We start from the raw sequence: 57,107 nt of genomic DNA, 5'->3' as shown, positions 1-57,107 counted from the left end.
TGCCCTCGGTCCTGGCCAGCTCGTAGTAGGAGACGAACTCCGAGAAGGTCATGGCCCGTTCGTACATGTCGCGGACCACGGACTTCGGGGACAGCGGATGGTCGCCGACCCACGGGTGGCTCTTGCGGTACACGCCGTAGGCGTGCAGCAGCAGCTCCTCGAGCGGCTTGGCGTAGGAGACGTCCTGGAGCCGCTCCATCCGCTCCTCGTACTCCACGCCGTCCGCCTTCATCGCCGCCACCGCGTCGCCGCGGGCCTTGTTCTGCTGGGCGGCAAGGATCTGGCGGGGGTCGTCCAGGGTGGACTCCACCACCGACACCATGTCCAGCGCGTAGGACGGAGACTCCGGGTCGAGCAGGTCGAAGGCGGCCAGGGCGAAGGTCGACAGCGGCTGGTTCAGCGCGAAGTTCTGTTGCAGGTCGACGGTCAGCCGGACGATGCGGCCCTCCGCGTCCGGCTCGGCCAGCCGCTCGACGACGCCGCCGTCCAGCAGCGAGCGGTAGATCGCGATGGCCCGCCGGATGTGCCGCAGCTGCGAGCGGCGGTCCTCGTGGTTGTCCTCCAGCAGCCGGCGCATCGCGTCGAAGGCGTTGCCGGGGCGGGCGATCACCGACAGCAGCATGGCGTGGGTGACGCGGAAGCGGGAGGTCAGCGGCTCGGGGTCGGAGGCGATCAGCTTCTCGAAGGTGTTCTCGGACCAGCTGACGAACCCTTCGGGTGCCTTCTTCCGCACCACCTTGCGGCGCTTCTTCGGATCGTCGCCGGCCTTGGCGAGCGCCTTCTCGTTCTCGATCACGTGCTCGGGGGCCTGCGCCTCCACGAAGCCCGCCGTGTCGAAGCCGGCCCGGCCGGCGCGGCCGGCGATCTGGTGGAACTCCCGCGCCCGCAGCACCCGGACCCGCTGCCCGTCGTACTTGGCCAGCGCGGTGAACAGCACCGTGCGGATGGGCACGTTGACGCCCACCCCGAGGGTGTCGGTGCCGCAGATGACCTTCAGCAGGCCCGCCTGGGCCAGCTTCTCCACCAGCCGGCGGTACTTGGGCAGCATCCCGGCGTGGTGCACGCCGATGCCGTGCCGCACGAATCGGGACAGATTCCGGCCGAAGGCGGTGGTGAAGCGGAAGTGGCCGATCAGGTCGGCGATGGCGTCCTTCTCGGCGCGCGTGCACATGTTGATGCTCATCAGCGCCTGCGCCCGCTCCACCGCCGCCGCCTGCGTGAAGTGCACGATGTACACCGGGGACTGGCGGGTTTCGAGCAGTTCGGTGAGGGTCTCGGTGAGCGGCGTGGAGCGGTACTCGTAGCTCAGCGGCACCGGCCGGCTGACCGACCGGACCACCGAGGTGGGCCGGCCGGTGCGCCGGGTCAGGTCCTCCTCGAACCGGGAGACGTCACCGAGCGTGGCCGACATCAGCAGGAACTGCGCCTGCGGAAGCTCCAGCAGCGGGATCTGCCAGGCCCAGCCGCGATCCGGCTCGGCATAGAAGTGGAACTCGTCCATCACCACCTGGCCGACGTCGGCGTTCCTGCCGTCGCGCAGCGCGATCGAGGCGAGCACCTCCGCGGTGCAGCAGATGACCGGGGCGTCCGGGTTCACCGACGCGTCGCCGGTGAGCATCCCGACGTTCTCGGTGCCGAAGAGCTTGCACAGGTCGAAGAACTTCTCCGACACCAGCGCCTTGATCGGCGCGGTGTAGAAGGTCACCTCGTCGCGGGCCAGCGCGGCGAAGTGCGCACCCGCCGCGACCAGGCTCTTTCCGGAACCGGTCGGGGTGGAGAGGATCACGTTCGCCCCGGAGACCACCTCGATCAGCGCCTCTTCCTGGGCGGGGTAGAGCGTGATGCCCTGCCCCTCGGCCCACGTCGAGAACGCGTCGAAGAGGGCATCGGGGTCGGCATCGGACGGCAGCTGATCGATAAGGGTCACCCCTCCATCTTGCCCGTCCGCGCCCGCCGAGGCGGAACCGGAGGCGGGGACCGTGATCACCAAAGGTAGGGTGTGCCGTCAACACCGCGTCAACTCCGCCTATGGGCGGCGGTATAGGGGGCTGAGCACCACCATGATGGGACCTGCGCACTCGCTGTCGGGAGCAGCGGCGTGGTTTGCGGTCGGGGCGGTCGCCGCCGGCCTCGACCACCCGATGCCGTGGCCGACACTCGTCGTCGGTGCGCTCATCAGTGCGGGAGCCGCCCTGGCTCCGGACCTCGACCACCACGCCGCCACGATCTCCAGGTCCTTCGGCCCGCTGTCCCGTCTCGCGTGCAAGGTCATCGACGCGATCGCGCACGCCACCTACAACGCGACCCGCGGCAAGCGCGACCCCCGGCGCTCCGGCGGGCACCGCACCCTGACCCACACCGCCATATGGGCCGCCCTCGTGGGCGCGGGCTGCTCGGCGGCGGCCGTCTACGGCGGACGGTGGGCGGTGCTGGCGATCCTCTTCGTCCACATGGTGCTGGCCGTCGAGGGCCTGCTGTGGCGGCAGGCCCGGGTCTCCAGCGACGTGCTGGTCTGGCTGCTGGGCGCGACGAGCGCCTGGGTGCTCGCGGACGTGCTGGACGACCCGGGCAACGGCAAGGAGTGGCTGTTCACCGAGCACGGCCAGCACTACATGTGGATCGGCCTACCGATCGTCCTCGGGGCCATCGTGCACTGCATCGGTGACTCCATCACCGTGTCGGGCTGCCCGATCCTGTGGCCGATACCGATCAGGCGCAAGCGCTGGTACCCGGTGGGGCCGCCGAAGTTCATGCGGTTCCGGGCCGGCAGCTGGGTCGAGTACAAGGTCCTGACCCCGGCGTTCTTCCTGGTCGGCGGCGCGAGCGCGCTCGGGGCGCTGGGCGTCTTCAGCTGAACCCCCGGCCGGCCCGGACGAGTCCCGTCCCGGCCGGCCCGACGGGACCCTAGCCGTGCCAGGACCGCCACAGCGCGGCGTACGCGCCGTCGGCGGCGACGAGCTGGTGGTGGCTGCCCAGCTCGCTGATCCGTCCGTCCTCGACCACCGCGATGACGTCGGCGTCGTGCGCGGTGTGCAGGCGGTGCGCGATGGCCACCACCGTGCGGCCGTCCAGCACCCGGGAGAGCGAGCGCTCCAGGTGCCGGGCCGCCCGCGGGTCGAGCAGCGACGTCGCCTCGTCCAGCACCAGCGTGTGCGGGTCGGCCAGCACCAGCCGGGCCAGCGCGAGCTGCTGCGCCTGGGCGGGGGAGAGCACCGCGCCGCCCGAGCCGACCTCGGTGTCCAGGCCCTCGGCGAGCGCGCGCGCCCAGTCCTCGGCGTCCACCGCGCGCAGCGCCGTCCACAGGTCGTCGTCGGCGGCCTGCGCGCGGGCCAGCCGCAGGTTGTCGCGCAGCGAGCCGACGAAGACGTGGTGCTCCTGGTTGACCAGGGCGACGTGGGCGCGGACCCGCTCGGCGGGCATCCGGGCCAGCTCCGCGCCGCCGAGGGTCACCTCGCCGGTGCGCGGGGCGTAGATCCCGGCGAGCAGCCGCCCGAGGGTGGACTTGCCGGCGCCCGACGGGCCGACGAGCGCCAGCCGGGTGCCCGGCGCGACGTTCAGCGTCACGTCGTGGAGCACGTCGGCGTCCGCGCGGTAGCCGAAGCGGACCCGGTCGGCGGCGACCTCGCGGCCGTCCGGCACGACCGAGCCGTCGCGGTCCTCCTCGGCGACCTCCCGCACGCCCACCAGCCGGGCCAGTGACACCTGGGCCACCTGCAGCTCGTCGTACCAGCGCAGGATCAGGTTGACCGGGTTGACGAGCATCTGCGCGTACAGCGCGCCGGTGGTCAGCTCTCCCGCGCTCACCCAGCCGTGCAGGGCGAAGGCGCCGCCGATCATCAGCACCGAGGTCAGGATCAGCACATGGGTGGCGTTGATGACCGGGAAGAGCACGCTGCGCAGCCACATCGTGTAGCGCTCCCACGCCACCCACTGCCCGATCCGCAGCCGGGAGAGCTCCTCGCGGCGGTCGCCGAGGCCGTGCGCCTCGATGGTGCGGCCGGCGTCCACCGACTCGGCGAGCACCGACGCCACCGCGGCGTAGCCCGCCGCCTCCGAGCGGTAGGCGCTCGGCGCACGCCGGAAGTACCAGCGGCAGCCGGTCAGCAGCAGCGGCAGCGCGACCAGGACCGACAACGCCAGCAGCGGCGAGGTCAGGGTCAGCGCGCCGATCAGCAGCGTCGCCCAGACCACGGCGATCACCAGCTGCGGCACCGCCTCGCGCATCGCGTTCGACAGCCGGTCGATGTCCGTGGTGATCCGGGACAGCAGGTCCCCGGTGCCGGCCCGCTCCAGCACGCCCGGCGGCAGCGCCACCGAGCGGACCAGGAAGTCCTCGCGCAGGTCGGCCAGCATCCGCTCGCCGAGCATCGCGCCGCGCATCTGCTCCAGCCGCACGAAGCACGCCTGGACCAGCAGCGCGACCAGGAAGAGGGCGATGGTGCGCCCGAGAGGGAGGTCGCGGTGCCCGGCGGACAGGTCCTCGACCATGCCGCCCAGCAGGTAGGGGCCGACCATCGAGGCGATCACCGCGACCGTGTTGGCGGTCATCAGCAGGGCGAAGTCGCGCCGGTGCCGGCGGACCAGCTCCCGCACGTAGGAGCGCACCGTGGCGGGCGAGCCGACCGGCAGGGTGGCTTTCTCCTGGGGCGCGGCCGGATCGTGTTCCGGCGGTCGCACGCCGATCATGCGGACTCCTCCATCGTCGGTGCGGTCGTCGCCGCGGTGCGGGCGCCGGTCACGTCGCCCGTGCCGCCGCGGTCGTGCGGGACGTCGACAGGCGCGCCCTGCCCCGCCGTTCCCGCCGGGCCGTCCGACGGCTCCGGCGCGCTCTCCCGGGTGACCACCGCGCGGTAGCGGGCGTCGGTGCGCAGCAGGTCGTGATGGCTCCCGGCGGCCGTCGCGATGCCCTCGTCCACGAAGACCACCCGGTCGGCGCGGTCGAGCACCAGCGGGCTTGAGGTGAGGACCACGGTGGTGCGCCCGGCCCTGATCTCCTTGAGCCCCCGCGCGATCCGCGCCTCGGTGTGCGCGTCGACCGCCGAGGTCGGCTCGTCGAGCACCAGCACCTCGGGGTCGGTGACCAGCGAGCGCGCGAGCGCGAGCCGCTGGCGCTGGCCTCCGGACAGCGAGCGGCCCCGTTCGGTGATCCGGGCCCGCATGGCGTCACCCGACACCGCGTCCTGGCCTGCCAGCGACTGCACCAAGGCGTCCAGCACGTCGCCGCACTGCGCCGCGCCGAGCGCCCGTACGGCGTCGATCCGGCCGGAGGAGGGGACGTCGAGCAGCTCGGCTAGCGTGCCCGACAGCAGCACCGGGTCCTTGTCCTGGACGAGCACCGCAGCCCGCGCCGCCGGGAGCGCGAGCGCGTCCAGCGCCCTGCCGCCGAGGCGCGCCGACTCCTCGCCGACACCGTCCGGGCTGTGCCCGCCGAGCCGGTCGGCCAGCCGGCCCGCCGCGTCCGGGTCGCCGCACACCACGGCGGTCAACAGCCCGGCGGGCGCCCGCAGTCCGGTCGCCGGGTCGTACAGCTCCCCCTCCGGCTCCCGCTGCCCCGCCTCCCGCGACCGCGTCTCCCGCGACGGCTCCTGCGGCGTCGTCGCGTCGGACGTGGGCGACGCCGTCCCGCCGTCGCCCACCGCCTGCGCCCGGCTCAGTGCCAGCACCCGCGCCGCACGCTTGGCCGACGGCCGGGAGAAGGACCAGGCCATGGCGATCTCCTGGAAGTTGTTCAGCGGCAGCGACAGGAAGCCCACCGCTCCGTAGACGGTGACCAGCTCACCGATCGTGATCCGTCCGTCGAGCGCCAGCCTGACGCCGTACCAGGCGATGCCGACCAGCAGCAGTCCGGGTAGTGCGACCTGCACCGCGGAGATCAGCGCCCACATCCGCTCGGTGTGCACCGCGGCCTTCCTGACCTCCTGGGAGGCGCGGCGGTAGCGGTCGAGGAACAGCTCCTCGCCGCCGATGCCGCGCAGCACCCGCAGGCCGGCCACCGTGTCGGCGGCCAGCGCGGTCGCCTTTCCGGCCTTCTCGCGCTGCATGTCGGCCCGGCGCGTCGCGGTGGGCAGCATCGGCAGCACCCCGAGGGCGAGCACCGGCACCGCGGCGGCGACCACGACGCCCAGCCGCGGCTGGTACACCAGCAGCGCCACGGCCACGCCGACGGTGGCGATCAGCGCGGAGGTGAAGCGTGCCAGCGCCTCGACGAACCAGCCGATCTTCTCCACGTCGCCGGTGCTGACCGCCACCACCTCGCCGGCCGCCACCCGGCGGGTCAGCACCGAGCCCAGCTCGACGGACTTGCGGGCCAGCAGCTGCTGGACGCGGGCGGCGACGCAGATCCAGTTGGTCACCGCCGTGCGGTGCAGCATGGTGTCGCCGAGCGCGGTCAGCGCGCCGAGCAGCAGCATCAGGCCGCCGGCCAGCACCAGCCGGGACCCCGAGCGGTCGACGACGGCCTGCACCGCCAGGCCCACCGCCGCGGGGAAGCCCGCGACCGCGGCCATGTGGAGGGTGCCCCAGGCGGTTGAGGCGAGCTGCCCGCGCCACTGCCGGACCTCCAGCCAGAGCAGGAAGCGGAACCCGGACCGCACGTCGGGCACGCCCGGGTCGGGAAACGGAAGACTGCGCAGCGAGGGCATGATGTCCTGGGGTCGGAGCGGGCGGGGAGTCGAAGGCAGAGCGGCCAGGGCACAGCGGCCAGGGCAGAGCGGTCGGAGGCGGCGGGAAGGCGCCGGATCGGACCGAGCGGCATACCGGGGTAAAACATGCCGAGAGCGGTCGAGAGCCGTACAACGGGCCGTGCAAGGTTCGCCGCAGGGCCGCTGCCGGGTCAACCGGTTTTCCGCGCGTCCCGAACGGAACCGGCCGACCGGGACGGTACGTTTCAGCAGAGGGAAGAGAGCCCACGACGATGCGGGGAACGGTGCACACGACGGAGCGGCGGACGGTGGCGATGCGGACGGTGACCAGGCGTGCGGCGGTCGCCGCGGCGGCCGCGGCGACCGCCGCCCTCCTGCTGGCCGGCTGCGGGGGCGGTTCGGCCGGCGGCGACGGCGCACCGGCATCCGGCGGCCGTGCCGCCGACCGCAGCGGCGGGCAGCACGCCGCCGCGGCCCCCGCCGTCACCCGCACGCTGCCCGGTGTCGGCCCCTCGCTGACCGCGAAGGTCCCCGCGAGCGCCCGTCAGGCGATCGTGGTCTACGGCGCGAGCCCCACGACGTCCAAGTCCACGGTCGCGCTCTTCACCCGCGCCGCGGACGGCTGGCACCGCGGTCCTTCCTGGCCCTCGCACAACGCGATCCACGGCTGGACCGTGCAGCACCACGAGGACGACCTGAAGTCCCCGGTCGGCGTCTTCACCCTGCACGACGCGGGCGGCCTGCTGGCCGATCCCGGCTCGAAGCTGCCGTACACGCGCTCGACCGACTTCACCCCGTCGCCTTCCTGGCCGGCGAGCTACCAGCACGACTTCGACTACGTGATCGCCATCGACTACAACCGGCAGATCGGCACCTCGCCCAGCGACCCCACCCGGCCCGAGGGCGAGTCCAAGGGCGGCGGCATCTGGATCCACCTGGATCACGGGGTGGGCACCTCCGCCTGCGTCACCGTCGACAAGGACGCGATGCGGTATCTGCTGCGAACGCTCGTCCCGTCAGCGCACCCGGTGATCGTGATGGGCGACACCGCGCACCTGAAGGGCTGACCCGCCCTCAGTCCGGCCGCGCCCTCACCCCCCCTCTGCCGTCAGCCCTCGCGTCGCCCCGCCCGGCAACCGCTTGCAGCAAGGCAGCGAAACTTCTTCCGCGTTCTCGCGCACGCGTATTGACGCGTCCACGCCGACGGCGGGAAGCTCCTCGGCGGAGCCCCGAGGGACGACGGGGCCCCGACCCTCTCTCGGCGGCCTGGCGCGTGGCTGCCTTCGCAGGGCACCCCCATGCCCTTTTTCCGAAGGAGCCGCCCATGAGATCCCGCGTCCTGAACGGCATGCTCGCCGCGGTCGTCGCCGCGGCCGGACTGATCGCCGTCTCCTCCCCACAGGCCGCCCAGGCGAGCCCGCCGGGCAGCAAGGACGTCACCGCCACGCTCTTCGAGTGGTCGTACGACTCGGTGGCCAAGGCGTGCACGACCCAACTCGGCCCGGCCGGCTACGGGTTCGTCGAGATATCCCCGGCCACCGAGAACATCCAGGGCGGCCAGTGGTGGACGTCCTACCAGCCGGCGAGCTACAAGCTGGCGAACCGGCTCGGCGACGAGACCTCCCTGAAGCACATGGTCGACACCTGCCACGCCGCCGGTGTGAAGGTCGTCGCGGACGCCGTGATCAACCACATGACCTCGGGGTCGGGCACCGGCACCGCGGGCACCGCGTACACGAAGTACACCTACCCGGGCTACTACCAGAACCAGGACTTCCACAGCTGCAGGACCGACATCACCAACTACCAGGACCGCTCCAACGTCCAGAACTGCGAACTGGTGGGCCTGGCCGACCTGGACACCGGCAGCGACTACGTCCGCAGCACCATCGCCGGGTACCTGAACCACCTGACCTCGCTCGGCGTGGACGGCTTCCGGATCGACGCCGCCAAGCACATGGCGGCCACCGACCTGGCCGCCATCAAGGCCAAGCTGACCGATCCCGGCGTGTACTGGGCGCAGGAGGTCATCTACGGCGCCGGTGAGGCGGTCCAGCCGGGCGAGTACGTCGGCACGGGTGACGTGGACGCCTTCCAGGGCGCCTACGACCTCAAGCGCGTGTTCACCGGCGAGAAGCTGTCCTACCTGAGCAACTGGGGTTCCTCGTGGGGCGCCGGCTACCTGGCCGGCAACCGGTCCCGCACCTTCGTCGACAACTGGGACACCGAGCGCAACGGCTCCACCCTCAGTTACAAGGACAACGCCACCTACACCCTGGCCAACGTCTACCTGCTGGCCTGGCCCTACGGCTCGCCGAACGTCCTGTCGGACTACGAGTTCTCCGACAACGACGCCGGCCCGCCGAACGGCGGCGCCGTCAACGCCTGCTACAGCGACGGCTGGAAGTGCGAGCACGCCTGGCCGCAGATCGCCGGCATGGTCGGCTTCCGCAACGCCGTCGCCGGCACGGCCGTCACCAACTGGTGGGACGACGCCAACAACGCCATCGCCTTCGGCCGGGGCAGCAGGGGATTCGTCGCGATCAACCACGAGGGCGGCGCGCTGACCCGGACGTTCGCCACCTCGCTGCCCGCCGGCACCTACTGCGACGTCCAGCACGCCGGCGCCACCTACGCGGTCGGCTCGAACGGGACGTTCACCGCCACCGTCGGCGCGGGTGACGCGGTGGCCCTCTACGTCGGCGGACCCTGCACCTCGGGCGGCACCTCGACCGGTGCGACGACGACGTCCGGCGGTACCACGCCCGCCGCGGGCGCCTCCTTCGCGGTGAACGCGACGACGGCTCCCGGCCAGAACATCTACCTGGCCGGCGACAACGCGGCCCTCGGCGGTTGGGACCCCGCCAAGGCCCTGCTGCTGTCCTCGGCGAGCTACCCGGTGTGGAGGCTCGACGTCGGCATGGCCGCCGGCACCGCCTTCCAGTACAAGTACATCCGGAAGGACGGGAACAACAGCGTCACCTGGGAGTCCGGCGCCAACCGGACCGCGACCGTGCCGTCCTCGGGGAAGGTCGCGCTGAACGACACCTGGCGCAACTGAGCCCGGAACGGGCGCCGGAGTGCGGCGAAACGTGACGCATCGCACTCCCGATTGGCCCCTCTGTGGCGGAGTTGGCAGACTGTGCCACTCGCAGATCGTGACCACAGAGGGGACCCCACCCATGAAGGGCTTCAGGACATTCCTGCTGCGCGGCAACGTCGTCGATCTGGCGGTCGGCATCGTCGTCGGCGCGGCGTTCACCGCGCTGGTGACCGCGTTCGTGAAGGCGTTCCTGACGCCGATCGTGGGTCTGGCCAGCGGCGCCACCGGCGACTACAGCAGCAAGACCTTCAAGGCCGAGGGCGTGACCTTCCCCTACGGCCTGTTCATCGACGCGGTGATCAGCTTCGTGATCGTCGCCGCGGTGATCTACTTCCTGGTCGTGCTGCCGATGAACCACATGCAGGAGAAGTTCTTCCCCAGGGCGTCCGGCGCCCCGATGCGCGAGTGCCCGGAGTGCCTGACCGCCATCCCCGCCGCCGCCAGGCGGTGCAGCGCCTGCACCGCGCAGATCGCTCCGGTGATCGGCGTCCAGGGCGGCCCGGTCGACGACCCCGCCGACCTGGCCAAGTAGCCCTGCTCGGCAGTCCCGGTCAGGAGGAGGAGGGCGGCCCGCTCTCCTCCTCCAGCGGGGCGAGCAGTGCGGTGAGTGCGGCGCGCTGCTCCTCGTCGAGCGGCTCCAGCAGTTCCGCCGCGGCGGTGCGCCGGGCGCGGCGCAGCTCCCTCACGGTCGCCGCGCCCGCCTCCAGCAGTTCGATGCGGATCACCCGGCGGTTGCGCGGGTCCGGCGTCCTGCGCAGCAGCTCCCGCTCCTCCAGGGCGTCGACCAGCGTGGTGACCGCGCGGGGCACCACGTCGAGCCGCTGCGCCAGGTCCGCCATCCGCGGCGGCTCCTGGCAGTGCGCGAGGGTGCGCAGCAGGCGCGCCTGGGCGGGTGTGACGCCCAGCGGCTCCATCAGCAGGCGCTGGGCCCGGTGCAGCCGCCGGCTGAGCCCCAGCAGCTGGTCGGCGAGGCGTCCGGTCAGCTCGTCGGGGCCGGCGACGGCGAGGGCTGTGGTGCGCGGTTCCATGGCTCCGAGGGTATCAGGATGTCATTCATTGTGAGTATAGGTAACAGTGACCTATACTCCCTTTGTCAGCGCTGCCCGGCATGCCGCCGGGCCGCGGTCCCGCACCCCCCGCAAGGAGCCCTTTGCGCCCCGAGAACGACCTGGTGAACCGGTGGACACCACCGAAGAAGAAGTCGCAGAACCCCCCCGCCGACTGGAGCCGCATCGTCCGGCTCTTCCGTCCCTACCGCGGCAGGCTCGCCGTGGTCGGCGCCCTGGTGGCGCTGTCCTCGCTGGTCTCCGTCGCCTCGCCGTTCCTGCTGCGGGCGATCCTCGACACCGCGATCCCGCAGGGCAGGACCGGCCTGCTGGGCCTGCTGGTGCTCGGCATGATCGCCACCGCCGTCGCCAACGGCATCTTCGGCGTCCTGCAGACGCTGATCTCCACCACCGTGGGCCAGCGCGTCATGCACGACCTGCGCACCGCCGTCTACGAGCGGCTGCAGCGGATGTCGCTGGCGTTCTTCACCCGCACCCGCACCGGCGAGGTGCAGTCCAGGATCGCCAACGACATCGGCGGCATGCAGGCCACCGTCACCTCCACGGCGACGTCCCTGGTCTCCAACGCCACCGCCGTGATCGCCTCCGTCGTCGCCATGGTCGCCCTGGACTGGCGGCTCACCGTGATCTCGCTGCTGCTGCTCCCGGTGTTCGTCTGGGTGGCCCGCAAGGTCGGCCGCGAACGCAAGAAGATCGCCACCGAGCGCCAGAAGCAGATGGCCGCGATGTCCGCGATCGTCACCGAGTCGCTCTCCGTCAGCGGCATCCTGCTCGGCCGCACCATGGGCCGCGGCGCCTCCCTGACCCGCGACTTCAGCGCCGAGTCCGAGCGCCTGGTGGACCTGGAGGTCCGCTCCAACATGCAGGGCCGCTGGCGGATGGCGGTGATAGGGATCGTCATGTCGGCGATGCCCGCGCTGCTGTACTGGGCGGCCGGCATCACCGCGGGCCACGGCGGCCCCGCGGTGTCCATCGGCACCCTCGTCGCCTTCGTCTCGCTGCAGCAGGGCATGTTCCGCCCCACCGTCTCGCTGCTGGCCACCGGTGTGCAGGTGCAGACCTCGCTCGCGCTGTTCCAGCGCATCTTCGAGTACCTCGACCTGCCCGTGGACATCACCGAACGCCCCGACCCGGTACACCTGGACCGCGCCCGCGGCGACATCCGCTTCGAGAACGTCGACTTCTCCTACGACCCGGACCAGGCCCGCCCCACCCTGCACGGCATCGACATCGACCTGCCGGCGGGCAGCACCCTCGCCGTCGTGGGCGCCACCGGCTCCGGCAAGAGCACCCTCAGCTACCTGGTGCCCCGGCTCTACGACGTGACCGGCGGCCGGGTGACCCTCGACGGCACCGACGTACGGGACCTGTCCTTCGACACCCTCGCCGCCGCGGTCGGCGTCGTCTCCCAGGAGACCTACCTGCTGCACGCCTCCGTCGCCGAGAACCTGCGCTTCGCCAAGCCCGAGGCCACCGACGAGGAGATCCGCGCCGCCGCCCGCACCGCACAGATCCACGACCACATCGCCGGACTGCCGGACGGCTACGACACCCTCGTCGGCGAGCGCGGCTACCGCTTCTCCGGCGGTGAGAAGCAGCGCCTCGCCATCGCCAGGACCATCCTGCGCGATCCGCCGGTGCTCATCCTGGACGAGGCGACCAGCGCGCTGGACACCAGGACCGAGGCGGCGGTGCAGGACGCCATCGACGCGCTCTCCGAAGGCCGCACCACCATCACCATCGCCCACCGGCTGTCCACCGTCCGCGACGCCGACCAGATCGCCGTGCTCGACGCCGGCGAGATCGTCGAGCGCGGCACCCACGACGAGCTGCTGGCCAAGGGCGGCCGCTACGCCGCGCTGGTCCGCCGCGACACCCAGCTGGCCACCACGCCCGTGTCATGACCTCCGCGTCTTCGCGGCAGGCGCGCGGCGCCGCCCTTACGGCGCCGCCCTTACGGCGCCGCTCTCACGGCGCGGCAGGCGGCCCGTCGACGAGCACCACGTCCAGCGTGCGCGGACCGTGCACGCCCTCGACCCGGTCCAGCTCGATGTCGCTGGTCGCCGAGGGACCGGAGATCCAGGTCAGCGGCCGGACCGGGTCCAGCCGCGGCAGCGCCTGCGGGACCGAGTCCACCACCTGCGCCGGCGCCCGCACCACGCACACGTGGTGGTCGGGGACCAGCGTGACGCGCCGCTGCCCCTGGTCGGGGCCGCCGTCCAGGATGATCGTCCCGGTCTCCGCGACGGCCAGCGCGCAACCCGTCACCACGCTGTCCACCGCGTCCAGCTCCGCGGCCGTCAGCTCAGCGGCGGCGCGGATCACCTCCACACCTGCCAGCTGTGACAGCCACCCCGCCGGCAGACCCGGCGGTGCAATGACGCTGCGGCTGCCGTGCTCGGCCAGCAGCCGGGCGACGGTCGCGGGCAGTCCCGCCTCGTCGGTGCGGTGCACCCGCGCGCGGTAGTCCGCGAGGTGCTCGGCCAGCAGGTCGGCGGTCTCCCCCGGGGTGCGCTCCGCGTGCACGGTGAGGTAGTCCCGCGGCACCGGCGCGGTCTCGGGGGAGTCGGCGAGTGCGACGCGGATCCGCCGCAGCACCTCGTCCCTGCTGCTGCTCCCGGTCACCGCGCCCCGCCCCTCGTCTCCTCGCCTGCTGTTCCGTCGGATGCCGTCCTGCCCGGCGGCGGAGCCTGCCGCGGTTCGTGGGGCGTGCCGCCGCCCTTCTCCCGCTGCTGCCACCAGTCGCGGAAGGACTGCGGCGGCACGGCCGGCAGGTCGCGGCTGCCGGTCCACGCCTTGCCGGGGCCCGGCAGCGTCCGCGGGTGCAGCCGACGGGTGCGCGCGGCCAGCCGCTGGCCCTGCCGGAGCGCCCCGGGGTGGCGGAACGCCCAGCTCGCGGCGCGCATCGCGGCCCGCTCCGCGGCGTGCCCGCGAGCCGGCCTGATCGTGGTGCGGGTGCCCGCGACGACCGTGCTGCCGCCCTCCACCACGCGTTCGCGCAGGTGCACCAGCACCTCGGGGATGTCGATGGCGACCGGGCAGACCTCGTAGCAGGCCCCGCACAGGCTGGAGGCATAGGGCAGCGAGGCTTCCAGCGGGGACGCGGTGCCGCGCAGCTGCGGGGTGAGGATGGCGCCGATCGGGCCGGGGTAGACCGAGCCGTAGGCGTGGCCGCCGGCGCGCTCGTAGACCGGGCAGACGTTCAGGCAGGCCGAGCAGCGGATGCAGCGCAGCGCCTGGCGGCCGACGGTGTCGGCGAGGGTGTCGGTGCGGCCGTTGTCCAGCAGCACCAGGTGGAAGGTGCTCGGGCCGTCGCCGTCGGTGGTGCCGGTCCACATCGAGGTGTAGGGGTTCATGCGTTCCGCGGTGGACGAGCGCGGCAGCGTCTGCAGCAGGATCTCCAGGTCGCGCACGGTCGGCACGACCTTCTCGATGCCCACCACGGAGATCAGCGTCTCGGGCAGTGTCAGGCACATCCGGCCGTTGCCCTCGGACTCCACTACCACCAGGGTGCCGGTCTCGGCGACCATGAAGTTCGCGCCCGAGACGCCGACCTTGGCGCGCAGGAACTTCTCCCGCAGGTGCAGCCGCGCCGCCTCGGCCAGCTCGGCCGGCCGGTCGCCGAGGTCGTCCGGGGCCGGACGCCCCCAACCGGCCATCTCGCGGCGGAAGATGTCCCGGATCTCGCTGCGGTTCCTGTGGATCGCCGGGACCAGGATGTGCGAGGGCCGGTCGTGGCCGAGCTGGACGATGAGTTCGGCCAGGTCGGTCTCGTAGGCGCGGATGCCGGCCTCGGCCAGGGCCTCGTTGAGGCCGATCTCCTGGGTGGCCATCGACTTGACCTTCACCACCTCGCTCTCCCCGGTCGCCCGGACGAGGTCGGTGACGATGCGGTTGGCGTCGGCGGCGTCGACCGCCCAGTGCACGACGCCGCCCGCCGCGGTGACCCGCTCCTCCAACTGCAGCAGGTACCGGTCGAGATGGTGCAGCACCTCGTCCTTCACCGCGGCGCCCGCGGCCCGCAGCTGCGGCCAGTCGGCCAGTTCGCCGATCGCCGTCGCGCGCTTGTCGCGGATGGTGTGCGTGGCGTGGCGCAGGTTCGCCCGCAGCTGGGTGTCGCGGGTGGAGGCGCGTGCGGCCTCGGGAAACGGGGGCAACCCCAGGAACGTACCGCTCATCGGATCTTTCCTGCCCTCTCGACGGGCTGATAGGGCCGCTCCCGGGTGGCGGCCAGGATCTCCGCCAGGTGGACCGTGCGCAGCGGCTCGTGCTGTCGCCGCAGGATGCCGTCGAGGTGCATCAGACAGGAGTTGTCGGCCCCGCACAGCACCTGCGCGCCGGTGCCCACCGCGCTGCGCGCCTTGTCCACGCCCATCGCGGTGGAGACGTCGGGGTTCTTGACCGCGAAGGTGCCGCCGAAGCCGCAGCACTCCTCGGCGCCGGGCAGCTCCGCCAACTCCAGCCCCGCCACCGCTCCGAGCAGCCTGCGCGGCCGCTCGCCGAGCCCCAGCACCCGCAGTCCGTGGCAGGACGGGTGGTACGTCACGCGGTGCGGGAAGTACGCGCCCACGTCGGTGACACCCAGCACGTCGACCAGGAACTCGGTCAGCTCGCGCGTCTTCGCCACGGCGGCGCCGGCCGCCTCGGCGAGCCCCTCGTCCCGGCCCTCCGCGGCCGCCCTGGCGGCGATCCGCGGGTAGTTGTCGCGCACCATCGCCGCGCACGAGCCCGACGGGGTGACCACGTGGTCGTAGCCGGCGAACGCCGCCGCGTAGTCCCGCACCAGCGGCTCGGTGGCGTGCCGGTACCCGGTGTTGAACTGCGGCTGGCCGCAGCAGGACTGGGCCGCGGGGAAACCGACCTCCACGCCGAGCCGCTCCAGCAGGGTCACCACGGCGCGTCCGGTGTCCGGATAGAGCAGGTCGTTCACGCAGGTCACGAAGAGGGCTACGCGCATGAGGGCACCGTACCGGGGCGGGCCGGGCCGTACAGCTGTCGGTCACGCATGCGCTCATACTGCCGTAACCGGTCACCGCAGGGAAGCAGACATCCGATGTCTGTTGGAGACAGGGCCGCACGGCCGCTCCTACGCCACGGCTTCCCCGCCACCGCTCCTACGAGGTCGCGGCGGCCGCGGTCCGTACGCCGGCGCGACCCGGCGCCAGCAGCGCGAGGACCTCGCGCACCGCCGTGCGGCCCGCGCGGTTGGCGCCGATCGTGCTCGCCGAGGGTCCGTAGCCGAGCAGATGGACGCGCGGGTCCCTGACCACGCGGGTGCCCTCGACGCGGACGCCGCCGCCCGGCTCGCGCAGCCGCAGCGCCGCCAGGTGGTCCAGCGCCGCCCGGAAGCCGGTGGCCCACAGGATCACGTCGGCGTCGAGGGTGCGGCCGTCGGCCCAGGCCACGCCGTGGGGGGTGATCCGCTCGAACATCGGCTCCCGGCGCAGGACGCCGGCCGCCCGCGCCCGCCGCACCTCCTCGGTCGCGGCCAGTCCGGTCACGCTCACCACGCTCTGCGGCGGCAGCCCGCGCCGCACCCGCTGCTCGACCCGGGCGACCACGGACCGCCCCCAGTCCTCGGTGAACGGCGTGTCGAGGAAGACCGGCGGCCGGCGCGTCACCCACGTCGTCGACGCGGTCCCGGCCAGCTCCATCAGCAGCTGCACCGCCGAGGTGCCGCCGCCCACGACCACCACGCGCCGCCCGGCGAACTCCGCCGCGCCCCGGTATCCCGCGGTGTGCAGCTGCCGGCCGAGGAAGGTCTCCTGCCCCGGGTAGTACGGCAGGAAGGGGCGGTCCCAGGTGCCGGTCGCGTTCAGCAGCGCCCGCGCCGCCCAGACGCCCGCGTCCGTCTCCACGAGCAGCCGTCCGTCCGCGCCGTCGCGGACCGAGGCGACGTCCACCGGCCGGCGCACCCGCAGGTCGAAGGTCCGCTCGTAGCGGTCGAAGTAGCCGCCCACCACCTCCGCCGAGGGCCGGCCGGGGTCGCCGTCCGCCAGTGGCAGACCCGGCAGGTCGTGCACGCCGTGCGCCTTGCCGTAGGTCAGCGAGGGCCAGCGGAACTGCCAGGCGCCGCCGGGGCCGGGGGAGTGGTCGAGCACGACGAAGTCGCGGTCCGCCCGCAGCCCGGCCCGGTGCAGGAAGTACCCGGCCGACAGCCCGGCCTGCCCCGCGCCGACCACCGCGACCTCGACGTCGCGCACCGCTGCGGGGACCGGTCCGCCCGTCCCGTCTGCTCCACCTGCGTCGTTCATGCCCGTGCCAACCGCCCCGGCCGGGCAAAGCTTCCCGCGCCGCGGCGCCCGCGGCGTCCCGCCCGTGCGCCCCGCGCACGCACCCGCCCGAGCGGCCCCGCCCCCGGTGCACGGCCTGCGCCCCGCCCGCCCCGCCGGTGCCGGGCAGCGCCCTTCATGCGCCCGGCCCCGCGTCTGCGAAGCTTCAAGGGGCGCGCCGACCCCGCGCCCCCGCACCCCCCGCACCCGACGCGGCGCAGAAGACCGCGCGGCCAAGGGCGGGGGCGACGTCGTCGGAGGCTTCCCACCATGTCCCCAACCGGCCCGCGGACCGGTCGCAGGAACCGGCTGCTGTCCGAACTGTCGGTCGCCGCACGCCACTACACGGCGGCCTACGCGCTCTTCAACCAGGCGCTCGCCGACCACTTCGGCATGCACCCCACCGACGTGCAGTGCCTCAACCTGCTGAGCCTGGAGTCCGGCCGGGTCACCATCGGCCGGGTCGGCGAGCTGACCGGCCTGAGCACGGGCGCCGCCACCCGCCTCGTCGACCGGCTGGAGCGCGCCGGATACGTCACCCGCGAGCGCGACCCGCAGGACCGGCGGCGGGTCCTGGTGACCACCGTGCCGGAGCGAATGGCCGCCTTCGGGCAGGTCTGGCACGAGCTGAGCCGCGCGTGGTGGCAGATGTTCGAGGAGTACGACGAGGAGCACCTCGACGCGCTCCTCACCCACATGCGGCGGACCGTCGAGCTGTCCGCGGTGCAGATCGCACGGCTGCGGGCGGGCGACGTCAGCGGCCCCGGGCCCGCCGATCCCGGCTGATCCCCGCACCGGCCGCGGACCCGGACCCGGTCGCGGCCGGCTCCGCGGGGGCGAACCGCTCGGCGTGCTCGCCGGCCCAGGCGGCGAAGGTCCGCGGCGGCCGGCCGGTCATGCGTTCCAGCGTCCCGGTGAGCGGGACGGGCGCGCCGTCGTGCCGACGCCAGAAGGCGAGCAGCGCGTCGGCGACCTCGCCGGGCATGTGGACGGCCGCCTCGGCCCGCCACGCCGCCGGGGTGACCGGAACGGCCCGCACCTCGCGCGCCGTCGCCCGGCCGAGGACGGCGAGCTGCTCGGCGAAGGTCAGCGACTGCGGCCCGGTGAGGTGGTGGGTCCCGCCGCGCGGCGCGGGATCGGTGAGCGCCGCGAAGGCCGCCTCGGCCAGGTCCGCCTCGTGCAGCGGATCGCTGTGGGCGTGCGGGTACGGCAGCGCGACCGTGCCGGACGCGCGGATCGACCGGGCCCAGCGCAGGGCGTTGCCGGCGAAGGCGCCGGGCCGCAGCACCGTCGACGTCAGGGCGGAAGCGGCGAGAGCCGCCTCGACCTCGGCGTGGTGGCGGGCCAGCGGGTCGTGCCCGGCGCCCGGCGCGAGCACCGCGCTGCTGGAGAGCAGCACCACATGCCGCACCCCCGCCGCCTCGGCCGCGGCGGTGAACTCCGCGATCCGCGCCGCGTGCGCGTAGAGGAACACCGCGTCGACGCCGTCGAGGGCGGCCGGGAACTGCTCCGGCCTGCCGAGGTCGAGCGCCGCTACCGCGACCCCCGGCGGCGGATCGAGGTCCTCGGGGCTGCGCGACCCGGCGCGCACGTCGTGGCCCGCGGCGCGCAGCAGGTCGGTGAGGGCGCGGGCGACGCGGCCCCGGCTGCCGGTGATCAAGGCGGTGGTCATGAACGGCTCCTATGTCTGCGTAGCGCAATCTCTGCGTGACGCAGATAAATATCCGCAGCGAAGGCGGGACCTGTCAATCGGGATTCCCGTCGTCGCGGTCGCGCCGGCGGCTCTACGGCGGCGAGCGGCCGGGGCGTGCGCCGGGGCTCACCGCGGTCCCGTGGCGGAGCGCGGACCTCAGAGGTCGCCGGTGGCCGGTGCGGCGGCCGGGAGCGCGGCCGCCGGTCGCGCCTCGTGGAGGCGGTCCGGCGCGTCGGGCATGCGGGGCTCGGAGGCCCAGCGGCGCAGGCGCGCCACGCGGTCGGCGGCCTCTTCGAGACGGGCCAGGTCGAGGTCGCCGTCGGCCACCGCGCGCGCCGCGGCCGCGTGGATGGCGTTGCGGACGCCCGCGCCGCTGGACGGTCCGAGGCGGACCAGGTCGACGCCCGCGATCCAGGCCAGCACGGCCGCCCCGGGCACCCCCCAGCCGTCGACGATCGAGGGGGCGTCGAGCGCGTCGCTCACCACGACGCCGCCGTAACCCAGTTCGCCGCGCAGGATGCCGGTGATGGCCGCGACGTCGAGCGCCGCGGGCAGCCGGCCGCTGTCGGCGGGGGAGTGGCCCGCGGTGATGGCGCGCACGCCCGCCGCCGCGCCTTCGGCGAAGGGCCGCAGGCTGCCGGCGCCGGTGAACGGCCCCAGCGCGGCGGCCACCCCGTGCGTCTGCAGGTCGGTGACGAACACCCGCGTCTCGTCGGCGGCGGGACCCGGCCGCACGCCCAGATGCAGATTGGCGCCGGTGGCGACGAGTTCGGCGGCGGCCGCGCGGCCGCCGACCGCGCGGCGCGGCCCGGGATGCCCGGTGAGCGCGTCGGGCAGCGCCGCCCGCAGCGCGGACGCGGCGCTGCGGGCGGCCGAACCGTAAGCGTGTACGGCGATGCCGGGCGTGCCGCGTTCCAGTCCGCGCAGGATCCAGTCGGGCAGTCTGCCGGCGGCCCCGCTGACGGACGGCAGCAGGCAGGAGTCGACCAGTACGGTGAGCCGGCGCACGGCGTTCACGGCGGTGTCCCCCTTCGGGGCGCGGCAACGGAGGGCGGTGTCCAGGTCCGCTGAATGGTACAGACCAATCTGACGGGTGGGCAATCCGGCGTCCGCGGCCGTCCACGCGGCCGCCCCCGCCCGACGCGGCGTCCGAACCCGCGCCCGAACCCGTACCTGGATGCGCGCGCCTGAATCCGCCGCCGCTCGTCGGCCGCGGGGCGCTCCGGCCGTACGGGCCCGGCCGGTTGGCGTCGCGGCGAGCCGTGACGGGCTGCGATCTCGCCGGGCGGCGCCCGGGGTGGGACGCCCGGCCGGGCGGCCTCGGCGCGGCACACGCGCCGTCCATGCCGCCTCGGCGGGCGACCGGTGTGACGATGGAGGCATGAGCCACCATCTCGCCACCCGGGTCGTCGACTTCCGCACCGGATCGTCCGAGACCGTCCAGGACATCACCGACGCCTGCACGGCCTTCCTGCAGGAGGCGGCGCGCGGCAGGGACGGACTGCTGAACGTCTTCGTGCCGCACGCCACCGCCGGGGTCGCCGTCATCGAGACGGGCGCGGGCAGCGACGACGACCTGCTCGCCGCGCTGCGCGACCTGCTGCCCGCCGACGACCGCTGGCGGCACCGCCACGGGTCCGCCGGACACGGACGCGACCACGTGCTGCCCGCGCTGGTGCCGCCGCACGCGACGCTCCCCGTGATCGGCGGCCGGCTCGAACTGGGCACCTGGCAGTCCGTGGTGCTCGTCGACACCAATGTCGACAACCCGCACCGCAGCGTCCGGCTGAGCTTCCTGGGCTGACCGGCCGGAGCCCGGCCCCGGCCGACCCGGCGGCCGCCTGCCCACCGCAGGGCGCGGCCGGAGCCCGGCCCCTCAGCCGCGCAGCACCTCGCCCAGGTCGTAGCCCACCGGTTCCTCCAACTGCGCGTAGGTGCACGACTCCGGGGCGCGGTCCTCCCGCCAGCGGCGGAACTGCGCGGTGTGCCGGAACCGGTCGCCCTGCATGTGGTCGTAGGCGACCTCCAGGACCCGCTCGGGGCGCAGCGGAATCCAGGACAGGTCCTTCTTGCCCGTCCAGCGCGACGGCCCGCCCGGCAGCCGGCCGGCGGCCTGTGCCGCCTCGCTGGTCCAGCTCTCCCAGGGGTGGCCCGCCGCCGAGTCCATCCGCAGCGGCGCCAGCTCCTCCATGAGTTCCTTGCGCCGCGCCATCGGGAAGGACGCGCAGACCCCGACATGCTGCAGCCGGCCCGCGTCGTCGTACAGCCCGAGCAGCAGCGAGCCGACGACCGGCCCGCTCTTGTGCGCCCGCAGCCCGGCCACCACGCATTCGGCGGTGCGCTCGTGCTTGACCTTCACCATGGCGCGCTCTCCCGGCCGGTACGGCAGCTCCACGGGCTTGGCGACGACGCCGTCGAGACCCGCGCCCTCGAACTGCTCGAACCAGCGGCCGGCCACGTCGAGGTCCTCGGTGACGGGCGTGGTGAACACCGGGTCCGCCGCGTCCGCCAGCGCCCCGGCCAGCGCGCTCCCGCGCTCGCGCTGCGGCGTCGCCAGCAGCGCGTCGTCGCCCAGCGCCAGCAGGTCGAACGCCACCAGCGAGGCCGGGGTCGCCTCGGCCAGGTGGCGTACCCGCGACTCGGCCGGGTGGATCCGCTCCAGCAGCGCGTCGAAGTCCAGCCGCCCGTCGCGGGCGATGACGATCTCGCCGTCCAGCACGCACCGGCGCGGGGTGTTCGCGAGGACCGCGGCGACGACCTCGGGGAAGTAGCGGGTGAGCGGCTTGCCCGAACGGCTGCCCAGCTCGACCTCGTCGCCGTCGCGGAAGACGATCGCCCGGAAGCCGTCCCATTTCGGCTCGTAGAGCATGCCGGGCGGGATCTTCTTGGCCGCCCTGGCGAGCATCGGCTCCACCGGCGGCATCACGGGAAGGTCCATGCGGACGATTGTGCTCGGCCGGGACCCGCCGCGCCCGCCGACCCGCGGCGCCCCGCCCGCCGGGGAGCGCACCGACCCGACCGGCCCTAGCGTGGACGCCATGGCAGAGGCGCTGGAGCTGACGGCCGGCGGACGCACGGTCCGGGTCACCAATCCGCAGAAGGTCTACTTCCCCGAACGCGGGTTCACCAAGGGCGACGTGGTCCGCTACTACCTCGCGGTCGGCGAGGGCATCCTGCGCGTGCTGCGCGACCGGCCGACCACCCTGGAGCGCTATCCGGACGGCGTGGACGGCGAGTCCTTCTTCCAGAAGCGCGCACCGAAGAACCTCCCCGACTGGATCCCGACCGGCCGGATCTCCTTCCCCAGCGGCCGCCACGCCGACGAGATCTGCCCGGACGAGCCGGCCGCGGTGCTCTGGGCGGCGAACCTCGGCTGCCTCACCTTCCACCCCTGGCCGGTGCGCCGGCACGACACCGAGCACCCGGACGAGCTGCGCATCGACCTCGACCCGCAGCCCGGCACCGACTACGCGGACGCGGTGCGCGCCGCCCTGGAGCTGCGCGACGTGCTGGACGGGCTGGGGCTGACCGGCTGGCCGAAGACCTCCGGCGGCCGCGGCCTGCACGTGTTCGTGCCGATCGCTCCCGAGTGGACCTTCACCCAGGTCCGCCGGTCGGCTATCGCCGTCGCCAGGGAGCTGGAGCGGCGGGCGCCGGACCGGATCACCACCGCCTGGTGGAAGGAGGAGCGCGGCGCGAAGATCTTCGTCGACTACAACCAGACCGCGCGCGACCGCACGATCGCCAGCGCCTACTCCGTACGGCCCAAGCCGCACGCCCCGGTCTCAGCGCCGCTGCGCTGGGACGAGGTGGGCAGCGCGGTGCCGGCCGACTTCGACCTGGCGACCATGCCGGCCAGGTTCGCCGAGGTCGGCGACGTGCACGCGGACATGGACGAGCACGCCTTCCGGCTCGACGCCGCGCTCGAACTGGCCGCCCGCGACGAGCGCGAGCACGGCCTCGGCGACCTGCCGTACCCGCCGGAGCACCCCAAGATGACCGGCGAGCCCAAGCGGGTGCAGCCCAGCCGGGCCAGGAAACAGCCCGGAGCGTGACGGCTGCGACGACCCGCATCCGCCCGCGCCTCCCGCACCCGACGCACCCTCGCACCCGGCCCCGACCCCCGCACCGGCCTCGGCCTCGACCTGAGGTCGAACCTCCAGGGCGAGCCCGACCCCAGGTCGAGGTGAGGTGGAGCCTGAGGCCGGGTCAGCGCGTGCCCGAGGTCTCCGGCTCGCCCGCGCCCGCGGGCAGCGTGACGTCCGCCGGGGCGGCGTGGCGCCCCGGTATCGCCAGCGTCACCAGGGCGGCCAGCGCGGCGCCGAAGCCGGCCAGCACGAAGGCGCTGCGGAAGGCGTTCTCGCTGGGGACCGAGGCCGGGCCGAGCCGGGTCGTCATATGGGCCAGCACCGGAGCCGCCGACCTGGACGGCTTCGGCTACCTCGACCGGCAGAGCGGCGGCCAGAACGGTCGGGTGGCCGGCTACGAGGTGGCGGTCTCCGACGACGGCGGCAACTGGACGACCGTCGCCCGCGGCACCCTGGCGGACTCCCCGCGGACGCAGACCGTCGACTTCCCGGAGGTCCGCGCCTCCTACGTGCGGTTCACCGCGCTGAACGCGCTCAACGGCCAGCCGTTCGCGGCGGCCGCGGAGCTGCGGGCGTACGGGGCGTACGCCGACGCGCCGGTGGGATACCCGCCGGTGTAGCGCGGCCGCCGCGCGCCGCGCGGCAGCGTTCCCCGACCGTGCGACCCCCGGCAAGGTGCCTCCTGCCGGGGGTCGCACACCGTGCCGGCCCGCCGGTCAGTTCGCCAGCGGCAGCGCCGAGCGCCGTCCGGCGGCGGCCAGCAGGTCGAGCGGCACGACCTCCTCGGTGTCGTCGTCGATCACCGAGACCCGGACCGCGGGGCTGGGAGCCGTGTCGATGCTCGCCGCGAGGTCCAGCGCGAACAGCACGCTGACCGGCCGGGCGCCGCGGACCGCCTCCTCGTACACACCGGAGAAGCGCAGCACCCGCCAGCCCTCGTCGTCCCAGTGGTCGAGCAGCGAGGAGCGGACGATGGGGGAGGCCGCCTGCCAGGCGAGCGAACTCTCCAGCAGCTGCACCGACGCCTCGACCGGCACCCGGCCGGCCGCGCCGGTGGCCAGCGGGTGGCCGAAGAGCCGTATCCGCAGCCTGCGCAGCGGCAGCAGCCAGGAGCGGTCCAGGTCCGCGGAGACGACGAAGAGCAGCGCCGCGGCCGCGGCCACCACGAGCGCGGAGCCGACCGGCCGCGAGGCCGCCTGCGACCACCAGGACGCGTCCGCGCCGGCCGCCGCCACGCCGCCGAGCAGCACCGCGCCGGCCCGCGCGAAGGTCCGCGGCCCGATGGGTCCCTCGGCGCGCGCACTGCACCCGCAGGACGACTCGGGAGCGGTCGCCCGCGCGTAGCCGAGATAGGCGGTGAAGGCGGCGCCGAGACCGGCGGTCGCCGCGCCCGGCACGAGCGCCGGCAGCCCGGCCGCGGGCCCGGCCAGCAGCGCGGCGGCGACGGCCAGCTCGGCCCCGCCGACCGCGCGCAGCACCAGTCCGGCCCGCCGCGCGTCGCCCAGCACCCGGACCAGCACGGTGCCGGCGGCGAGGAGCGCGGTGCCGCGGCCGAAGAGCTTGCCTGCGCCGGTGAGCGCCAGCAGCGCCGCCAGGACCGGCGGCGCCAGGTTCGAGAGGAGCGGGATCATCGGCACGCCCCCTCAGTGCCCGACCGTGACACGGGCGATGTCGACCGTGTCGTCCTCGGGCCGCCAGGCGCCGAGTACCTGCGCCGACTGCCCGATGCGCAGGCGCGACAGGTCGGGGGTGAGGGCGCCGCCCAGGTATGACGCGGTGGTCGTCTCCGGCACGATCCTGCCGACCACCGCGTGGTTGTGGTCGCCGTGCGCCAGGTGCAGCCGGTCCTTGGCGATGCCGCGGACGGTGCAGTACAGGTTCACGATGTTCACCCACACCGCGTCGGCCGCGATGGTGCCGTCGGGCATGTCGACGCCGCGCGCGTAGAGGCCGTCGCCGACGCCGATCTCCGCGGCGGTGGTGGGGCGCAGCTTCCAGACGCTGGTGGCGTTGGTCATCTGGATCAGGTGGTGGTCGCCGTAGGAGCCGGCGACCTCCAGCACGCTGCCCTTGATGGCGGTGATCCGCCCCTCGGCGAACGCGGACTGGGAGATCGCCGGGTCGAGCGACGGCATCGGCTCCGCGAACGCCGCGTCGGCGTCGAGTCCGCCGAGCGCGGAGGCCCCCACGATGGTGGCGCCGCCGAGTGCGGCGGTGGTCAGGAAACGCCTGCGGTCGAGTCCGCCGCGGCGTGCGGGCTGCTGGTTGTGGCTCATGCCGGTCCTTCCTCCTTCCGGGGGGATCACTCGTAGATGTAGACGGGCAGCTTGCCCGAGCTGAGGTTGCCGATCGCCGAGAAGGCGGCCGGGGTCAGGTCGATGACCCGGTTGGTGCGGCAGGTGCCGTTGCAGCAGGCGGACTCGCCGCAGAAGCTCTTGGTGCGCGGGCCGCAGTCGGCCACCGTCACGCAGACGCTGGCGCCCGAGCACTGGTGCTTGACGTTCATCACCGAGCCGCAGCCGCGGCGGACGATGCTCTCGCCGCACAGGTCGGGGCGGGTGATGTCGAAGCACGCCTGGGAGGTGTTCGGCCAGGCGGCCATGTGGGCGTTGGACTGGCAGGTGCCGCAGGCGCCGGTGCCGGTGCTGCCGCAGGGTCCCCAGGACCCGCCGCAGCAGAACCAGGTGGTCTCACCCGCCCAGAGGCTGGTCGTTCCGCAGGCCATGTCGATCTCTCCTTCGCTCATGCGGCGCAGGCGGGTCGGCGCGCGAGGGCCGACATGACCTGCGCATGACAATTGGAAAGCAGCACAGCGCCCGTCGTGGAGTGGGGGGCCGCGACGGGACCCGAAGGGAGCAACTGCTGTGCCGTGTGTGTCGGATGAGTCGGCAGTGCAGGTCGAGCAGAGCCATGATGCGCGTTTCTACGCGCGTCCGCCAGACGTCGCACCCGCGCCGTCGTGCATGTGAGCGCCCCGGCGACTCGGCGGCCCGGCGTCCCGGCAGCCGGCTCCCCGCGCCCCGCGCCCCGCCGAGCCGGCCGCGGGCCGGACCGCCGCCGGGGCGTACCGGCTGCCGATCGGGCACGCCCCGCGGCCGCCGCGCGCCTGCGGCCCGGTCGCCGTCGGCAGGGCGTCCCGCCAGGTGAGGGGCTACCCCGCCGCCCGCGGACCCCGCGCGGGCGCCTGCGCCGGGCGCCGCTCCGGCTCCCGCGCCGCCGACGACGGCCGCGAGGCCGCACGCCCGTCGCCCGCCGCCCGCCCCACCGACTCGACGAGCGGCAGCACCCGGTACGCCACCCGCTCGCGCAGCGCGATCTCACTGCGCGTGCGGACCACGCCCGGCAGCCGGATCAGCCGCTGGACGACGTCCTCCAGATGCGTGTTGTCCCGTGCCACCACCCGGGTGAGCAGGTCGCCGCCGCCGGTGGTCGAGAACGCCTCGATGATCTCCGGCACCGCCGCCAGGGCCTCGCCGACCTCGTCCAGGCGCCCCTGCGTGACCTCGATCCTGACGAAGGCCAGCACCGGGTGGCCGAGTGCGGCCGGAGACACCCGCGGCCCGGCCGCCGTGGTCACCCCGTCCCGCTCCAGCCGGTCGAGACGGGCCTGCAAGGTGCCGCGGGCCACACCGAGGATGCGGGCGTACTCGCGGACGCTCGTACGCGGCTGCTGAAGCAGCAGCCGCAGGATCGCGGCGTCCAGGGCGTCGACGGGCATGGGCCACTGGTCCTCACGTGGTCGGTCTGCGGGCTGCTGAACCCTACCAATGGCACAGCTCGGCGCGATGCGTTTGGGCCAATGCCCCCGCGGGTGCTTTCCTGGAGGGAACGATGGCGTTGCGGACCGCTCCGCAACGCCTTTGCCATGCCCGGCGGCACGCCTCCGCCCGGGGACGAGCGCGCCGGAACGGACCGAGAGCAGAGGTGGGACCGCACACGTGAAGAGGATGTTCGCCGCACCCGACCCGGGCCTGGTCCGGCTGCGTTTCGCCGCACGCGCCGTGCTCGGCATCAGCGCGGCCGTCGCCGTGATGATCCTCGCCGGCCTGCCGCTGCCCGCCGCCTGCGGCGGGGCGCTGGCCGCGCTGCTGGCGTTCTTCACCGTCGCCGATCCCACCGTGCGCGAGCAAGCCGTCACCACGGCCCTGCTGCCGGTCGCCGGACTGCCGGTGCTCGCCGCCGCGGCCTGGCTGCATCCCCACCCGCTCGCGCGCGACGCGGCGTTCGTCACCGTGGTGCTGGCCGGCGTCTACGCCCGCCGCTGGGCCGCGCGCGGCAACGCGCTGGGCGTCTTCGCGTTCATGATGTTCTTCGTCGCCCAGTTCCTGCACGCCGGCCCCGCCGACCTGCCGCGGCTCCTCGCCGCCGTCGCGATCGGACTGGGCGTCGCGGCCGCCGTCCGCTTCGGACTGTGGTGCTACGAGCGCGGCGCCCGCCCGGCCGCCGTCCCCGCCCTGGCCCAGCCGCGCGGGCTGCGCCGGCCCACCACGCGGCAGGCGGTGCAGGCCGCCACCGCCGCCGCGGCGGCGCTCGCCCTGGGCGAGGCGGTCTCCGCCGACCGCTGGTACTGGGCGGTCGCCACCGCCTGGTGGATCTTCGTCAACACCGCCTCCCGCGGCGAGACGCTGGTGCGGGGCTTCCGCCGGGTGCTCGGCACCGCGGTCGGCATCGCCGCCGGATTCGCCCTGGCGATGCCGCTGCACGGGGCTCCCGGTCCCTCCGCCGTCCTCGTCGCCGCCTGCGTCTTCGGGATCTTCTACAGCGCGTCCGTCTCCTACAGCTGGATGACCTTCTTCGTCACGGTCATGGCGGGGACGCTCTACGGCCTCCTCGGCGTCCTCCACCCCGCGCTGCTGGTGCTGCGGCTTGAGGAGACCGCCGCCGGCGCGGCCGCCGCCGCGCTCGCCGTGCTGCTGGTGCTGCCCGTCACCACCCACGCGGCCACCGACGCCTGGATCCACCGCGCGCTGCACGCAGTACGCGAGTGCGCCGCGCACGCCGGCCGGCGCCTCGGCGGCGACCCCGACGCCGACCTCGCCGCGCGGGTCGCGGAGCTCGACGCGGTGCTCGGCCGGGTGCGCGCCTCGGTGGCGCCCCTGGTGCATCCGCTCAGCCCGCTGCGGGCCCGCCGCGCCCGCGCCCGCCAGGTGCTCGCGCTGCTCGACGACTGCGCCCGCCAGGTGCGCGGCCTCGCCGAGACCGCCGCCCACCCGCAGGCCGGCCACGACGCCCGGCTGACCGCCGCCTGCCACCGCGTCGAGCACGCGGTGCAGCGCCTGGTCGGCCCCGCCCGCCCGCTCCCCGCACCGCCCGCCCCGGCCGCAGCCGCGGCGGCCCCCGCCCACCCGCACACCGAACGCGCCCTCGCACACCTGCACGGCCTGGAGGCGGCACTGACCTCCCTCGCCGACCCCTTGAGGCCCGCCGCCCCCACCGCGCTCGCCGCCTAGGGCCCGCCGTCCCGTTCCGCGCGGCGGCGCCTCGTGCGGTGCGCGGTGTCCACCGAACGGGAGGCACCGCACCGGCCCGTCCGGCCGACCCCCGCCGCCGCCCGCGGCGCGACCGTGGACGAGTCCACGGCGACGACCCACCTGCTGCGGGCCCTCACCGAACCGGACGTCACCGACCGCACGGCAGCGGTCACCGGCGCCACGCGCCAGGCCTGCTCCAGGGCCCCTCCACCCGCCGGGACCGGCCCGCGCCCGCGGGAAAGGACCCGGGGGCGACGTAACGGTCGTCACGTACTACTGTCAGCCGCCGTACAGACATCAGGCGGAAGAGGTACGGCAGTGGCCGGGCACGTTTACATCGGGTCGTTCACGTCCGCGGGGGGCCGGGGACTCACCACGGCTGCCGTCGACCCGGACACGGGGGCGCTCACCGTGCTCGGGGACACGGCCGACGTGCCGAACCCGTCCTTCCTCGCCCTGTCCGCGGACCGGCGCACCCTCTACGCGGTCAGCGAGACCGAACCGGAGGGCGCCGCCGCCGCGTTCTCCCTCGCCGACCCCGCCGCGCCCGCCCTGCTCGGCGCCCCCGTGCCGGTACGCGGCGGCGCGCCCACCCACCTGGCGGTCCATCAGGGCCACCTGCTGACCGCCAACTACGCCGCGCCCGGCAGTGTCAGCGTGCTGTCTCTGGACGGGAACGGGGCGCTCGGCGCGGTCCGTTCGGTGCTGGAGCACGAGGGCGACGGCCCGGTCCGCGAACGCCAGGAGGGCCCGCACGCCCACGCGGTGGTCACCGACCCCAGCGGCCGCTGGGCGGTCAGCGTCGACCTCGGCACCGACTCGGTCCGGGTCTGCGAGCTGGACGCCGCGGGCGGCGAGCTGGAGATCGAACGGGAGCTGGGCCTGCGCTCGGGCATCGGCCCGCGCCACCTCACCTTCCACCCCGACGGCGGCCACGCCTACGTCATGAACGAACTCGACTCGGTCGTCACCGTCTGCCGGTGGGACGCGGAGAGGGGCAGCCTGCGTCCGCTCGCTGAGGTCCGGGTGCTGCCCGAGGGCGCCGACGGCGAGAACTACCCCTCGGAGCTGGTGATCTCGCGCGACGGCCGGTTCGCCTGGGCCGCCAACCGCGGCCACAACAGCATCGCCGTGCTGGGCGTCGACGAGAGCGGCGAGCAGCTCGAACTCCTCGACACCGTCGGCTGCGGCGGCGACTGGCCGCGCCACCTGACCCTGGACCCCGCCGGCACCCGGCTCTACGCCGCCAACGAGCGCTCCGGCGACGTCACCTGGTTCGACGTCGACCCCGGCACCGGCATCCCCAAGCAGGGCGGCTCGCTGGCGCTGCCGGCCGTCTCCTGCGTGCTCTTCGGCTGACACACCGCCGCGGGCGGTCCCGGACGGGCGGGGGGGGGGGCCCCCCCGGGGGGGGCCCCCCCCCCCAGGCGCCCCCCCCCCCCCGCCCGGCCCCGGCGCACGGGGGGGCCGCCCCCCCCCCGCGGGGGCGCCCCCCCCCCCCCCCGGCGGCCCGCCCCCGGGCGCGCGCGCCCCGGGGGGGCCCCCGCGGGGGGCCCCGGCCCCCCCACCCGCGGTGCGTGCCCGTGTCGCTGCCCCTGGCGGGGTCAGTGCATCGCCGCCGGCAGCTTGACGGAGTCGTCCGCCTCCCCGGCGCCGTGGCCGTCCTCGCTGGAGGCCACCTTCACCGAGCCGGGGCGCGGCGCGTTGACGAAGGTCAGCGCGATCAGCGCGGCGAGCGCCTCGATCCCGACGGCCCACCAGATCGCGTGGGTGTATCCGTGCACCAGCGACCGCGACTGGAGCAGCCGCTGCGCGCCGGCGGAACCCGACGCGCCGACCGCGTGCGCGGCCACGTACGCCGTCGTGGCCGAGGCCGCGATGGTGTTGAGCAGCGCGGTGCCGATCGCGCCGCCGACCTGCTGCGAGGTGTTGACCATCGCGGAGGCGACACCCGCGTCACGCGGCTGGACGCCCTGGGTGGCCAGCGACATGGCCGGCATGAACGCCGAGCCCATGCCCAGGCCCAGCAGCACCAGGCCGGGCAGGATCACGCCCGGGTAGGAGGAGCCGACGTCCAGCCGGGTCAGCAGCAGCATGGCGACGGCGGCGAGGCCGAACCCGGGCGCCATCAGCGTGCGGGCGGGCAGCCGGGTGACGAGCCTGGCGCCGATCTGCGTCGAGCCGGTCACGAAGGCCGCGACCATCGGCAGGAAGGCCAGGCCGGTCTTGATCGCCGAGTACCCCTGGACGACCTGGAGGTAGTAGGTCAGGAAGAGGAAGACGCCGAACAGGCCGATGATGGCCAGGCCCAGGGAGAGGTAGGTGCCGCCGCGGTTGCGCTCGCCGACGACGCGCAGCGGCAGCAGCGGCGCCTTGACCTTGGACTCGACCAGGCCGAAGGAGAGCAGCAGCACGGCGGAGGCGACGAACAGGCCGATCGTCGAGACCGAGGTCCAGCCGCTGGTCTCCGCGCGGGTGAAGCCGTAGACCAGCGAGACCAGGCCGAGGGTGGCCAGGACCACGCCGGGGATGTCCAGCGTGGAGCTGTTGCGGGCGCCGGCCGGCTCGCGGATCACGAAGTACGCGCCGAGGGCGGCGATGATCGCGAAGGGGATGTTGACGAAGAAGGTCCAGCGCCAGTCCAGGTACTCGGTGAGGATGCCGCCGAGCAGCAGGCCGACGGCGCCGCCGCCGCCCGCGATCGCGCCGAAGATGCCGAAGGCCTTCGCGCGCTCCTTGGCGTCGGTGAAGGTCACCGCGAGCAGCGACAGCGCGGAGGGCGCGAGCAGCGCGCCGAAGGCGCCCTGGGCGGCGCGGGCGCCGAGCAGCATCGCCTCGTTCGCCGCGGCGCCGCCGAGGGCGGACGCGAGCGCGAAGCCGGTCAGGCCGACCACGAAGGCGCGCTTGCGGCCCCACATGTCGGCGATCCGGCCGCCGAACAGGAGCAGCCCGCCGAACGCCAGCGCGTAGGCGGTGATCACCCACTGCTTGTTGGCGTCCGAGATGCCCAGGGAGTGCTGGGCGCTGGGCAGCGCGATGTTCACGATCGTCGAGTCGAGGACGACCATCAACTGGGCCAGGGAGATGAACACCAGCGCTTTCCAGCGGTTGGCTCCGGTGTCCTTGAGCCGGTTTGCGGCTGTTTGAGTCGCTGTTTGAGACATGGAACAGTCCACCTAGGTGTGCGCGCAGGCACGGGTGAGTGACGGTTGGCAGGGGTCGGCCGCGAGGCCGTCGACAGCGTGTGCCGGGGTCTGGGTCTGGGAAACGGGCTGGGGCCGGTCAGCGGCCGGTGGGCTCAGGGACCGATGGGCGTGGGAGTCGCGGGAGGCGCGGGATGGGGGCGCAGGCCGTCCAGGAACATGTCCAGGTGCCGATGGGCGTCGGTGTCCCGGCACTCCAGGCCCGGCAGCGGGCGGGTGAGCTGGGAGATCGCGACCATCAGGTCGTGCTGGGTGACGTCGGGGCGCAACGCGCCCGCGCGCCTGGCCCGTTCCATCAGCTCTTCGAGGGCGAGCCGGAGCCTGCCGATCTCGGCGTACACGTCCTCGGGCGCGCCGTCCTGTTCCACGGCCGTGAAGAGGCCGCAGACCGCTGCGGCCCTCTCGTCGACCGCGGCGTGTGCGAAGCCGCGCAGCGCGCCGAACGGGTCGGCCTGCTGGGCCGCGGCGCCTTCCGCGAACTCCGCGGTGCGCGTGATCACGAAGAGCAGCACGTCGTGGAGGAGCGCGCCGCGGTCGGGGAAGTGCCGGTAGACGGTGGCGTTCCCGACGCCGGCCCGCCGGGCGATCTCGTCGAGCGGGACCTCGGGGCCCAGCTCCACGAGCGTCTCGCGGGCCGCCGCGAGGATGCGGACCCGGTTGCGCGCCGCGTCGGTGCGGATCCGCGGGGCCCGGCGCTGCGCCGGTGCGGTCGTGTCGTCGGTGACGGTCACGTGGGTTCCTCCTCCCGGCGGGTGCCGTGGTCTGTCGGCGTGTCACGCACAACCGGGGACTGAGCCCCCGGATTTTCATTCACGTGCATGTAACGGGGGAAGAGTCCCCGGATATTTCGGTGCCCTCATGTGTCCTGCGTCACAGCGCGCCGGGCGCCGCAGCGGCGGCTCCGCGGCCGCCCGCACAGGGCAATCTGGAAGTGGCCGGCGGCGCGCGCGTCGCGGGACGCTCCCCGGATGGAGCTGCGACGATCCGCCGGACGCGCCACCCCCCGCCACGCCAGGGACCACGCCGTCGTCCTCGGCGCCAGCATGGCGGGCCTCCTGACGGCGACCGTGCTGAGCAGAACGTACGCGACGGTGACCATCGTGGAACGGGACGCGCTGCCAGAGGGAGCCGAGTACCGCCGCGGCGTGCCGCAGGGCCGGCACATCCACGCCCTGCAGGCCAGCGGCGTGCTGATCATGGAGGAACTGCTGCCGGGGCTGCGCGCCGAGACGGTCGCGGCCGGGGCGAAGCAGGGCGACCTGCTCGGCGGCATCCGCTGGCTCTTCGCCGGCCACCGGCTGCGCCGCACCGACATCGGGCAGCCGCTGCTGTTCTGCAGCCGTCCGCTGCTGGAGGGCCAGGTCAGGGCGCGGGTCGCGAAGCTGCCCGGGGTGAGCTTCGCCGACGGCCACGACGTCGTCGCACTGGCCACCTCACCGGACCGGCGCACCGTGACCGGGGTGCGCGTCGCCGCCTCCGGAGGTGCGGGCGGCGACGGCGGCGAGCGGGTCATCGACGCCGACCTCGTGGTCGACACGACCGGCCGCGCGTCGCGGACGCCGCGCTGGCTGGAGGAGCTGGGCTTCCAGCCGCCTCCGGTGGAGAAGATGACCGTCGACGTCGGCTACGCGAGCCGCAGCTACCGCATCCCGGCGGACTTCCTGCACGGCGACCGGCTGGTCCTGACCGGCTGCACCCCGCAGAACCTCCGCGGCGGCGGTGTCGAGACCATCGAGGGCGACCGCCACCTGGTGACGCTGCTCGGCATGCTCGGCGACCACCCGCCCACCGACTCGGAGGGGTTCGAGGCGTTCGCCGAGACCCTCCTGTTCCCCGACGTCATCGACGCCATACGGGCCGGCGAGCCGCTCGACGACCCGGTCGTGTTCAAGTACCCGGCCAGCGTGCGGCACCACTACGAGCGGCTGCGGGACTTCCCCGAGGGCCTGCTCGTGCTCGGCGACGCGGTGTCCGCGTTCAACCCGATCTACGGGCAGGGCATGACCTCCGCGGCCCTGCAGGCGCAGGCCCTCGCCCGGCAGCTGGCAGGCGGCGGGGCACCCGACTGGCGGCGCTTCTTCCGCGCCGCCTCCGCCGTGGTGGACGCCCCCTGGGACACCGCGACCGCCTCCGACCTCGTCTTCCCCGGCGTCCAGGGCCGGCGCACCCTGCGCACCCGGTTCGTCAACCGCTACGTGATCCGCCTGCAGGGCGCCGCGGTGAGCGACGTCTCGCTCGCCGAGGCGTTCGTCCGGGTCGCCGGGCTGGTCGCGTCGCCGCAGAGCCTGCTGCGCCCCGACCGGGCGATCAGGGTGCTGCTGCGCGGCCGGCCCTCGGGGTCGGGAGAGCCGCGGCGGCCGGTTCCCGCACCCCAGGGGTGAGCGCGCCCGGCCGGCCGGGCGCGGTCACGGTCGGGGCGTGAGGACCTCGTAGCGGGCGCAGAGGAAGGCGCCGTTGCGGTCGGCGGAGACCAGGCGCAGGTCGAAGGGGCGCGCGAAGAGCGGCCGGCCGGCGCCGAGGGTGACCGGGGCGACCGAGACGGTGAGGTCGTCGAGGAGCCCGGCCTGCGCGAAGGCGGCGGCGAGGTCCCCGCCGCCGACCACCCAGATGTCGCGCCCCGCGGCGGCCTCGGTGAGGGCGGCGTGGACGGGCCGGACGTCGCCCGAGGCGAAGCGGACGTCGGCGCCCGGCACCGGCGGGAAGGTCTCCGGGTCGCGGTGCGTCATCACCCACGCCGGGATGTCGTAGGGCCACGCCTCGCCCTTGGCGACGTGGTGGCGCAGCACCCAGTCGTACGTGGTCGCGCCCATCACCAGCGCCCCGATCCCGGCGATGAACTCCTGGTAGCCGAAGGGGCCTTCGGGGTCCACCTGCTGGCTCAGCAGCCAGTCGAGGGAGTCGTCCGCGGTGGCGATGAAGCCGTCGAGGGAGGTCGCGGTGTAGTAGTGCGTGCGGGTCATGCGAGGTCGCTCCTCAGCCAGTTGAGGGGGTCGCCGGTGGCCGCCGGCGACTCGGGGGTCGCCGCGGACCATGCGCCGTCCTCGCCCAGCAGGGTGCGGACGAGGTGGCGGCGGGCCGCGGCGAAGGTCAGGACGTGGGCGAGGATGCCGCCCAGGGTGAAGCTCTCCGGCGGGTCGCAGAGAGCGTCCACGACCCGGTCGGTCCAGGCGCCGCGGCGGTCGACGTCGCGCAGCACGGCGAGCCAGGCGGCCGCGGCGCGCTCGTGGCGTGCGGCGAGGGCGGCCGGGTCCGGGGCGGTCGCGGGAGCCGCCGGCGTGTCCGCGCCGGTGATCGAGGCGACCCAGGTCTCCTTCGTGTGGACGAGCGCCGCCAGCAGGTCGGCGGCCGACTCCTCCGGGCCGCCGAAGACGACGACGCGGGTCCCGGGCAGGCGGCGCGCCCGGTAGCGCTCGTCGGGCAGCGCGGCGGCCGCCGCCAGCAGGGCGCGGGTGTCGTCGACGTCGTGCCGCACCAGCAGCCACGTCACGTCGCCGAGGTCCCCGGCGCGCGGACCGGGGCCGCCCGGCGGGCGGCCGCCGGCGGAGGCGTCGCGCTCCTCGACCCACAGTGCCACCGGCGGATGGAAGTGGATGCCGTTCGGCGCGGGCAGCCAGTATCCGCGGACACCGCCGGCCGCCGCGGTGTCCGTCCCGGCGGCCGCCGCGCTCGGTGCGTGGCCGTAGGACCGCCGGAAGGCGCGCCCGAAACCCTCGACGGACTCGTACCCGGCGGCGAAGGCGGCGTCCGTCACCGACGAGCCGTGCCGCAGCTGCCAGGCGGCGCGCTCCAGCATCACCCGGCGGCGCATCGCCACCGGGGGCTCGCCGGCGTCGCGGGTCAGCCGCCGGCTGAAGTGGAAGGGCGAGGCGTACGCGCCGCCCGCCATCTCCGCGAGGCTGCGGTGGTCCTCGGCCAGGACGGCGTCCAGCAGTTCCCGCAGCCGGTCCCGGCCTGTGCTCTCGTCGCTCACCCGTGCAGTCTCGCGCGCCGCGGCGCCCTCGCGCCCGACCGATCTTGCGCAGGCGTGACGCGGCGTGCGGCAGCGGCTCCGCGTGTGTCCGACCCATTGACGGGAGCGTTTCCGTCTGCGTCGATGGGAGCGCTCCCATCGACTCTTCCCCCCACTCGAGGAGACAGCCTTGGTTTCCCCCGCACCACACCCCCGCAGACTGCTGCGGCTGCTGGTCGCCGGACTGCTCGCCGTCCCGGCGGCCGCGGCGCTCACCCCGGGCAGCGCGCACGCCGACACCCCCTCGGCCACGGTGTACCAGGCCGAGGACGGCGCGCTGAACGGCGTGAGCGTCGGCACGTCCGTCTCCGGCTACCAGGGCGCCGGCTACGCCGAGGGCTTCGACGAGTCCGGCGACACCCTGACGATCACCGTCCCGGACAGCCCCGGCGGTCTGTACGCCCTGTCCGTCCGCTACGACGGCCCGTACGGCGACAAGAAGGCGAACCTGCTGGTCAACGGCAGCGGCGTCGGCGAGGTCTCGCTCCCCGCCAGCGCCACCTGGACCGACGCCGCCGCCGGCGACGTGCTGCTGAAGGCCGGCGCCAACACCGTGACCGTCAGCGACGACTGGGGCTGGTACCTGATCGACTCGATCTCGCTCACCCCGGCGCCGGCCCGGCCCCCGCACGCGGTGACCGGTCGCCTGACGGACCCGCAGGCCACCCCGGAGGCCAGGTCGCTGATGACGTACCTGGCCGCGAACTACGGCAAGGACATCCTCAGCGGCCAGCAGGACTCCGCCCACGAGCAGTGGCTGGAGGCCAACGTCGGCAAGGCCCCGGCGATCGAGGGCCTGGACATGATGGACTACTCCCCCAGCCGGGTGGAGCGCGGCACGGTGGGGACGGACACCGACAACGCCCTCGCGTGGGACAGGCGCGGCGGGATCACCGCCTTCGTCTGGCACTGGAACGCCCCCACCGACCTGATCGACCAGCCCGGCGAGGAGTGGTGGCGCGGCTTCTACACCGACGCCACCACCTTCGACGTGCAGGCGGCGCTGGCGGACCCGGCGTCCGCCGACTACCAGCTGCTGCTGCGCGACATCGACGCCATCGCCGTACAGCTCAGGCGCCTGCAGGACGCCGGGGTGCCGGTCCTGTGGCGGCCGCTGCACGAAGCCGAGGGCGGCTGGTTCTGGTGGGGCGCCAAGGGCCCGGGGCCGGCCAAGGCCCTCTACCGGCTGATGCACGACCGGCTCACCAGGGTCGACGGCATCCACAACCTGATCTGGGAGTGGAACTCCGTCGACCCCGCCTGGTACCCCGGGGACGACGTGGTCGACCTGGTCAGCGCCGACTCCTACCCGACCGCCGGCGACCACGGGCCGGTCGCGCTGACGTACGACAGGGAACTGTCCCTCACCGGCGACACCAAGGTGGCCGCCCTCTCCGAGGTCGGCACCGTCCCCGACCCGGACCTCCTGCGCGCCTACCAGGCCGACTGGTCCTACTTCGTGACCTGGGGCGGCTTCGAACAGGACGCGGCCAGCAACTCGCTCGACTTCCTCAAACGGGTCTACGGCGACCCGTACGTCATCACCCTCGACGAACTCGGCGACTTCAAGCACAGTGCCGGTGGAAGCGGCGCCTGCACCGCGAGTTACCGCACCACCAGCGACTGGGGCAACGGCTTCACCGTCGACGTCACCGTCAAGGCGGGCGCCAGGGCGCTCACCGGCTGGAAGGTCACCTGGACGTTCGCGGGCAACCAGAAGGTGACCAACGCCTGGAACGCGGCGGCCACCCAGTCGGGAGCCGCGGTGACCGCGACGAACATGGGCTACAACGGCAGCCTCCCTGCCGCGGGCACCACGTCCTTCGGCTTCCAGGGCGCCTACAGCGGAACGAACCAGGCCCCGACCCTCACCTGCACCATGAGCTGACCGCCCGCTCCCCCGCCGCCCGGAGCAGACCCCGCCGCTCCGGGCGGCCGGGATCTCGTGGCCACCGCGGGTCACTCACCGCCGGCCTCCTCCGCGAGCGGCGACGCCGGTGCCAGGAGCGGCCGTTGGGCGTCCTTGGAGGCGGCGTAGCCTTCGTGGGCGGCCCGCGTCGAGTCGAGGGTGGACACCGCGCTGACCGGTACGTCCCACCAGCTCTCGCTGTCGGGCGAGGGCACCAGCGGGTCGGTCTCGACGTGGATGACGACGGGACCGCCGTCCGCCGGCCACGCCTTGGCCTCGGCGATCGCCGCTTCGAGCGCGGCGCGCGAGCGCACCTCGATGACGTGGGCACCGAGGCTGCGGGCGTTCGCGGCGAGGTCGGTGGGCAGCGGCGGGCCGTCGAGGCGGCCGTCGGCTGACCGGTAGCGGTACCGCGTGCCGAACCGCTGCGAGCCGAGCGACTCCGACAGCGAACCGATGGAGTGGAACCCGTTGTTCTGCACCAGGACGACGACGATCTTGACGCGCTCCTGGACGGCGGTGGCCAGTTCGGTGGGCATCATGAGGTAGCCGCCGTCGCCGACCATCGCGAAGACGTCGCGGGTGCCGTCGGCGAGCCGTACACCGATCGCGCCGGGGATCTCGTAGCCCATGCAGGAGTAGCCGTACTCGACGTGGTAGGCCTTGCGGTCCCGGACCCGCCACAGCTTGTGCAGGTCGCCGGGCATCGACCCGGCCGCGCACAGGACGACGTCCCGGGGGTCGGTGTGCTCGTTGACGCAGCCGAGGACGGCCGCCTGGGTGAGGACGCCCGGCGCGAGGCGGCCGGTGACCGAGGCGTCCGGGTGGTAGGCCGCGTCGACGGTGGCGTCCCAGGCGGCCCGCAGGCCCTCCTGCCGCTCCTCGTGGGACGCCGGGACGTGGTGGCCGGCGACGGCCGCGGTGAGCGCGGTCAGCGCCTCGCGGGCGTCGGCGACGACGGACAGGCCCGCGTGCTTGCCCGCGTCGAAGGCGGCGACGTTGACGTTCACGAAGCGCACGCCGGGGTGCTGGAAGGCGGTGCGTGAGGCGGTGGTGAAATCGCTCCAGCGGGTGCCGACGCCGATGACGAGGTCGGCCTGCCGGGCCAGCGCGTTGGCGGCGGCGGTGCCGGTCGAGCCGACCGCGCCCATCAGCCGCGGATGGCCGTGCGGCAGCGACCCCTTGCCGGCCTGGGTCTCCCCGACGGGGATGCCGGTGGCCTCGGCGAAGGCGCGCAGCGCCTCCTCGGCGCCGGAGTAGTGCACGCCGCCGCCGGCCACCAGCATCGGCCGCCGGGCGGCGCGGACGAGGCCGGCGGCCGCGGCGATCCTGGCGGTCTCGGCCGGCGGGCGGGCGATGTGCCAGGTGCGCGGCGCGAACAGCTCCACCGGCCAGTCGAACGCCTCGGCCTGCACGTCCTGCGGCAGGGCGATCGTCGCCGCGCCGGTCTCGACCGGGTCGGTGAGCACCCGCATCGCGCCGAGCAGCGCCGACGGCAGCTGCTCGGGCCGGGTGACCCGGTCGAAGAACCGGGACAGCGGCCGGAAGGCGTCGTTGACGCTGATGTCGCCGGCGTACGGCTGCTCCAACTCCTGCAGCACCGGGGTGCTCACCCGCGTCGCGAAGGCGTCGGAGGGCAGCAGCAGCACCGGGATGCGGTTGACCGTCGCCAGCGCCGCGCCGGTCAGCATGTTCGTGGAGCCGGGGCCGATGGAGGCGGTGCAGGCCCACGTCTCGAGGCGGTCCTGCTGCCGGGCGTAGGCGACCGAGGTGTGCACCATGGCCTGTTCGTTGCGGGCCAGCACGTAGGGCAGGCGCGGCCCGCCGGTGTCGTCCCGCTCCATCTGGAGCAGGGCCTGCCCGAAGCCGGCGACGTTCCCGTGGCCGAAGATCCCGAAGACGCCGGCGAAGAAACGCCGTTGCCGGCCGTCGCGCTCCGACCACTGGGCGGCCAGGAAGCGGGCGGTCGCCTGAGCCACCGTCAGCCGCACCGTGGCCGTGTGCTCGCTGCTCATCGCGTCCCTCCTGAGGCCGGGCCGGACAGCGGGAGCCGCCCGTCGAACGGCTGGTCCCGCCAGGTGTCGCGGACCCAGGCGTGGGCGGGGTCGTCGCAGATGAGCCAGGCCCGCTCGGGGCCGGGGCCCGCCATCACGTTGAGGTAGTACAGGTGCGCGTCCGGCGCGGCCATCGACGGGCCGTGCCAGCCGTGGGGCACCAGGACGGCGTCGCCGGTGCGCACCTCGGCGAGCACGTCGATCGGCCGGCCGGGGTCCGAGGCGTAGACCCGCTGGTAGCCGACGGGGTCGGCGCCGCGCGGGTCGGTGGACCGCGTCTCGAAGTAGTAGATCTCCTCCAGGGCGGTCTCCTGCCCTGGGTGTTCCGCGTCGTGCTTGTGCGGCGGCCACGAACTCCAGTTGCCGGCCGGGGTGACGACCTCGCAGGCGATGATCGCGTCGGCGTCGAGTACCGCCGGGGTGCCGAAGTTGCGCACCTCCCGCGAGGCGCCGCCCGCGCCGCGCCGCTCGACCGGCACCTGCGCGGCGCCGAGCCGGCGGAAGGCCCGCGCCCCGCCGGCGGCCGCGCCCGTGGGGACCAGCGCGCCGGCCACCGCGACCCGCGCGTGGTCCGCCGCGGCCCGTACGGTGATCCGCGAGCCGGCGGGCGCGTAGGCGACGTCGGTGGGCCCGGCGAAGACGTCGGCGCGGCCTTCCAGCGGGGCTTCGTGGGTGGTCCCGTCGGGGGTCCGCACGGTGACGTGCACCCCTCCGGACAGCGGCACCACGATGTGCTCCCAGCCGCCGGCGTCCAGGACGCGCTCGGCCGAGCCGGTCAGCGTGGCCGTCCGCAGGCTGGTGTGGCGCCAGCCGGGGCGGGCGTCGGTGACGGCGAGGTCCCATCCCTCGCCGCCCGCGGTGCCGCGGGGCAGCACCCACCGGGTGTCGCCGTCCGCCCGGCGGTCGGCCGGAGAGTCCGCCCAGGCGTTCATCTGGGAACTCATCTGCGCGTTCACCTGGCGCTCCCGTGGGTGAGGTCGGCCGCGATGTCGACGGCGGCGGCGACGTCGCCGCCGGGCGGGTAGAGCAGCGCACGTCCGACGACGAGCCCGCGCACCTGCGGGATGCGCAGCGCGGCGCCCCACGCGGCGTAGGTGTCGCGGGGGTCGCCCCGCGGGTCGCCGCCGAGCAGCAGCGTGGGCAGCGTGGTGGCGTCGAGCACCCGGTCGAGGTCGTCGACGACGGGCAGCTTCAGCCAGGTGTGGGCGCTGGTCGCGCCGAGGCCGCTCGCCACGTGGATGGACCGGATGACGCTGTCGGGGTCGAGGAGATTGCGTGAGCGGCCGTTCTCGCGCACCGAGAGGAAGGGCTCGATCATCGCCATCAGGCCGTGTTCGGCGAGGCCGGTGACGGCGGCCGCGGTCGCTTCGAGCGTCGCCGCGGTGCCGGGGTCGCCGAGGCAGATCCGGGTGAGGGTCTTGCCGCCGTCGAGTCCCTGCGCGGCGACGGCCTGCGGGGTGTACGCGGTGAACCGGTCGTCGAACTCGAAGACCGCGCCCTGGATTCCGCCGCGGTTCATCGACCCGATGACCACCTTGTCCTCCAGCGCCCCCATGAGCAGCAGGTCGTCCAGCAGGTCGGGGGTGCTGAGCACGCCGTCGACGCCGGGGCGCTCCAGCGCCGTCGCGAGGCGGTCCAGCAGGTCGCTGCGGCTGGCCATGGCCCGGCCGTCGCCGCGCACGCCCAGCGCGCCGCGGGCCGGGTGGTCGGCGGCGACGACGAGCAGCCGGCCGTCCTCGCCGAGCAGCGGGCGCCGGGAGCGCTTCTGCCAGCACCGTCCGATCCGCTCGGGCTCGCGGGCCCGGATCTCGGTCAGCTCCGCGGTGTCCATCACGCCGTCCTTTCGCGGGGCGCCGCCCCGGTGGCGAGGGCGGCCTCGACCTCGGCCGTCGTGGGCATGGCGGTCGAGCACGCGAGGCGGGAGGCGACGATGGCGCCCGCGACGTTGGCGAACTCGACCACCCGGCGCAGCTCCCAGCCGCTGAGCAGGCCGTGGACCAGCGCGCCGCCGAAGGCGTCGCCGGCGCCGAGGCCGTTGACCACCTCGACCGGGAACGGCGCGACCTCGACCCGCTCGGCGCGGGTCGCGGCGAGCACGCCCTTGGGGCCCTGCTTGACGACGGCCAGTTCGAGGCCGCGCGCCAGCAGGGCGTCGGCGGCACGCTGCGGGTCGCTCTCCCCGACGGCCACCTGGCACTCCTCGCGGTTGCCGACCGCGACGGTGACGTGGTCCAGGGCCCGGCCGACCTGTTCGCGCGCCTCCTCCGGCCGGGCCCAGAACATCGGCCGGTAGTCCAGGTCGAGGACGGTGACGCCGCGGCGGCCGCGCGCCCGCCAGGCGGCGAAGTGCGCGGACCTGCTGGGCTCCGCGGACAGGCCGGTGACGGTCGCCCAGAAGACCGCGGTGTCGCGGATGTCGGCCAGCGGCAGGTCGGCCGGCTCGATCATCAGGTCGGGTGCGGCGCCGTGCCGGTAGAAGTAGAGCGGGAAGTCGTCGGGCGGGAAGACCTCGCAGAAGGTCACCGGGGTCGGCGGTCCCGCCGGATCGGAGATCGCGGTGACGTGCTGCGGGTCGACGCCGAGCCGCGCGGCCTCGGCCCGCACGTAGCGGCCGAAGGGGTCGTCGCCGACGCGGGTGATCAGCGCGGTGCGGCGGCCGTGGCGGGCCGCGGCGACGGCGACGTTGGTCGCGCTGCCGCCGAGGAACTTCTGGAACGTCCGCACGTCCTCCAGGCCGACCCCGTGGTCGAGCGGGTAGAGGTCGACTCCGGTGCGCCCGAGGGTGACGAGGTCGTGGGCCACCGCTCACTCCCCCGCAGGGGCGGGCGCGGGCCGCCCGGCGGTGTCGAGGGAGAGCAGGTACGCCACGCAGGCGCGCACGTCGTCCAGCGGGTCCGGGCCGCCGCCGGGGCCGGGCGGCGCGTGCAGCACGGTGTCCTGCTCCAGCACGTACCAGCCGGCGTAGCCGCTGTCCTCCAGCAGCCGCACGATCGCCGCGATGTCGACGTCTCCGGCGCCGAGCCGGGTGTACATCCCGTCGGCGACGGCCGCGGTGTAGGTCGTCTCCCCGGCGCGCACCCGCCGGGCCAGCGCCAGTCTCACGTCCTTGAGGTGGACGTGGGCGACGCGGTCGGGCCAGCGGCGCGCGACGGCGACCGGGTCGCCGCCGCCGACCAGCAGGTGCCCGGTGTCGAGGCAGAGCCCGATGCCGCAGCCCTCCAGCACGCGCTGCGTCTCCTCGCCCGACTCGATCATGGTGCCGACGTGCGGGTGCAGGGTCGCGGTGAGTCCGGCGGCGGCCGCTGAGGCGGAGATCCGGTCGAGGTTGGCGAGCAGGCGGGTCCAGCCGTCGTCGTCGAGCGCCGGGCGCGTGTCGTAGCCGTCGGTGCCGGTGGCGGCCGCGATGACCACGGTGCCGGCGTCGGCGGCGAGCAGGCCGGCGATCGCCGCCTCGACCTGCGGCAGCGGGTCGTGGCCGGGGTCGTGCAGGACGACGGGCACGAACTGGCCGACCGCGCGCAGGCCGTACGAGGCGAGGGTGGCCGCCTTGTCCGCGGGTGCGTCGGGCAGGAACCCCTCCGGGCCGAACTCGGTCGCGCTCAGGCCGACGTCCTTCATCTGCCGCAGGACGAGGTCGGGTTCGAGCTGGTGGCCCCAGCCGGGCACCTCGCACACGCCCCAGGAGATCGGCGCCCCGGCGATGCGCCGGGCGAGCGGGGCGGTCACCGGCGTGCTCCCGCAGCGCGCGGCTCCACCGGTCCTCGCGCGCCTGCTCCGCCGCTCCGCATCGCGTGCCCCTCCTCCCGTCCGCCGCCGGCCGCGCCGGGTGTCCTCCCGGACGCACGCCAGGCGGCCCGGTCCTGCTGCGTCGAGCCTGCCTCGTGCAGCGACAGCATGTCCACCTTTTGTCCTGACATTGCGACTTTCACTCCTCCGGTGCGGCGAGGTCCTGCGGTCAGTGTGCGGCGACGGTCATCGCGAACGAGTACCGCGACGCCCGGTAGACGTGGGAGCCGTACTCGACCGGGCGTCCCGAACCGTCGTGCGCGGTGCGGACCATGGTCAGCAGGGTGGCACCGCGCGACTCGTCGAGCAGCCGGGCCTCCGCGGCGGTGGCCCGGCGGGCGCCGATCGTCTGGTCCGCGCCGCTCAGCCCCACCCCGCAGCGGCGCAGCAGCGGGTAGAGGCCGGACTCGCCCAGTGCCTCCCGGGTCAACTCGACCAGGCCCGGCGGCAGGTGGTTGTGCAGGATGGCGATCGGCTCGCCGTCCGCGAGGCGCAGCCGGCGGATCGTGACGACGTCGGAGCCCTCCTCCAGCCGCAGCGCGGCGGCCGTCTCGGCGCCGGCGGGCGCCGTCCCTATGGACAGCACCTCGGTGCTCGGACGGCGCCGGTCGCGCTCCAGGTCCTCGTAGAGGCTGGTGAACTCCAGCCGGCGGCGGATGCGGTCGGCCACCACCTGGGTGCCGACGCCGCGCTTGCGGGCCAGCAGTCCCTTGTCGACGAGGTGCTGCATGGCCTGACGCATCGTCGGGCGGGACAGCCCGAACTGGTCGGCCATCGCGACCTCGTTGCTCAACCGGGTGCCGGGCGGAAGCACCCCGGTCTCGATGAGGTGCTGCAGCTGCTGCGCGAACTGGAAGTACAGCGGCACCGGACTGCCGCGGTCGATGGTGATCTGCTTCCCGAGTGACTCCACGTCCACGTCCACCCCTCCTGGAGGCTCCTGCCGAAGGACGCCAGTATGACTCATCGCCCACCATACTCCGTACGTCCATATGTCATAACAAAGTCTTGCCTTGTCCTCCGCCGGAGAGTAGAAAAACAGGTGGCCGCTCCGGTCCTCCGCACGAAAGGCACCCGCACATGCGCATCGGACTCATCGGCACGGGCCGCATCGGCGCGTTCCACGCCGTCACCCTCGCCGGGCTGCCCGCCGTGACGGGCATCGTGGTGCACGACGCCGACGAACGCTCCGCGCGCGCGGTGGCCTTGGAGGTCGGGGCACAGTACGCGGGCGACCTGGACGGGCTGCTCGGCGCCGGTCTGGACGGCGTCGTGGTCGCCGCGCCCACCGCCTTCCACGCCGGACTCGTCCTCGCCGCCGGGAAGGCCGGGCTGCCCACCTTCTGCGAGAAGCCGGTGGCCGGCACGCTGGAGGAGACCGACACGGTGCTCGCCGCCCTCGACGCGGCGTCCGTCCCGCTGCAGATCGGCTTCCAGCGCCGCTTCGACGCCGGCTACCAGGCGGTGCGCGAGGCGGTCGCCGACGGGCGGCTCGGCTGGACGCACACGCTGCGCGCCTGCACCTCCGACCCGGCCCCGCCGCACCCCGGCTACCTCCCGGCGTCCGGCGGCATCTTCCGCGACTGCTCGGTGCACGACTACGACATCGTCCGCTGGGTCACCGGCCGTGAGGTCGGCGAGGTCTACGCGACCGGGGCCAACCGCGGCGAGGGCTTCTTCGCGGCCGCGGGCGACGTCGACACGGCGGTCACCCTGCTCACCCTGGACGACGGCACGCTGGCCAGCTGTACGGCCACCCGCTACAACGGCGCCGGCTACGACGTGCGGCTGGAGGTCTGCGGCTCCAAGGGCACGCTCGCCGCGGGCCTGACCGACCAGGCGCCGCTGACCTCGGCCGAGGGCGCCCCCTGGCCGGCCGGCACACCGTACGGCGGCTTCATGGAGCGCTTCCGGCACGCCTACCGCGCCGAACTCTCCGCGTTCACCGAGGTGGTGGCGGGCGCCAGGCCCAGTCCGTGCACCGGGCAGGACGCCCGCGCCGCCCTCGCGGTCGCGGAAGCCGCGGTGCGCTCGCGCGCCGAGGGCCGCCCGGTGCGGCTCGCGCCGCCGGTCTGACCCGCCGGCGCGACGGCCGGTCCCGTACGCCGCGGGCGGAAGGGGCCGGCCGCGCCGAGCCGTCGTTCAGCCCGCCGACATGCGCAGCCGCAGGGTGCGCGCCTCCGGGCGCAGCGCGAACTCGGGCCACACGTCGGGGCCGCAGGCCCGGGAGCCGAGTCCGTGCTGCGCCGCGTCGACGATCAGGTGGGCGGCCGTCGAGGCGGGCAGCTCGAACGGGTGGGCGGCTCGGGCGATCTGCTGCGGGGTGTGGCGGCTGAGCGTGAAGCCGGGGCGGCGTCCGCGGGTGTCCGGCAGGGCCGCGATGCGCACCACCTCGGTCCCCGCGCTGGTCAGCGCCAACTCCCGCACCTGGGAGCGGTGTCCGGTCTCCTGCGGGCGCGCGTACGGCACGGACAGCTCACCGATGCCGGCCGAGAAGCGGCCGGTGCGCGCCGCGCGCAGGCTGTCGGGGTAGGACTCCAGCGGGCCGAGCCCGAACCACCGGGCGCCGTCGACGGGTCGCGCGCCGTCGGGCAGCTCGAAGCTGACGCCGATCCGCGGCCACACCGTCGGCCAGCCGCTCGACGGCGTGATCTCCACGCGCAGTTCGAGCTCCTCGCCCTCCAGCGACCAGACGGACTCCACCGTCACCCACCGCGCGGAGTTCGCCGCCGAGACCCGGTCCAGGGTGCGCAGCGCGTCCGCGGCGCGCTCGACGCGCAGGCGCCGGGTGGTCAGCCGGTCGAGGCCGTCGCGGCGCCACAGCGCGGCGTTGGACACCCCGGCGACGCTCGCGTCGCTCTCCTCGACGGCGCCGGAGACGCCTTCGTCGTTGTCGGTGGGCGCGCGGAACAGTTCCAGCCGGGGGCCCGCGAAGGGCTGCCCCGCCAGCGCGGAGAGCGTCCCGCCGTCGAACTCGGCGCTGCCGAGGGTCAGCGTCCCGCCGTCGGACCGCCAGCCCGTCCTCGGCCGCACGGCGGGCGCGGGCCGCGGGCCCGAGCGGTCCAGCTGGGCGGTCGCGACCACGTGGCCCTCCTGCGCCCAGGCCGTCCCGGCGGCCAGCACCGCCTCCACGGTGAGCCAGGTCTCCGCGTCGCGCGCCACCGGGACCGGCGGCAGCGGCGCCCGCGCCGCGCCTCCGGCGGCGACCGCGGGGAGCGCCAGCTCCCCAGAGGCCACCGGCGTCCCGTCGTGCTCGACGCGCCACAGGAACCGCAGGTCGGAGGTGTCGGCGCTGTGCCGCAGGTTGGCGATCAGCACCCCGCCGTTGTCGCCGTCGGCGTCGCCGCCGAAGGTGAAGCGGACCGGCTGCACGACGGCCTTGAACTCGTACAGGCTCGGGGTCGGGACGTCGTCGCTGAGCAGCATGCCGTCCATCACGAAGTTGCCGTCGTGCACGACCTCGCCGAAGTCGCCCCCGTACCCGAAGTACGGGGAGCCGTCCGGGGCGGTCGTCGCGATGCCGTGGTCGCGCCACTCCCACACGAACCCGCCGTGCAGCCGCGGGTGGCGGTCCACCAGCGCCTCGTACTGGTCCAGCGCGCCGGGGCCGTTGCCCATCGCGTGGGCGTACTCGCACAGCAGGAAGGGCCGGGTGCGCTGCCGTGCGCCCTGCGCCGGGGTGCAGTGGAGCAGCGGCGCGCGCGAGCCGTCGGTGCCGATCTGCTCGGTCTCCAGGACCGAGGAGTACATGCGCGAGTAGACGTCGGTGTACTCGCCCGCGTGGTCGCCCTCGTAGTGCACGGGCCGGCCGGTGTCGCGGGCGTGCACCCACGCCGACATCGCGGCGAGGTTGGCGCCGGTGCCCGCCTCGTTGCCGAGCGACCAGATCACCACGCTGGGGTGGTTCTTGTCGCGCTCGACGGTGCGGGTGACGCGGTCGAGGTACGCCTCGCGCCACCGCGGGTCGTCGCTGGGGTTGCCGGCCCAGCCGACCGCGTCGAAGCCGTGCGTCTCCAGGTCGCACTCGAGGACCACCCAGAAGCCGAGTTCGTCGGCGAGGTCGAGCAGCCGGGGGTGCGGCGGGTAGTGGCTGGTGCGGATCGCGTTCACGTTGAACCGCTTCATCCGCGCGAGGTCCTCGCGGGCGTGCTCCTCGTCGAAGACCCGGCCGCGCTCGGGGTGGGTCTCGTGGCGGTTCACGCCGTGGAAGACCACGCGGCGGCCGTTGACCAGGAACCGGTCGCCGCGGATCTCGACGGTGCGGAAGCCCGCCCGCAGCGTCACGGTCTCGGCGGCCGTCGCCACGGTGACCTCGTACAGCCGGGGCTGCTCGGCCGACCAGGGCTCCACCGGCCCGACGTCGAAGGGCGTGACGTCCTCAGGGCTCGTCCAGACCCGCTCGACGCCGAGTTCGGGGACACGCAGGGTGACCGGGAAGGCCGCCGGGCCCGCGGTGACCTCGGGCTCGATCCGGCCGCGGCCGCCGTCGAAGCCGGCGCGCAGCCAGACGTCCTCGACGCCGCCCGCCGGCCGGGCGAGGAGCGTGACGTCGCGGAAGACGCCGGGCAGCCACCACTGGTCCTGATCCTCCAGGTAGCTGGCCGCCGACCACTGGTGGACGCGCACCGCGACGACGTTGCCGCCGGGGCGTACGGCCTCGGTCACGTCGAACTCGTGGGTCAGCCTGCTGCCGCTCGCGCCGCCGATCTCGACGCCGTTCACCCACAGCCGGAAGAACACCTCGACGCCGTCGAAGCGCAGCAGCACCCGCTCGGCCCGCGACCACCGCTCCGGCAGCTCGAAGCGGCGGCGGTAGTCACCGGTGGGGTTCTCGTCCGGCACGTGCGGCGGGTCGATCGGGAAGGGGTACTGCACGTTGGTGTAGATCGGCCGACCGTAGGCCCCGTCGCCCTGGAGCACCCAGTGGGAGGGCACCGGGATGGCGTCCCAGCCCGCGTCGTCGAACACCTCGGCCGCGAAGTCCTCCGCCACGGACGCGGTGGCCGACAGCCGGAACCGCCAGGGCCCGTTCAGCGAGAGGCTCGGGGCGTCGGTGTGCAGCCACGAGCGCGCCGCACGCAGCGCGCCGCGCGCCGGGGCCGGGTCCGAGAGGTACGAGAGGTCCGCGGAGGAGGAGGGCACGAGGTCACGACGCTTTCTCGAGAGCGGGGGCTTGGCGGCTGGACGGGAGGACGCTGACGCCTCAAGGCGGCCGGCCGGATGGCCGTGAGCGCTCCCGTGAACGTTCACGGCTGCGCGAATTTTCGGGAAGTCTGCGCTCCGGCGCGGACGAAAGTCAAGACATACGGGTCGCTCGGCAGGCGGGCGCGGTCAGGCGGAACCGGCCAGCCGCAGCTCGGCCCGGACCACCAGGTCCGCTGCCTCCAGCGGCTCGGCGCCGGTCAGCAGCCGCCCCACCTGGTCGATGGCGAGCGCGCCGAGCCGCCGGGTGTCGAGCGCGACGCTGGACAGCGGCGGCTCCACGAGCGCGCCGAGCGCCAGGCCGTCGAAGCCGATGACCGCGAGATCGCGCGGGACGCTCCGGCCGAGCCGGCGGGCCTCGCGCAGGGCTCCGACGGCGACGATGTCGTTGAAGGTGAAGACCGCGGTGACCTCCGGGTGCTCCGCGAGCAGCGCCCGCAGGCCCGCTCCCCCGCCGTCGGCCGACTGTGCCGCGCCGGCCACCAGACCCGCGTCGACGCCGTGCGCCGCGGCGGCGGCGGTGAACCACTCACGCCGCGGGCTCGGCGCGGCGCGGCCCACCTGGTCGAGCATGCCGATCCGGGTGTGGCCTCGGCCGACCAGGTGGGCGACCGCGGCGCGGACCCCCTCCTCGCCGTCGATCCGGATCGCGCTGAACCGGGCCGTCCGCGGCTCCCGGTCGATGAGCACCATGGGCATGCCGCGGGTGAACTGGTCGAGTTCGTCCTCGGAGCAGCTGAAGTAGCCGACCACCGCGTCCACTTGCGTGCCGATCACCTGGAGGGTGCCGATCTCCTCCGCGGCCCGGTCCGCGGTGTCGTACACGACCACGTGCCAGCCGCGGGCCCGCGCCGCCTCCAGCGCGGCGGCGGCGACCTCGGTGAAGAACGGGTTGAGCAGGTCCGGGACGACCAGCCCGATGGTGGTGGTGTCCTGGCGGACCAGGCCGCGGGCGAACCGGCTCGGCCGGTAGCCCAGCTCGCGGGCCGCGTCGAGCACGCGCTGCTTGGTGGAGACCTCGATCTCGTCCTTGCCGTTCAGCGCGCGCGACACGGTCTGCCGGGACACCCCGGCGGACCGCGCGACGTCATGGATCGTGACCCTCCGGGGCTCCGACCCCGACGATGACCCCATCGCGCACCTCCAGCGCTCGCCGGCGCCGACGCGCCCGCAGGGCCCGAGTATGCCCGACCCGCCCGCCGCGCCTCCCCCGCGCGACCCGGCCCGGACGTGCGTCTGACGCGGCGTCGGGCGGCCGGCGGGCGGGCGCACGGCCGCCACGCGCGGCTTCGGTGATCACCCACCACGGCGCGGGACCGACGCAGTAGTGTCCCAACCCTAGGACCGGATGAGGCACCGCCCGAAGAGAGAGAACCGACCCATGCCAAGCTTCGAGGTCACACCGATCGGTACTGTCGTGAACGACCGGACGGAGATCCAGCACACGGACAACTGGGGCGCAGTCCGCAGCACGATCACCGTCGACGAGCGCTTCGGGGAGGCGTGCCTCCAGGGTCTTGAGGGCTTCTCCCACGTGGAGGTCCTCTTCGTCTTCGACAAGTTCCCCGAGCTGGACGAGTTCGGCGAACCGCGTCCGTACCGCGGTCTCGCCGAGTTCCCTCCCGTCGGCATCTTCGCCACCCGCGGCCCGCGCCGGCCGAACCGGATCGGGACGACGTGCTGCGCCATCGAGTCCGTCAACGGCCGGGAGTTGACCGTGGTGGGCCTCGACGCGGTCTCCGGCTCCCCGGTCATCGACCTGAAGCCGGCGATGGCGGAGTACCACGCGGCAGGCGTCACGCAGCCGCAGTGGGTCACCGAGATGATGGCGGACTACTTCAAGCCGTAGCCGTACCCGTAGCTGCTGCTGTAGCCGTATTCGTAGCCGCTCGCCCGCCGCCGGGTCGGCGGGAACTTCGCTCGACGCCGCCCGGCGGCCGGGTCAGGGTCGCCGGAGTGCGCGTCCGGGCCCGCGGCGGCCCGACGCGCCGGGACCGGAGGATCGAAGCGGCCAGCTACCGGCGAAGGGCGAGTGACGCCACCTCGCCCAGCGCCGCGGGCCGCGCCGCCGCGGTCAGTCGGCGGGCGGTGAGGGCACGCCGGCGAGCCAGGCGGCGACGCCGGGCAGCGCGTCAGGCCCGGAGTCCTCGGTGACGTCGCGGGCGAGGTCCGCGACGGTCACAGCCTCCAGGGCGCCGCGCCACGCGGCCTCCGCGCCGGCCATCGCGCGGGCGATCGGGCACGCCCGGACGCAGTCCTCGGGGGACGCGGCCAGCGGTCCGCGCTGCCGGATCTCCGTACAGACGAAGGCCGGCCCGGGGCCGTCGACGGCCCGGACGACGTCGAGCAGGCTGATCTCCCCGGCCGGCCGGGTCAGCACGTAGCCGCCCGCCTTGCCCTGCACGGAGTGCACCAGGCCGGCCCGCGAGAGCGCCTGCAACTGCTTGGCCAGATAGCTGGCGGAGACGTCGTGCAGCTCCGCCAGCCGCGCCGCGGGCACCGGCTCGGCGGCCGCGGTCAGCACGACGCAGCAGTGCAGCGCCCACTCGACTCCGCCCGACAGCTTCATGGCCGGCTCAGCTCCTTCCGATGGCGTTTGACTCGGACAAAGGTTATCCGACTATGATCCCGGACAAGAAGTGTCCGAGTTGGCGACGCGGCAAGGGCACCCCCGTGCCCGCGGGCACGGCACTCGCCCGCACCGGCGCGTCCCTTCGACGAGAGGCGGAAACCATGAACATCACGGTCATCGGCGGCACCGGGCTGATCGGCTCCCAGGTCGTGCGGAACCTCACCGCCGCCGGGCACAGGGCGACGGCCGCGTCGCTCTTCACCGGCGCGGACGTGATCTCGGGCAAGGGCCTGGACGAGGCGCTGAAGGGCGCCGACACGGTGGTCAACCTGACGAACTCGCCGACCTTCGACGACGCGTCGCCGGAGTTCTTCCGCACCTCGATGGGCAACGTGCTGGCCGCCGGGGACGCGGCGGGCGTACGGCACCAGATCGTGCTGTCGATCGTCGGCGTGGACCAGGTGCCGGCGCTGGACTACTACCGCGCGAAGGCCCTCCAGGAGGAGTTGCTCCGGCAGGGGCCGACGCCGTACTCCGTGGTGCGGGCGACGCAGTTCTTCGAGTTCATGGACGCCGTGCTGTCCTGGACGTCCGACGACTCCGCCGTCCGGCTGCCCGCCACCCCGATCCAGCCGATCGCAGCCGCCGACGTGGCCGCCGCGGTGACCGACGTCGCGGTCGGCGCGCCGCTCCAGGGCATCAGGAACGTCGCGGGCCCCGACGTCCTCACCCTCGACGAGCTGGGCAGGATCACCCTGGCGGCGCGCCAGGACGCCCGTCCGGTGGTCGTCGACGACCAGGCAGGGATGTTCGCCGCCGTGTCCGGCGACGTGCTGACCGGCGGCCCGGACGCCCGCCTCGCCCCCACGCACTACCAGGACTGGCTCGCGGCCCGCTGACCGCGCACCTCCGGGGGTCCGCCGGTCAGGGCGTTTGCTCGCGCCACAGGTCGGCGAACTGCCGCTGCTCGCCAGGAGCACGCGGACCGGCGCGCCGGCGTGCGACCGTGAGCCCGTCACAGCGTGCACGGCCCGCAGGCCGGCCACCGCCGCGCGGCTCTGGCGCGGCCGGTCGCCGGCAGGGTGGGCGTCCCGGGCGCCCGGCTCGGTCAGCTGGGCGACCTCCTCGCGGCGCAGGCCCACGGCCCGGCGGCGTACCCCTTCGGGCAGCCCGACACCGGCGGATCGCAGCGCCGCACGGCGGCGCCCGCGGCGCCCGTGCCCGCGCTGCTCTCCGCCACCCGGGACCCCCACCCGGATGCGCGCCGCGCCGCGGTGACCTCGCTCACTCCCCACCTGACCGACCCGCGGGTGCGCGGGCGCTGCTCCCGGCGGCCGACGACGCCGACGTCCGCGCCTGCGCCTGCCGCGCGCCGGCTCCCTGAGCCGGCCGGCCGCCTCCACGAGGAGCGCGTCCCCGCAGCTCCGCGAGGTGCGGGGCCCGGGGGAGGCGGGTGGGGAGCGTCTGGCCGTGCCGGGCGGCGAGCCCGTACCGTACCGTGATGCGGCCCGCGCGGTGCCGGCCGCGCGATGGCGGGCTCTCGCGGGAGGGGGAGGCACGGAATGGCTCAGAACGGCCAGGTCCGGGCGGGTGCGGAAGTGGTCCGGCTGGCGGGTGGCGTCTCGGTGTGGGTGGTGCGGGCGCAGGGCGCGGCTCTCACCGCGCACCACCCCGCCCTGCGGACCGCGGCCGCGCCTGCGTCCGGCTGCCGCGTCGTCGTCCTGGACGCCGGCGCGCTGGAGACGGTCACCGCCGCCGGGCTGCGGGAGCTGGCGGCGTGCGCGGCGGAGCTGTCCAGGTCGGGCTGCCGGCTGACCGCCGCGGGCGTCCCGGCGGCGCCCGGACGCCTGCGGGACGCGATGGCCGGCGTGCGCACCGCCCCCTCCCTGGCGGCCGCGATCGCCGACGCCTCCCACGAGGCGTCCCGCGCCGCCACCCCCTGCGGCCCGGCGGACCGCACGACCGCGCGTCGCGGTGACGGCGGTTCCGGCGAGCGGCCGGCCGGCGGCGAACCCGCACTCGTCGCCGCCGACGGTTTCGGCGACGACCTGCCGGCCCCGGTGCGCCGGCGGATCGACGATCTCCTGGCGCAGGTCCGCGAGGCCCGCGCACGCGCCGAGACCCATCCGCTGGTCGCGCAGGCACAGGGCATCCTCCAGGAGCGCTACCGGCTCCGCGACGGGCAGGCCGCCTTCGAGCTGATGAGGGCCAGCTCGCAGCGGCACAACGTGCGCCTGCGGGTGCTGGCCTCCGCGGTGATCACCGCGGCAGGGCCGCGGGCGCTGGACCAGCCGTGGTTCCCGGGGCGCGGACGGCTGCCTGCGCCGCCGCTGGGATTCGCCGGCGGTCTCGACCCCCGCCATGCCAACGCCGCCGAGGTCCTCACCGCGACGCTCGACCGCGCGCTCGACATCGCCGGGACCGGCATGGGCAACCTCCAGCTGCTCGACCCGGCCAGCGGCGACCTGCGGATCGAGCAGCACCGCGGGCTCAACGACCAGTTCGTCACCTTCTTCGACCGCGTCGGCAGGCACGGCACCTCGTGCGCGCTCGCCGCCGAGCAGTCCCATCGGGTGAGCGTCACCGACGTGGCCACCGACCCCGTCTTCACCGCCGAGGCCCGCGACACCATCCTCAGGGCAGGCAGCCGCGGTTGCCACAGCACGCCGCTGCTCAGCGAGCGCGGCGCTCTCGTCGGCATGGTCTCCTCGCACCACGAGCGCCCGGTCGCCCCGCTCACCGCCGCCCAGTCGGCGGCGCTGGACGGGATGGCCGAGCAGGCCGGCCACTGGCTGGACTGGCACCGCCGCACCGTCGTCCTGGACACCCTGGAGGACCTGCACGACCGCGCCGTGCGTCCGTCCTGACCCGCCGTCGCGCCGGGGCCGGCACCTGAGGCGTGGACGGCGCGGCGTCGCTGTGGGTCACGTGACGTAGGATGACTGGTGCGGGTCAGGAAGCGGCCCCGTAACGTGCGACAGCAGCTACGGGAGCGTATGCGTGGACATCCTGGCCTATCGCGACCGCAGCATGGTCGTCGTGGAAGTACCCGGCATCATCGACATGGACGACCAGCAGCCGGTTTTCGACGCCCTGCGCGCCGAAGTCGACCGCTGCGCCGAGCCGTTGATCGTCGTCAGGATGCTCGATCCCCTGGTCACCAGCGCGGGTCTGCATGTACTGGACGACGCTCACCGGTACGCCCGGGCGCGCGGCATCGCGCTGCGGGTCGTCGTGCACCCGATGGCCGTGCGCGTCTTCGACGTCGTCGGCCTCGACCACCTGCTGCGGGAGGAGTGACCCGCGTCCCGCGTGCGCCGCTTCGCCCCGGACGCCGTGGCGCGGCGCCCCGGGCGAAGCGGCGGCGGCTCACCCGGTGCTGCAGGGCGTCCCGTTGAGGGCGAAGCCGTGCGGCGCCGCGTTGCTCGCGGTGTAGGTCGCGGTCAGGCCGACGTCCACGCTTCCGCCGGCCGGCACGGCCGCGTTCCATCCGGCGTCCTTCGCGGTGACCTGCTGGCCCGACTGCGTGACGGCGGCGTTCCAGGCGTTGGCGATGTGCTGGTCACCGCCGAACGTCCAGGTCAGCGTCCATCCGTTCAGCGCGGACGTACCCGTGTCGACCGCCTTGACGTCGGCCTGGAACCCGCCGGACCACTGGCCGGTCAGGGTGTAGGCGACCCGGCAGGCCACGCCGGGTGGCGGCGTGCCGGTGCCGCCGGTGGCTCCCGCCGTGGTGCCCGCACTGGTGCCGGCCGAGGTGCCGGAGGTGGTGCCCGAGGTGCTGCCCGCCGTCGTCCCGGCCGTGCTCCCGGAGGTCGTACCTGACGTCGTCCCGGCGGTCGTCCCCGCCGAACCGCCCGCTGTCGTCCCCGCGGTGGTGCCCGACGTCGTGCCGCCCGAGGTCGTTCCGCCGCTGCCGTCGGGCTGGACCCCCCACACCTGCGTGGTCCCGTCGTAGAGGACCACGTGGTCGACCGTCACCGGGGTGGCGCCCGCCGTGGCCGCGACCCCCTGGTACGACCAGTCGCCCGCCGGGTCGTGGGCGCCGGGGAAGGTGAGCCGGAACTGCACCTCGCGGTGGTAGGCCGACTGGCCGGCCGGCGCGATGTCCTGGCCCTCGCAACTGACCGTCACGTAGTAGACGCTGCCGGCGTAGCGGGTCGGCCCGGTCGGCGCCGCGCACTGGTCGTACGGCGAGCTGAGCGCGACCTGGGAGGGGTCGGTCCCCGGGTCCAGGGTGAAGTACCAGCGGAAGGAGCCGTGCAGCAGGTGCCGCGCCGGCCAGCCCGAGGTGTTGACCACCTGCGCCTTGATCTCGTAGAAGTTCGCGCCCGCGGTGTTCACGGCGGCCTGGACGTACTCCTCGGGTCCGGTGGGCGTCTCCTTCGGCGGGAAGCCCGTTCGCGGGGCGCCGCCGTACGCGGCCGCCAGCGCCGCCAGCGCGCCGGAGAAGCCGGCGTTGTAGTCCAGCGCCCCTTCCGTTTCGCCGTAGTTGGACCGCTCGTCGGAGAAGGCGTCGTCGGCCGAGCCCGGCCCGCCGACCAGCAGGCCGTAGTCGAGGTGGCGGGTGGCCGCGGGGTCGTTCATCGACTGGTCCCAGGAGCCGTGCGCGGTGCGGTTGTGCGGGTTGGCCGGCCACGCCGTGTTGGCACCGGAGTTGGTGAACCCGATCTCGTAGCTCTCGTGCCGCGGGTTGTCGCCGAGGATGTAGTCGATCTGCCGCGCGCCGAAGGCGCGGTAGGTCTGCGCCTTCGCCGCGTCCTTGCCCTGCGCGGTCAGCCAGGACGCGAACTGCAGCGCGGCGAAAGCCGTGTTGGCGGAGTACCGGAGTGATCCCCAGGTGTCGAGGAACGCCTCTCCGCCGGGCGAGTAGGCGACCTTCTGGCCGTTCACGCCGGTGGTCCACCAGTCCAGCCAGCGCTCCGCGTCGTCCACGTAGACCTGCTTGCCGGTGAGTTCGGCCAGCAGCACGTAGTCGCCGTAGGACTTGTCGTCCCAGGCCAGCGTCCAGTTGTACTCGGGGGTGGTGGTCTGCTGCATCTTCGGCAGCTGGGCGTAGGAGGCCTCGGCCTTGGCCAGGTAGGCGCTGTCGCCGGTGGCGCGGTACAACCACAGGGCGCCCCAGACCAGTTCGTCCCAGTAGCCGCTCCAGGAGTTGTAGTAGCCCTGGGCGCCGGTGACGCACTTGTCGTAGGTGCCCCGGTAGGTGTCCGCGAAGGCGTACAGCTGCTTGGCGTTGGTCAGCAGGGTCGCCGCGTAGGCCGGGTCGCTCGGGGTGAACAGCATGCTGGAGGAGGCCAGTGCGGCCGCCGTCTCCCCCGCCAGGTCGGAGCCAGGGCAGGAGGCGTCGATCTTGTAGGCGGGCCGCGGCTCCGGGTTGACCTCGGCCGGGCCCCAGAAGGCGTGGTCGCTGCTGCCGTCGCCGACCTGGCCGTAGAGCACGTTCGGGGACGGGTGGGCCTTCAGCAGCCAGTCGTCGCCCCACCGCAGGTTGCGCAGCAGGTAGGCGCTCTGGCCGGAGGCGGTGTAGCCGGGGGCCTCGTCGATGCCGCCCCAGCCGAGCATGGTCATCGAGAAGGCCATCGGGAAGCCGAACTTCACCTCGTCGCCGGCGTCGTGGTACCCGCCGGTCAGGTCGAGGCCGACGTCCCTGCCGTCGGCGAGGTCCGAATCGCCGCGCCAGCTCACGCGGTTGTCGGCGGGAAGCTTGCCGGAGCGCTGGGACTCGTAGAAGAGCATCGAGTCCTGGAGCGCCTCGCCGTAGTCGTACGTGGTCGCCGCGGCCGGCCGGGCCGAGGCCGCGTGGGCGGCGCCCTGGGCGGCGAGGCCGGTCAGTGGAAGCAGCACGGCGACGGCGGCGGCCACCAGCGGGCGGCGACGGCGGCCGGCGCGCGTCGGCGGAAAGCGGAGTGCGGGCACGCGTCCTCCTGGGAGAACGAGGAGTGGGGGGAAGGCGCTCCCGCCGCGGCCCGAACGCGGCGGACGGGTGGGGGGTGGACGCGGGCGGGGGGGGGGGGGGGGGGGCCCCCCCCCCCCC

General features: G+C 74.6%; 47 protein-coding genes (1 of these 47 running past the window's edge). 18 read left to right on the top strand and 29 right to left on the bottom strand.

Annotation, left to right across the window (positions count from 1 at the left end; translation table 11 throughout):
- Nucleotides 1-1,927, bottom strand: partial view of a DEAD/DEAH box helicase gene (locus V2S66_RS10055; RefSeq protein WP_330794235.1) — the 5' portion only. 587 nt of this gene lie to the left of the window's left edge; 1,927 of the gene's 2,514 nt are visible here — the first part of the coding sequence; the start codon lies at nt 1,925-1,927; its stop codon lies beyond the left edge, outside the window.
- A gap of 133 nt (nt 1,928-2,060) precedes the next feature.
- On the opposite strand from V2S66_RS10055, the gene V2S66_RS10050 reads away from it, so the two are divergent.
- Nucleotides 2,061-2,855, top strand: a complete 795-nt coding sequence (locus V2S66_RS10050) for a metal-dependent hydrolase (RefSeq protein WP_330794234.1) — start codon at nt 2,061-2,063, stop codon at nt 2,853-2,855.
- Nucleotides 2,856-2,904: 49 nt separating this feature from the next.
- On the opposite strand, the gene V2S66_RS10045 is transcribed toward V2S66_RS10050, so the two are convergent.
- Together V2S66_RS10045 and V2S66_RS10040 are read right to left on the bottom strand one after the other, a co-directional pair.
- Nucleotides 2,905-4,686, bottom strand: coding sequence for an ABC transporter ATP-binding protein (locus V2S66_RS10045; protein ID WP_330794233.1), 1,782 nt, complete (start codon nt 4,684-4,686; stop codon nt 2,905-2,907).
- Nucleotides 4,683-6,641, bottom strand: a complete 1,959-nt coding sequence (locus V2S66_RS10040) for an ABC transporter ATP-binding protein (protein ID WP_330794232.1) — start codon at nt 6,639-6,641, stop codon at nt 4,683-4,685. The genes V2S66_RS10045 and V2S66_RS10040 overlap by 4 nt, the downstream gene beginning before the upstream one ends.
- Before the next feature lie 314 nt (nt 6,642-6,955).
- On the opposite strand from V2S66_RS10040, the gene V2S66_RS10035 reads away from it, so the two are divergent.
- From V2S66_RS10035 to mscL, 3 genes are all read left to right on the top strand, one after another.
- Nucleotides 6,956-7,708, top strand: a complete 753-nt coding sequence (locus V2S66_RS10035; RefSeq protein WP_330794436.1) for a hypothetical protein — start codon at nt 6,956-6,958, stop codon at nt 7,706-7,708.
- A 257-nt stretch (nt 7,709-7,965) separates the two neighbouring features.
- Nucleotides 7,966-9,702, top strand: a complete 1,737-nt coding sequence (locus V2S66_RS10030; protein WP_330794231.1) for a carbohydrate-binding module family 20 domain-containing protein — start codon at nt 7,966-7,968, stop codon at nt 9,700-9,702.
- Nucleotides 9,703-9,823: 121 nt separating this feature from the next.
- On the top strand, nt 9,824-10,276 hold the full coding sequence (gene mscL / locus V2S66_RS10025) for a large conductance mechanosensitive channel protein MscL (RefSeq protein WP_330794230.1): 453 nt from the start codon (nt 9,824-9,826) through the stop codon (nt 10,274-10,276).
- 19 nt (nt 10,277-10,295) lie between these two features.
- On the opposite strand, the gene V2S66_RS10020 is transcribed toward mscL, so the two are convergent.
- A complete protein-coding gene (locus tag V2S66_RS10020) occupies nt 10,296-10,772 on the bottom strand; it encodes a MarR family winged helix-turn-helix transcriptional regulator (protein ID WP_330794229.1) in 477 nt (158 codons plus the stop codon).
- 80 nt (nt 10,773-10,852) lie between these two features.
- Here V2S66_RS10020 and V2S66_RS10015 point away from each other — a divergent pair, with 80 nt between their 5' ends.
- A complete protein-coding gene (locus V2S66_RS10015; protein ID WP_413966354.1) occupies nt 10,853-12,715 on the top strand; it encodes an ABC transporter ATP-binding protein in 1,863 nt (620 codons plus the stop codon).
- Between the two features lie 64 nt (nt 12,716-12,779).
- Here V2S66_RS10015 and V2S66_RS10010 read toward each other — a convergent pair whose 3' ends face one another.
- The 4 genes from V2S66_RS10010 to V2S66_RS09995 form a co-directional block, all read right to left on the bottom strand.
- A complete protein-coding gene (locus tag V2S66_RS10010; protein WP_330794227.1) occupies nt 12,780-13,436 on the bottom strand; it encodes a LutC/YkgG family protein in 657 nt (218 codons plus the stop codon).
- Nucleotides 13,433-14,989: a lactate utilization protein B gene (locus tag V2S66_RS10005; RefSeq protein ID WP_330794226.1), complete on the bottom strand. Its 1,557-nt coding sequence runs from the start codon at nt 14,987-14,989 to the stop codon at nt 13,433-13,435. The genes V2S66_RS10010 and V2S66_RS10005 overlap by 4 nt, the downstream gene beginning before the upstream one ends.
- A complete protein-coding gene (locus tag V2S66_RS10000; protein WP_330794225.1) occupies nt 14,986-15,768 on the bottom strand; it encodes a (Fe-S)-binding protein in 783 nt (260 codons plus the stop codon). The genes V2S66_RS10005 and V2S66_RS10000 overlap by 4 nt, the downstream gene beginning before the upstream one ends.
- Before the next feature lie 157 nt (nt 15,769-15,925).
- On the bottom strand, nt 15,926-17,065 hold the full coding sequence (locus V2S66_RS09995; RefSeq protein ID WP_330794224.1) for an NAD(P)-binding domain-containing protein: 1,140 nt from the start codon (nt 17,063-17,065) through the stop codon (nt 15,926-15,928).
- 288 nt (nt 17,066-17,353) lie between these two features.
- Here V2S66_RS09995 and V2S66_RS09990 point away from each other — a divergent pair, with 288 nt between their 5' ends.
- Nucleotides 17,354-17,869, top strand: a complete 516-nt coding sequence (locus tag V2S66_RS09990) for a MarR family winged helix-turn-helix transcriptional regulator (protein WP_330794223.1) — start codon at nt 17,354-17,356, stop codon at nt 17,867-17,869.
- Here the strand turns inward: V2S66_RS09990 and V2S66_RS09985 are convergent.
- Entirely contained in the window at nt 17,838-18,755 is a 918-nt protein-coding gene (locus V2S66_RS09985; RefSeq protein WP_330794222.1) for an NAD(P)H-binding protein, read from the bottom strand. The two genes, V2S66_RS09990 and V2S66_RS09985, sit on opposite strands and share 32 nt — an antisense overlap.
- A gap of 177 nt (nt 18,756-18,932) precedes the next feature.
- Nucleotides 18,933-19,793 carry a glycoside hydrolase family 3 N-terminal domain-containing protein gene (locus tag V2S66_RS09980; protein WP_330794221.1) on the bottom strand — a complete coding sequence of 287 codons (861 nt, stop codon included), beginning with the start codon at nt 19,791-19,793 and terminating at the stop codon, nt 18,933-18,935.
- A gap of 364 nt (nt 19,794-20,157) precedes the next feature.
- On the opposite strand from V2S66_RS09980, the gene V2S66_RS09975 reads away from it, so the two are divergent.
- Nucleotides 20,158-20,580: a secondary thiamine-phosphate synthase enzyme YjbQ gene (locus V2S66_RS09975; protein WP_330794220.1), complete on the top strand. Its 423-nt coding sequence runs from the start codon at nt 20,158-20,160 to the stop codon at nt 20,578-20,580.
- A gap of 72 nt (nt 20,581-20,652) precedes the next feature.
- On the opposite strand, the gene V2S66_RS09970 is transcribed toward V2S66_RS09975, so the two are convergent.
- Nucleotides 20,653-21,714, bottom strand: coding sequence for an ATP-dependent DNA ligase (locus V2S66_RS09970; protein ID WP_330794219.1), 1,062 nt, complete (start codon nt 21,712-21,714; stop codon nt 20,653-20,655).
- 100 nt (nt 21,715-21,814) lie between these two features.
- Here V2S66_RS09970 and ligD point away from each other — a divergent pair, with 100 nt between their 5' ends.
- Entirely contained in the window at nt 21,815-22,831 is a 1,017-nt protein-coding gene (ligD, locus tag V2S66_RS09965) for a non-homologous end-joining DNA ligase (protein ID WP_330794435.1), read from the top strand.
- 161 nt (nt 22,832-22,992) lie between these two features.
- The gene (locus tag V2S66_RS09960; RefSeq protein ID WP_330794218.1) at nt 22,993-23,484 is read left to right on the top strand and encodes a discoidin domain-containing protein; all 492 of its coding nucleotides are present in this window, start codon (nt 22,993-22,995) and stop codon (nt 23,482-23,484) included.
- A gap of 96 nt (nt 23,485-23,580) precedes the next feature.
- On the opposite strand, the gene V2S66_RS09955 is transcribed toward V2S66_RS09960, so the two are convergent.
- The 4 genes from V2S66_RS09955 to V2S66_RS09940 all read right to left on the bottom strand — a co-directional run bounded on the left by V2S66_RS09955 (nt 23,581) and on the right by V2S66_RS09940 (nt 26,582).
- Entirely contained in the window at nt 23,581-24,495 is a 915-nt protein-coding gene (locus tag V2S66_RS09955; protein ID WP_330794217.1) for a MauE/DoxX family redox-associated membrane protein, read from the bottom strand.
- A gap of 12 nt (nt 24,496-24,507) precedes the next feature.
- Nucleotides 24,508-25,140: a cell wall protein gene (locus tag V2S66_RS09950; protein ID WP_330794216.1), complete on the bottom strand. Its 633-nt coding sequence runs from the start codon at nt 25,138-25,140 to the stop codon at nt 24,508-24,510.
- A 26-nt stretch (nt 25,141-25,166) separates the two neighbouring features.
- Nucleotides 25,167-25,610: an RlpA-like double-psi beta-barrel domain-containing protein gene (locus V2S66_RS09945; protein ID WP_330794215.1), complete on the bottom strand. Its 444-nt coding sequence runs from the start codon at nt 25,608-25,610 to the stop codon at nt 25,167-25,169.
- 405 nt (nt 25,611-26,015) lie between these two features.
- Nucleotides 26,016-26,582 carry an Lrp/AsnC family transcriptional regulator gene (locus V2S66_RS09940; RefSeq protein ID WP_330794214.1) on the bottom strand — a complete coding sequence of 189 codons (567 nt, stop codon included), beginning with the start codon at nt 26,580-26,582 and terminating at the stop codon, nt 26,016-26,018.
- 229 nt (nt 26,583-26,811) lie between these two features.
- On the opposite strand from V2S66_RS09940, the gene V2S66_RS09935 reads away from it, so the two are divergent.
- Together V2S66_RS09935 and V2S66_RS09930 are read left to right on the top strand one after the other, a co-directional pair.
- Nucleotides 26,812-28,314, top strand: a complete 1,503-nt coding sequence (locus tag V2S66_RS09935) for an FUSC family protein (protein WP_330794434.1) — start codon at nt 26,812-26,814, stop codon at nt 28,312-28,314.
- A gap of 339 nt (nt 28,315-28,653) precedes the next feature.
- The gene (locus tag V2S66_RS09930) at nt 28,654-29,694 is read left to right on the top strand and encodes a lactonase family protein (protein WP_330794213.1); all 1,041 of its coding nucleotides are present in this window, start codon (nt 28,654-28,656) and stop codon (nt 29,692-29,694) included.
- A gap of 245 nt (nt 29,695-29,939) precedes the next feature.
- Here V2S66_RS09930 and V2S66_RS09925 read toward each other — a convergent pair whose 3' ends face one another.
- Nucleotides 29,940-31,499 carry an MFS transporter gene (locus V2S66_RS09925; protein WP_330794212.1) on the bottom strand — a complete coding sequence of 520 codons (1,560 nt, stop codon included), beginning with the start codon at nt 31,497-31,499 and terminating at the stop codon, nt 29,940-29,942.
- Nucleotides 31,500-31,633: 134 nt separating this feature from the next.
- The gene (locus V2S66_RS09920; RefSeq protein ID WP_330794211.1) at nt 31,634-32,269 is read right to left on the bottom strand and encodes a TetR/AcrR family transcriptional regulator; all 636 of its coding nucleotides are present in this window, start codon (nt 32,267-32,269) and stop codon (nt 31,634-31,636) included.
- A gap of 237 nt (nt 32,270-32,506) precedes the next feature.
- Here V2S66_RS09920 and V2S66_RS09915 point away from each other — a divergent pair, with 237 nt between their 5' ends.
- Nucleotides 32,507-33,919: an FAD-dependent oxidoreductase gene (locus V2S66_RS09915; RefSeq protein ID WP_330794210.1), complete on the top strand. Its 1,413-nt coding sequence runs from the start codon at nt 32,507-32,509 to the stop codon at nt 33,917-33,919.
- Between the two features lie 24 nt (nt 33,920-33,943).
- On the opposite strand, the gene V2S66_RS09910 is transcribed toward V2S66_RS09915, so the two are convergent.
- On the bottom strand, nt 33,944-34,498 hold the full coding sequence (locus tag V2S66_RS09910) for a dihydrofolate reductase family protein (RefSeq protein ID WP_330794209.1): 555 nt from the start codon (nt 34,496-34,498) through the stop codon (nt 33,944-33,946).
- Complete coding sequence (locus V2S66_RS09905) at nt 34,495-35,508, bottom strand: helix-turn-helix transcriptional regulator (RefSeq protein ID WP_330794208.1); 1,014 nt, start codon at nt 35,506-35,508, stop codon at nt 34,495-34,497. The genes V2S66_RS09910 and V2S66_RS09905 overlap by 4 nt, the downstream gene beginning before the upstream one ends.
- A 169-nt stretch (nt 35,509-35,677) precedes the next feature.
- Between V2S66_RS09905 and V2S66_RS09900 the strand changes: the two genes are divergently transcribed.
- On the top strand, nt 35,678-37,435 hold the full coding sequence (locus V2S66_RS09900; RefSeq protein ID WP_330794207.1) for a glycosyl hydrolase: 1,758 nt from the start codon (nt 35,678-35,680) through the stop codon (nt 37,433-37,435).
- 71 nt (nt 37,436-37,506) lie between these two features.
- On the opposite strand, the gene iolD is transcribed toward V2S66_RS09900, so the two are convergent.
- The 6 genes from iolD to V2S66_RS09870 form a co-directional block, all read right to left on the bottom strand.
- Nucleotides 37,507-39,471 carry a 3D-(3,5/4)-trihydroxycyclohexane-1,2-dione acylhydrolase (decyclizing) gene (gene iolD, locus V2S66_RS09895; protein WP_330794206.1) on the bottom strand — a complete coding sequence of 655 codons (1,965 nt, stop codon included), beginning with the start codon at nt 39,469-39,471 and terminating at the stop codon, nt 37,507-37,509.
- Complete coding sequence (iolB, locus tag V2S66_RS09890; protein ID WP_330794205.1) at nt 39,468-40,454, bottom strand: 5-deoxy-glucuronate isomerase; 987 nt, start codon at nt 40,452-40,454, stop codon at nt 39,468-39,470. Before iolB ends, iolD begins: the two co-directional genes overlap by 4 nt.
- Nucleotides 40,455-40,462: 8 nt before the next feature.
- Nucleotides 40,463-41,341: a Cgl0159 family (beta/alpha)8-fold protein gene (locus V2S66_RS09885; RefSeq protein ID WP_330794204.1), complete on the bottom strand. Its 879-nt coding sequence runs from the start codon at nt 41,339-41,341 to the stop codon at nt 40,463-40,465.
- Nucleotides 41,341-42,312 carry a 5-dehydro-2-deoxygluconokinase gene (gene iolC, locus V2S66_RS09880; protein ID WP_330794203.1) on the bottom strand — a complete coding sequence of 324 codons (972 nt, stop codon included), beginning with the start codon at nt 42,310-42,312 and terminating at the stop codon, nt 41,341-41,343. The genes V2S66_RS09885 and iolC overlap by 1 nt, the downstream gene beginning before the upstream one ends.
- A gap of 3 nt (nt 42,313-42,315) precedes the next feature.
- On the bottom strand, nt 42,316-43,236 hold the full coding sequence (locus tag V2S66_RS09875) for a TIM barrel protein (RefSeq protein ID WP_330794202.1): 921 nt from the start codon (nt 43,234-43,236) through the stop codon (nt 42,316-42,318).
- A 229-nt stretch (nt 43,237-43,465) separates the two neighbouring features.
- Complete coding sequence (locus tag V2S66_RS09870) at nt 43,466-44,209, bottom strand: GntR family transcriptional regulator (protein ID WP_330794433.1); 744 nt, start codon at nt 44,207-44,209, stop codon at nt 43,466-43,468.
- Between the two features lie 167 nt (nt 44,210-44,376).
- Between V2S66_RS09870 and V2S66_RS09865 the strand changes: the two genes are divergently transcribed.
- A complete protein-coding gene (locus V2S66_RS09865) occupies nt 44,377-45,372 on the top strand; it encodes a Gfo/Idh/MocA family protein (RefSeq protein WP_330794201.1) in 996 nt (331 codons plus the stop codon).
- A gap of 66 nt (nt 45,373-45,438) precedes the next feature.
- Here V2S66_RS09865 and V2S66_RS09860 read toward each other — a convergent pair whose 3' ends face one another.
- Together V2S66_RS09860 and V2S66_RS09855 are read right to left on the bottom strand one after the other, a co-directional pair.
- Nucleotides 45,439-48,438 (bottom strand): glycoside hydrolase family 2 TIM barrel-domain containing protein, encoded by a 3,000-nt coding sequence (locus V2S66_RS09860; protein WP_330794200.1) that lies wholly within the window; start codon nt 48,436-48,438, stop codon nt 45,439-45,441.
- Nucleotides 48,439-48,627: 189 nt separating this feature from the next.
- A complete protein-coding gene (locus V2S66_RS09855) occupies nt 48,628-49,632 on the bottom strand; it encodes a LacI family DNA-binding transcriptional regulator (protein ID WP_330794199.1) in 1,005 nt (334 codons plus the stop codon).
- 247 nt (nt 49,633-49,879) lie between these two features.
- Here V2S66_RS09855 and V2S66_RS09850 point away from each other — a divergent pair, with 247 nt between their 5' ends.
- On the top strand, nt 49,880-50,347 hold the full coding sequence (locus tag V2S66_RS09850; protein WP_330794198.1) for an SAM-dependent methyltransferase: 468 nt from the start codon (nt 49,880-49,882) through the stop codon (nt 50,345-50,347).
- A gap of 225 nt (nt 50,348-50,572) precedes the next feature.
- Here V2S66_RS09850 and V2S66_RS09845 read toward each other — a convergent pair whose 3' ends face one another.
- Nucleotides 50,573-51,067, bottom strand: a complete 495-nt coding sequence (locus tag V2S66_RS09845) for an RrF2 family transcriptional regulator (protein ID WP_330794197.1) — start codon at nt 51,065-51,067, stop codon at nt 50,573-50,575.
- Between the two features lie 164 nt (nt 51,068-51,231).
- Here V2S66_RS09845 and V2S66_RS09840 point away from each other — a divergent pair, with 164 nt between their 5' ends.
- The 3 genes from V2S66_RS09840 (at nt 51,232) to V2S66_RS09830 (ending at nt 54,370) form a co-directional block, all read left to right on the top strand.
- Complete coding sequence (locus V2S66_RS09840; RefSeq protein ID WP_330794196.1) at nt 51,232-51,969, top strand: SDR family oxidoreductase; 738 nt, start codon at nt 51,232-51,234, stop codon at nt 51,967-51,969.
- Between the two features lie 663 nt (nt 51,970-52,632).
- On the top strand, nt 52,633-53,937 hold the full coding sequence (locus V2S66_RS09835) for an ANTAR domain-containing protein (protein ID WP_330794195.1): 1,305 nt from the start codon (nt 52,633-52,635) through the stop codon (nt 53,935-53,937).
- Nucleotides 53,938-54,070: 133 nt separating this feature from the next.
- The gene (locus V2S66_RS09830) at nt 54,071-54,370 is read left to right on the top strand and encodes an STAS domain-containing protein (RefSeq protein ID WP_330794194.1); all 300 of its coding nucleotides are present in this window, start codon (nt 54,071-54,073) and stop codon (nt 54,368-54,370) included.
- A gap of 69 nt (nt 54,371-54,439) precedes the next feature.
- Here V2S66_RS09830 and V2S66_RS09825 read toward each other — a convergent pair whose 3' ends face one another.
- Nucleotides 54,440-56,989 (bottom strand): glycoside hydrolase family 9 protein, encoded by a 2,550-nt coding sequence (locus tag V2S66_RS09825; RefSeq protein WP_330794193.1) that lies wholly within the window; start codon nt 56,987-56,989, stop codon nt 54,440-54,442.
- Nucleotides 56,990-57,107: the final 118 nt, after the last annotated feature.

Source organism: Actinacidiphila polyblastidii (assembly GCF_036353415.1).
GTDB classification, from domain to species: Bacteria; Actinomycetota; Actinomycetes; order Streptomycetales; family Streptomycetaceae; genus Actinacidiphila; species Actinacidiphila polyblastidii.
This window is presented reverse-complemented; position numbering and strand designations above follow the sequence as displayed.

Coding starts and splice junctions, on each gene's coding strand:
- V2S66_RS09865 (WP_330794201.1), top strand. CDS start 44,377: ATGCGCATCGGACTCATCGGCACGGGCCGCATCGGCGCGTTCCACGCC.
- V2S66_RS09945 (WP_330794215.1), bottom strand. CDS start 25,610: ATGAGCGAAGGAGAGATCGACATGGCCTGCGGAACGACCAGCCTCTGG.
- V2S66_RS09985 (WP_330794222.1), bottom strand. CDS start 18,755: ATGACCACCGCCTTGATCACCGGCAGCCGGGGCCGCGTCGCCCGCGCC.
- V2S66_RS10040 (WP_330794232.1), bottom strand. CDS start 6,641: ATGCCCTCGCTGCGCAGTCTTCCGTTTCCCGACCCGGGCGTGCCCGAC.
- V2S66_RS10045 (WP_330794233.1), bottom strand. CDS start 4,686: ATGATCGGCGTGCGACCGCCGGAACACGATCCGGCCGCGCCCCAGGAG.
- V2S66_RS09915 (WP_330794210.1), top strand. CDS start 32,507: ATGGAGCTGCGACGATCCGCCGGACGCGCCACCCCCCGCCACGCCAGG.
- V2S66_RS09855 (WP_330794199.1), bottom strand. CDS start 49,632: ATGGGGTCATCGTCGGGGTCGGAGCCCCGGAGGGTCACGATCCATGAC.
- V2S66_RS09935 (WP_330794434.1), top strand. CDS start 26,812: ATGTTCGCCGCACCCGACCCGGGCCTGGTCCGGCTGCGTTTCGCCGCA.
- V2S66_RS09835 (WP_330794195.1), top strand. CDS start 52,633: ATGGCTCAGAACGGCCAGGTCCGGGCGGGTGCGGAAGTGGTCCGGCTG.
- V2S66_RS09850 (WP_330794198.1), top strand. CDS start 49,880: ATGCCAAGCTTCGAGGTCACACCGATCGGTACTGTCGTGAACGACCGG.
- V2S66_RS09950 (WP_330794216.1), bottom strand. CDS start 25,140: ATGAGCCACAACCAGCAGCCCGCACGCCGCGGCGGACTCGACCGCAGG.
- V2S66_RS10030 (WP_330794231.1), top strand. CDS start 7,966: ATGAGATCCCGCGTCCTGAACGGCATGCTCGCCGCGGTCGTCGCCGCG.
- V2S66_RS09955 (WP_330794217.1), bottom strand. CDS start 24,495: ATGATCCCGCTCCTCTCGAACCTGGCGCCGCCGGTCCTGGCGGCGCTG.
- V2S66_RS09925 (WP_330794212.1), bottom strand. CDS start 31,499: ATGTCTCAAACAGCGACTCAAACAGCCGCAAACCGGCTCAAGGACACC.
- V2S66_RS09970 (WP_330794219.1), bottom strand. CDS start 21,714: ATGGACCTTCCCGTGATGCCGCCGGTGGAGCCGATGCTCGCCAGGGCG.
- V2S66_RS10035 (WP_330794436.1), top strand. CDS start 6,956: ATGCGGACGGTGACCAGGCGTGCGGCGGTCGCCGCGGCGGCCGCGGCG.
- iolB (WP_330794205.1), bottom strand. CDS start 40,454: ATGAGTTCCCAGATGAACGCCTGGGCGGACTCTCCGGCCGACCGCCGG.
- V2S66_RS09885 (WP_330794204.1), bottom strand. CDS start 41,341: ATGGACACCGCGGAGCTGACCGAGATCCGGGCCCGCGAGCCCGAGCGG.
- V2S66_RS10005 (WP_330794226.1), bottom strand. CDS start 14,989: ATGAGCGGTACGTTCCTGGGGTTGCCCCCGTTTCCCGAGGCCGCACGC.
- V2S66_RS09990 (WP_330794223.1), top strand. CDS start 17,354: ATGTCCCCAACCGGCCCGCGGACCGGTCGCAGGAACCGGCTGCTGTCC.
- V2S66_RS09845 (WP_330794197.1), bottom strand. CDS start 51,067: ATGAAGCTGTCGGGCGGAGTCGAGTGGGCGCTGCACTGCTGCGTCGTG.
- V2S66_RS09840 (WP_330794196.1), top strand. CDS start 51,232: ATGAACATCACGGTCATCGGCGGCACCGGGCTGATCGGCTCCCAGGTC.
- V2S66_RS09910 (WP_330794209.1), bottom strand. CDS start 34,498: ATGACCCGCACGCACTACTACACCGCGACCTCCCTCGACGGCTTCATC.
- V2S66_RS10050 (WP_330794234.1), top strand. CDS start 2,061: ATGATGGGACCTGCGCACTCGCTGTCGGGAGCAGCGGCGTGGTTTGCG.
- V2S66_RS09995 (WP_330794224.1), bottom strand. CDS start 17,065: ATGAACGACGCAGGTGGAGCAGACGGGACGGGCGGACCGGTCCCCGCA.
- V2S66_RS10020 (WP_330794229.1), bottom strand. CDS start 10,772: ATGGAACCGCGCACCACAGCCCTCGCCGTCGCCGGCCCCGACGAGCTG.
- ligD (WP_330794435.1), top strand. CDS start 21,815: ATGGCAGAGGCGCTGGAGCTGACGGCCGGCGGACGCACGGTCCGGGTC.
- mscL (WP_330794230.1), top strand. CDS start 9,824: ATGAAGGGCTTCAGGACATTCCTGCTGCGCGGCAACGTCGTCGATCTG.
- V2S66_RS10000 (WP_330794225.1), bottom strand. CDS start 15,768: ATGCGCGTAGCCCTCTTCGTGACCTGCGTGAACGACCTGCTCTATCCG.
- V2S66_RS10015 (WP_413966354.1), top strand. CDS start 10,853: ATGCCGCCGGGCCGCGGTCCCGCACCCCCCGCAAGGAGCCCTTTGCGC.
- V2S66_RS09940 (WP_330794214.1), bottom strand. CDS start 26,582: ATGCCCGTCGACGCCCTGGACGCCGCGATCCTGCGGCTGCTGCTTCAG.
- iolD (WP_330794206.1), bottom strand. CDS start 39,471: ATGAGCAGCGAGCACACGGCCACGGTGCGGCTGACGGTGGCTCAGGCG.
- V2S66_RS09975 (WP_330794220.1), top strand. CDS start 20,158: ATGAGCCACCATCTCGCCACCCGGGTCGTCGACTTCCGCACCGGATCG.